We start from the raw sequence: 56,424 nt of genomic DNA on the forward strand, positions 1-56,424 counted from the left end.
TTCCGCCTCGCCCAGATGCTCCAGCATCATCGCCGCCGACCAGATTTGACCGACCGGGTTCGCGATCCCCTTGCCGGCGATGTCCGGCGCCGATCCATGAACCGGCTCGAACAGCGAAGGCGCGGTGCGGTCCGGGTTGATATTGCCCGACGGGGCAACCCCGATCGTCCCGGTGCAGGCCGGGCCGAGATCGGACAGGATATCCCCGAACAGGTTGGACGCCACCACCACGTCGAAACGGTCCGGATTCAGCACGAACTGCGCGGTCAGGATGTCGATATGATATTTGTCATGGGTGACGTTGGGGTAGTTCTTCGCCATTTCCTCCACCCGCTCGTCCCACCAGGGCATGGTGATGGCGATGCCGTTGGACTTGGTGGCGGAGGTGACATGCTTGCGCTCCCGCGTCGCAGCCAGTTCGAAGGCGTAGCGGAGAACCCGGTCCGTGCCATGGCGGGTCATCACCGTTTCCTGGATGACCACTTCGCGGGGCGTGCCGGGGAACATCTTGCCGCCGACCGAGCTATATTCGCCCTCGGTATTCTCGCGCACGACCCAGAAGTCGATATCGCCCGGCTCGCGACCTGCCAGCGGGCAGGGGACGCCCGGCATCAGGCGCACCGGACGCAGGTTCACATATTGATCATATTCGCGCCGGAACTGGAGCAGCGATCCCCAGAGCGAGACATGATCGGGCACCGTATCGGGCCAGCCGACCGCGCCGAAGAAGATCGCGTCGGGATCGCCGATCTGCACCTTCCAGTCGTCGGGCATCATCTGGCCATGTTTGGCGTAATAATCGCAGCAGGCGAAGTCGTGCCATTTCTGCTCGATGGTGAAGCCGTAGAGGCTGGCGGCGCGTTCGAGGATGCGGATGCCCTCTGGCATGACTTCCTTGCCGATGCCGTCGCCGGGGATGACGGAGATGCTGTAATTGCGGGCCATGGCGGTTTTTCCTGCGCCTAAGAGTTGCGTGACGTACTCCTGCGTAGGCAGGAGTCCAGTTCAGACGGCGGGACTGCGTTCCCGCCTTCGCAGGAACACGGAACCGCTTGGGGTGGAATCAGAGCTTCAGCCCGCCGACGTGGAAAGCCTTTGTCTCCAGATATTCCTCGATCCCCAGATGCGCGCCTTCGCGGCCGAGGCCGGACATCTTGACCCCGCCAAAGGGCGCCATTTCCATCGAGATGCCGCCGGTGTTGAGCGCGACCATGCCCGCTTCCAGACGCTCCGCCACGCGGAAGGCGCGATGGAGGTTTTCCGTGTAGAAATAGCTGGCAAGCCCGTAGCTGGTGGCGTTGGCGAGTTCGATCCCTTCCTCCTCATGGGTGAAGCGGAACAGCGGCGCGACGGGACCGAACGTCTCCTCCTCGGCCAGCCGCATCTCGCGGGTCGCGCCGGTCAGCACGACGGGCGTGGCGAAGCGTTCGCCGGTCGCGCCTTCGGGCGCCCGGGCAAAGATCTTTGCGCCGTGGGACAGGGCATCCTCGACATGATCCTTCACCTTGGCGACGGCGGCGGCATTGATCAGCGGGCCGATGGTGCTGCCCGGCTGGTCGCCCGGCGCGACCCTCAGCGCGGAAACGGCCTTGGCGAGCTTTTCGGCAAAGGCTTCGTACACGCCGTCCTGCACCAATATGCGGTTCGCGCAGACGCAGGTTTGCCCGGCGTTGCGGAACTTGCTGGCCATGGTGCTGGCGACGGCAAGGTCCAGGTCCGCGTCGTCGAACACGACCAGCGGGGCATTGCCGCCCAGTTCCAGGCTCAGCCGCTTGATGGTGTCGGCGGACTGGCGCATCAGCAGCGATCCGACGCGAGTGGAACCGGTGAAGGACAGTTTGCGCACGACAGGGCTGCCGGTCATGACCCCACCGATCGCGGCTGCGTCGCCGGTCAGCATGTTGATGACGCCCGCCGGGAAGCCCGCTTCCTCCGCCAGCTTCACCAGCGCCAGCGCGGTATAGGGGGTGAGTTCGGACGGCTTGATCACCACCGGGCATCCCGCGGCGAGGGCAGGCGCGCATTTGCGGGTGATCATCGCCGCCGGGAAATTCCACGGCGTGATCGCGGCGGAAACGCCGACCGGTTCCTTCATGACGAGGATGCGGCGATTGGCCTCCGGCGCGGGGATGATGCTGCCCTCGATCCGGCGGGCTTCCTCCGCGAACCATTTGATGAAGCTGGCGGCGTAGCGGATTTCGCCTTCCGATTCCGCGATCGGCTTGCCCTGTTCCGCCGTCATGATGCGGGCGAGATCGGTGATATTGTCCAGCACCAGCGCGTTCCAGCGCTCCAGCAGCGCGGCGCGCTCGGCGGCGGTTTTCGCTCGCCACGCCGGGTAGGCGGCTTGCGCTGCGGCGACGGCGGCCTGGGTATCAGCCTCCCGGCAGTCGGGCACGGTGCCGATGATCGCGCCGGTCGCCGGATTGTCAACCGGCAGCGTCGCGCCGGCCTGGGCGCCGACCCATTCGCCCCCGATATAGGCGCGTTCGATCAGCAGCGAGGGATTGTTGAGCGAGAGTGTCATCCGAGGGCCTGCGTCGTGAGGGAGAAGGTCTTGAAGGCGGTGCCGGAATCCATCGGCTTGCCGCGCGCCATGCGCATGACGCGACCGACGCAGGGCAGGCCCAGCTCATCCAGCCAGCTGCCCAATCCGCTTTCCTCCGGCACGTCGAGGCGGCAGAACATGCCACTGTTGGAACCCAGCCAGTGCGAGATCAGCGCCTTCGCCCCGCCGGTGTCGGGCGCGATGGTCGGCCCGACCACATAACCCCGCCCGAAGCGGCGGAAGAGGGCGAAGCCGACCGGCTCATTGCTGCGGGTCAGCACCACGCCCTGCGCGCCCGGCACCAGCGCGTCGAGCAGCGCGTCGCGGTTCATGCCGGTCGCTTGGGCGGCAAGATCACGCAGCACATCCATATCCTTGCTCCCCAGCGGACGGACGCGTTCATCAGGGATAAGTTCCGCCATGGGGACCGCGAAGGCCGCGCCCTGATGCTGGAATACCGGGCCAACCGGTTCGAAGCCCAGCTTGCGGTAGAGCGGCGCGCCTTCGTCCGTGGCGTTCAACATCACCGTGCGGTCGCCCAGGTCGTTCAGCACCGCATCCATCAGGCGGCGGCCGATCCCCATGCCCTGCGCGTGCGGGGAAACGATCACCATGCCCAGAGTCGCGGCATCATCGCCATAGAGCCATGCCATGGCAGTGCCGATGATCTCCCGTTGATGGTCCGGGCCGTCGCGCTCCGCCACATAACCGAAGCCGAGCTGGAAGAGCATCTCCCAATCCTCGATCCGGTGTGGCCATTTTTGTTCGTGGGAAAGGTCGTGGGCGGCGGCCAAATCCTCCGCGGTCATTCGCCGCAGGTCCACCATCGCCTCTATGCCTGTCGCCATGCGTCTTGCTCCTTGGCGGGAAGGGGAGCCCGCCCTTCGTCATGAATCAGTGCCTGGGACATTAAGGGCGGCCTGTAAGCATTGGCTGCCGCCTTCGCATTTTTTTTGGAAGATTATCGCGCAGTCTTTCCGGCGCAGCTGCAACAAATGCCGCCACGCTGCCCTATTTTACTGCGCAGGCGTGTAACAGGAGATTATGCCGTGGACGGTTTCAACCCCGATCTTGTCAGCTTGGCAAAGTCCAACAACTTCATCGGCGGCCGCCGGGTTGAAGGGCGGGGGCAGGCGATCACCGTGCGCCGTCCTTCGGATGGGCGGGTGCAGGCTGAGCTGGACAGCGTGGACGCGGGGCAACTGGCCGAGGCGGTGGAAAATGCGCAGGCCGCCTATAAGAAAAGCGGCTGGGCGCAGGCCGATCCGCGCGGGCGGATGAAGGTGCTGCGCCGCTGGGCCGATCTGATCGAGGCGGATGCGGCCAATCTGGCGCCGCTGGAGGCCTTGGGATCGACCCGCACGATAAATGAGATCAACGCCTGGGATTTGAGCTACACCGCCGAAACCATCCGCTTCTTCGCGGAATGGGCGGACAAGGTCGGTGGCGAGGTGGCGGCGACGACGCCGGACAAGCTGGGACTGACCATCACGGAACCCTATGGCGTGGTCGCGGCGATTGCGCCGTGGAACCTGCCGCTGGTGATGGCGGGATGGAAGATCGCGCCTGCCATCGCGGCGGGGAACAGCGTGGTTCTGAAGCCTTCGGAAATGACGCCGTTCAGCATCGTTCGGCTGGCCGAACTGGCTGTTGAGGCGGGGCTGCCTGCGGGCGTGTTCAACATCGTGCAGGGTGACGGGCGATCGGTGGGCGATCCGCTCGTGCGGCGGCCGGAGGTGGCGAAGGTCACTTTCACCGGCTCCACCCGGACGGGTGCTGCGATCATGGCGGCCTGCGCCGAAACCGGACCCAAGCCGGTGACGCTGGAACTGGGCGGCAAGAGTCCGCAGATCGTCTTCGCCGATGCCGGACTGGACAAGGCGGCGGCCATGGTGGCGCGGGCGATCACGCTGAACGCCGGGCAGGTTTGCGTCGCGGGGTCGCGGCTGCTGGTGCAGGAGAAGGTGGCGGATCAGGTGATCGACCGGATCATGGCGGCCTTCAACGCGCATAAGGCCGGGCCGACCTGGCGTACCGATACGACCTTGGGACCGATTATTTCCGAAGGTCAGCTCGACCGGATGGACGGAATCGTGAAGCGGGCCATATCCGAGGGCGCCGAGGTGCTGGCCGGTGGCGGTCGCGCCACTTCGCCGCAGGAGGGCAGCTATTTCGCGCCGACGCTGCTCGGCAATGTCGATCAGAAGAGCGAAGCCGTGCAGGGCGAGATTTTCGGACCGGTGCTGACGGTGCAAACCTTCGCCGATGAGGATGAGGCCTATGCGCTCGCCAATGATAGCGACTATGGCCTCGCGGCGGGCGTCCATACTGGCGACGTGGCGCGGGCGCTGCGGGCCACGCGGTCGCTGGAGGCCGGGACGGTGTGGGTCAACCGCTATGGGCGGAGCAACGACTTCATCCTGCCGACCGGCGGCTACAAGCAGTCCGGGATCGGCAAGGACCTGGGGCGGGAAGCCTATATGGCGAACCTCAAGACCAAGACGGCGTTGATCGAATTTTGATCTGGGCGTTCGGTGCTCCTGCGGAGGCAGGAGCCCAGTCCAAACGGCGGAACTAGAGCATCGTGCGCAAAAGTGGGAACCGGTTTTGCGCTTGAAACGATGCGTCCTGCCTCCGATTAAACGCGCAGCGCGCTCTAGGCTCCTGCCTTCGCAGGAGCACGTTGCAGTTGGAGGGCGGCCTTTAACCCGCTCAATAATCCGCCACGCGCAGGCGCTGCGAGGAATCGAAGCGCGAGGGGTGATAGGATGCCGGGTCGACGATCGGCGTGGCGCCGCTGACCATGTCGGCGATCAGATGGCCCGCGCCCGGCCCGATGCCGAAACCATGGCCGCTGAACCCCGCCGCCAGTACAAGGCCAGGCAGCGCCGCAAATTCGCCGATCCCCGGCACGGAATCGGGGGTGCTGTCAATGAAGCCGGCAAAGCGGGCGGTCACTGGAAGGTCCCGGATGGCCGGGATCAGGTCGATGGCGCGTTCATGGGTCAGGTCCAGCGCCCTGCCGTCCGGCCGAGGTTCCAGGATACGCATCCGTTCCATCGGCGTCACCCGGTCCAGCGCCCATTTGCTCAGCGTTTCATGCCCTGCGCGCATGCCTTCCCATCCGCCCATGGCGAGGTTCTTGCGCCGCTTGAAGAACATGGGGACGAAATCGGTCGCGAAGCGGAATTTCTGCGGCGTCAGGTCGACGCGGGCGCGGCCGCTGATCGACAGCAGATGGCCGGACTGGCCCCGGCGGGTGATGGATATGCCCGCCGTGTGCAGCGCGTCGGGCAGGTCGCCGGGGCCGTTGCCGACCAGCATGACCGACTGGCGCACCGAGGATTGCGGGAAGCGCAGGCCATATTGATGGCAGAAGCTGGACGCCCATGCCCCCGCCGACAGAATGGCGACATTGGTGCGGATGACGCCCTTTTCCGTCACGACGCCGGACACCCGGCCACCGGTCGTCTCCAGCCCGCGCGCGGCGCAATTCTGGAGCACGGTGCCGCCGAGCTTGATGATCGCGCGGGCGACGGCGGGCGCGGCCTCCGCCGGGTTGGCAATGCCGTCGGTCGGCGCGAATACGCCGCCGCGCCATTGCTTGCCGCTGAACCGGCCGCGCTCGGTCGCCTGCGCGCCGTTCAGCATATGGGTCTGGACGCCCATGGTGCGGGCGAACTCGCCCCAGCGCGCCCATTGCGCGATCTCTGCCTCATCATTGCTGAGATAGAGCAGCCCGGTGCGTTCGAAGCCCGCATTTTCGCCGCTCTCCGCTGCGAAGGCTTCCCACAGGTCGAGGCTCTTGCTCGCCAGCGGCAGTTCGCGCTCGTCCCGGTTCTGCTGGCGGCACCAGCCCCAGTTGCGGCTGGACTGTTCGCCACCGATCACGCCTTTTTCGATCAGGCAGACCTTCGCGCCGCGCTTCGCCAGATAATAAGCGGTGAACACGCCGATGATGCCGCCGCCGATGATCACATAATCGGCAGAGGAAGGAAGCTCCGGCGAGGATTCCAGTTTGGCGATGGGTGGAAGCATGGGAAATCCGGTCTTTCTCGCGATGATGGGGGAATCATGCCGCTGATGCGGCGAGGCCCTGGAATTTGATCAAATCCTCTTCGTCATGGTGGCAGAGGATCATATTACCCTTGGCCAGCGCGTGGCGCGGCGGCGGGGTGATGTTGCACAGCCCGTCGATCCGCGCCGGACAGCGGGCGAGGAAGCGGCAGAGATCGGGCTCATCCGCCGACGCGCCGATCAACGGGAGCGAACGGCCAGCCCCGCTTTCCTCCAGCCATCCCGCGCGCATTTCGGGCACGGAGCCGATCAGCAGGTCGGTATAGGGGTGGAAGGGCGCCTCGGAAAAGCCTTCGCGCTTGCCGGTTTCGACCATATTGCCCGAATAAAGGACGAGGATATCGTCGCAGATCGCCCGCACCGTCGAGATGTCGTGGCTGATGAACATATAGGCCACGCCCAGTTCCTTGCGCAGCTCCGCCATCAGGTCGAGGATCGCGGCGCCGACCACCGTGTCGAGCGCTGAGGTGACTTCGTCGCAGAGGATGAGTTCGGGATCGGCAGCCAGCGCGCGCGCGAGGTTGATGCGCTGCTTCTGTCCGCCCGAAAGCCCGCCGCAGCGCCGGTCGATCACCGAAGCGGGCAGGCGGATGAGGTCGAGCAACTCCAGCACCCGAAGCCGCGCCGCATTGCCCTTGAGGCCATGATAGAAGGCCAGCGGGCGGGCGAGGATCTGCCCGACCGTATGCGCCGGGTTCAGCGCCGTGTCGGCATTCTGGAACACCAGCTGGATGCGGCGGAACTGCTCGCGGCTGCGGCCCTTGAGGCCGGGAGGCAACGGTTCGCCGTTCAGCAGGACTTCGCCCTGGGCTGGCGGGAGCAGGCCGGCGATCACGCGGGCGGTGGTGGACTTGCCGGAGCCGGATTCCCCGATCACGCCCAGCGTCGCGCCGCGCTCGATCTTCAGATTGATGTCGCGCAGCACAGGAATGCGGGGCATGCCGTCCTTGCCGATCTTGCCATAGCCCGCCGTCATGTTGCGGATTTCGAGCAGGGGTGCGGCGGGGAGATCGACCTGTCTGGGCGCGGGGCGCACAGCGGGTCGGGCGGCCGCCATCAGCGTTTTCGTATAATCGTCCGCAGGGCGGTGGAGTACCTGATCCGCCGCGCCCTTTTCACGGATGCGGCCCTGGTTGAGCACCACGATCTGGTCGGCCATCTGCGCCACCACGGCGAGGTCGTGCGAGACGTAGATGGCGGTCGCGCCGCGCTCCAGCACCACGGACTTGAAGGCGCGCAGCACCTCGATCTGGGTGGTGACATCGAGCGCGGTGGTCGGCTCGTCCAGGATCACCAGTTCGGGATCGGTGACGAGCGCCATCGCCGCCATCAATCGCTGCAACTGCCCGCCGGAAAGCTGGTGCGGATAGCGCAAGCCGATGGTGTCGGGGAAGGGCAGGGCCAGCGCGCGGAACAGCTCGACCGCCTTCTTCTCGGCCTGCGCACGGGGCATGAGATTGTGGATCAGCGCCGGTTCGATCACCTGATCCATGATCGTGCGCGAGGGGTTGAAGGCCGACGCCGCCGACTGGGCGATATAGGCGATGCGGTTGCCGCGCAGCGCCGCCAGACCCTTGGCATCGAGCGAGAGGATCTGGCTGTCCCCCACGCGGATGGTGCCGCCGGAGATGGTCGCGCCGGGGCGGGCGTGGCCGAGCAAGGTAAGCGCGATGGTCGTCTTGCCCGAGCCGGATTCCCCGATCAGCGCCAGCACCTCGCCCCGTTTCAGCGCGAAGTCGATGTCGCTGACGATGGGGAACGTCTCGCCTGCTGCGTTGCGGGCGGTGACTTGCAGGCCCTTCACTTCCACATGAGGGGTATTTGGGACATGAGCGGTCATGAACGCTTCCCCTTGAGGCCGTCGATCAGCAGGTTCACGCCCACGGTCAGCGTGGCGATCGCGATGGCGGGCATCATGATCGCGGGCGCGCCTTCGCCAAGGCCGGAGATATTCTCACGCACCAGCGAGCCCAAGTCCGCGTCCGGCGGCTGCACGCCAAGGCCGAGGAAGCTGAGGCCCGACAGCAGCAGCACGATGAATACGAAACGGAGGCCGAAATCGGCCAGCAGCGGGTGGATCATATTGGGCAGGATTTCCCGCAGCGCGAGGTGGAAGCGGCCTTCGCCGCGCGCCCGCGCCACCTGCACATAGTCCATCTGGGCAAGGTTCACCGCCAGCGCACGGGCGATGCGGTAATTGCCCGGCACATAGGTCACCGCCGCGATCAGCAGCAGCAGCGCCAGCGAGGAACCGAAGGCCGCCACCAGCACCAGCGAGAAGATCTTGGACGGGATGGAGATCAGCGTGTCCATGAAGCGGGAGAGTGGCTCGTCCACTTGTCGTCCGCCGACGGCTGCGGTGAGGGCAAGGGCGGTGCCGGTCGCGCTCGCCAGCATGGCGGCGGCGGCGGCGAGGCCGACCGTGTAGCGCGCGCCCGACAGCAGGCGGCTCAGCACGTCGCGGCCGAGATAGTCGCTGCCCAGCATATGCTGCGCCGACATGCCGTCGAACACGTCATAGGCGACGAAGGCGCCGACCGGATAGGGCGCCAGCATCGGCCCGAAGACCGCCACGGCCAGCCAGAAGAGGACGAAGCCAAGCCCGACCTTGCCGGACAGCGGGAGGGCTTTTGCCCAGCGGAGGAAGGAAGCGGTCATTGCGCGCGCAGCCTTGGATTGGCGAGGATGGCGGTGACGTCCGCGATCAGCATGAGGATGAGATAGGCCGAGCAGAAGATCATCGCGCAGGCCTGGAGCAGCGGCATGTCGCGGCTGGTGACAGCATTCACCATCAGGCTGGCGAGGCCGGGATAGTTGAAGATCGTCTCGACGATGATCGCGCCGCCCAGCAGGTAGGAAAGGCTGAGCGCCATGGCGTTGACGATCGGCGCGACGGCATTGGGCATGATATGCCGCAGCACCACGCGCACCGGCGCGACCCCCTTCAGCACCGCCATTTCGACATAGGGCTTGTCCATCTGGTCGATCACGGCGGCGCGGGTCATGCGCGCCATCTGGGCGATGACGACGATGCTGAGGCAGAGGATCGGCATCGCCGCTCCGCGCAGATAGTCGCCCCAACTCATATCATCCGCGACCAGCGCGATGGAGGGCAGCCAGCGCAGCTTCACCGAGAAGATCAGCACCGCCAGCGTCGCGACCAGAAATTCCGGCACGGCGACCATGGAAAGGGTAGAGATATTGAGCGCCCGGTCGAGCCGTCCACCCCGGTTCATGGCGGAACCTATGCCGATGGCCAGCGCCACCGGCACCGCGACCAGAGCGCTGAGGGCCGCCAGCAACAGGCTGTTGGGCAGGCGGCTGGAGATGACTTCGGAAACGGGGAGATTGGCGACCAGCGACTGGCCGGGATCGCCGCTCACCATGCCGCTGAGCCAGCTGACATAGCGCTCATGGACAGGGCGATCGAGGCCCATTTCATGACGCAGCGCGGCGACCTGCTCAGCGGTGGCGCTTTGGCCCAGCGCTTCCTGAGCGGCGTCGCCGGGCAGCAGTTGCGCGATGGTGAAGACCACCAGCGACACCAGAAACAGCGTGAGCAACGAGGAGGCGAAGCGCTTGGCCGTAAGGCTCAACGCCGCCTTGACGCCAGAAGTGGATGAACCGCCCGCCATCAGCCTTCCCACCACACATTTTCGGCAAATTGATAGCCCATAAGCCCGCCCGTGGACATGGATTGCAGCCCCTTCAATCGCCGGTCGTAACCGTCGATCAGGCTGATGAAGACCGGAATGGCGACGCCGCAGCGGTCATGCACCAGCCCCTGCATTTCGCCGTAAAGCTGCTTGCGCCGGGCCTGATCGGCCTCGCCGCGCGCTTCCAGCAGCAGCCGGTCGAACCGGGGGTTCTTCCAGCCGGACTCATTCCAGTCCGCGTCGGACTTGTAGAAAAGGCTGAAGATCAGGTCGGCGGTCGGGCGCGGATTGGTGTTGCCGAAGGTCAGCGGGTGCCTCATCCAGTGGGTCGACCAATATCCGTCGCCCGGCACCCGGTTGACCGCGAGGTTGAGGCCCACGCGCGAGCCATATTCCTGCATGATCGACGCCATGTCGACCGATCCGTCTGCCGCCGGGGAGGCATAGACGGGCAGCCGCACGCCGGTCAGGCCCGCGCGCTGGAGGTGCCATTTCGCCTTGTCCAGATCGAGCGAAGTCTGCGGCAGGTCGGCGCGATGATAGGGGTGGAAGGGCGGGATCGGCTGGTCGTTGGCGATCGTCGCATAATCGCGATAGAGCGCCCGCTTGATGAGCGGCCGGTCGACCAGATATTTCATCGCCGCGACGAAATGGGGATTGTTGGTCGGCGCCCCATCCTGCCGCATGATGAGGTTGGTGTAGAGGCCGGACTGGCTTTCCAGCAGCGCGTGATGGCTGGAGGCTTTGATGCGCTTGGTCGAGCGGGGGTTGACCGCGATGATCAGGTGGACGTCGCCCGACAGCAGCGCGTTGACGCGACTGACCTCGTCGGGAATGCCGATCAGCTCGATCTCTTCCAGATAGGGCTTGCCGTTGCGCCAATAATTGGGGTTACGCCGCGCCAGCGTCCGCACGCCGGGGCGGAATTGGGCGCAGCGATAGGGGCCGGTGCCGTTGGCGTTGTGGAAATCCTTTGTCCCGGCGCGCAGGATCAGGAAATGCGACTGGGCAAGGATGGTCGGCAGGTCGGCATTGGGACCGGTCAGGCGGATCGTCAGGTCGAGCGGCCCCGCCGCCTTCACCTCCCCGAACTGCTCGGCGATCGACGCCATTTTGGAACCGACGGCAGCGTCTTTATGCCGCAGCAGCGACCAGACGACATCCTTGGCCGTCAACGTCGCGCCGTCATGGAAGGTGACGCCCCGGCGCAGGCGGATATGCCAGTTTCGCTGGTCCCTGCTCTCGATCCGCTCGGCCAGCGCGGGGCGGGGGACGAGGTTCCGGTCGAGCTGGGTCAGCCCGTTGTAGAACATATAATGGCGCACATAATCGGTCGACAGCGCGCCCTTGGCCGGGTCGAGGGTGTCGGCGGTGGAGCTGGAAAGGCTCGCCACGCGGATGCGTCCGCCGACGCGCGGCTTGGCTGGCGCTGCGAAGGCCGCTTCGGGCAGCAGCAGGCCTGCCCCCAGTGCGCCCAGCATGTCGCGCCGGGAAAAGGAAAAGTCGTCCATCAATGGATGATATCCTGCCATTTGTACCACAGGCCGACGAGCGGCAGGAACCAGGGCTTGCCGAAATGGCCGGGGACGCTGGGCCAGTCGAGGCTGTCCCACGGGTTGGCGGAATTTTCTCCCCCCATCACCCGCGCCATCATCTGGCCCATATAGGTCGCCATCTGCACGCCATGGCCGCTATAGCCCATGGAATAGAAAAGCTCGTCCTGCTCGCCTGCGCGCGGCAGGCGGTCGGCGGTCAGGTCGACCATCCCGCCCCAGACATGATCGACGCCCACGCCCTTCAGCGCCGGGAAAATCTCGCCCATCGTCTGTTCAAGGATGTGGCCGCTCTTCAGGTCGGATCGCGGATCGCTGATAGCAAAGCGCGCCCGCCCGCCAAAGATCAGCCGGTTATCGGCGGTCAGGCGGAAATAATTGCCGATATTCTTGCTGGTCACATAGTTGCGCCGTCCGGGCAGCAGCCGATCGATCATCGCATCGTCCAGCGGCTCGGTGGCGATGATGAAGCTGCCCACCGACACGATGCGCCGCCGGAAAAAGCCGAACGGTGCCGCCGCTGGCGCTCCCCCAGTCGCGACCAGCACCTGACCGGCGGTGACGGAGCCTTTGGGCGTCGTCACCTTCCAGCCGCTCGCCAGCCGGTCGAGGCCGGTGACTTCGGCATGCTCGTAAATCTTCGCGCCCGCCCGCGCCGCCGCTTCTGCCAAACCAACGCCAAAGCGCGCCGGATGCAATTGCGCGCTGGTTGTCTGGATCAGCGCGCCGTGAAAGGCGTCCGATCCCACTTCCTCGCGGATGCGCTCCGGCGGCACGAGGCGGACATTCTCGTCCACCTCCGCCGCCAGCAGGTCATGCGCGCGCACCAGCTTGTCATAATGTTGGGGCTTGGCGGCGAGCTTCACCCGGCCGCAGCGCCGGAAGTTGCAATCAATGCCTTCCTCCAGAGCGATGCGCTCGACCATGTCCACCGCGTCGCAATGGGCGCGATAATAGGCCCTGGCGATGTCCTTGCCGAAACGCGCGGACAAAGCCCCATAATCATGGGCCGTGCCGTTGTTGCACTGGCCGCCGTTGCGCCCTGAAGCCTCCCCGACGACGTTCCCCGTCTCCAGCAGCATGACGCTCGCGCCACGCTTCGCCAGCGCCAGCGCCGCCGAAAGCCCGGTGAAGCCGCCGCCGATGATCGCGACGTCGGCCTTGCCCTCGACGCCGCCTTGCGCCCCGCCGGTGAAGGCGGGCGCGCTTGCGAGCCAGTAGGAGAGGGGGGATGCGCTCATCGCTGGGATCAGAGGCCCACGACCGCCGGCAGCGCGCCGATATGCGGGATTTCGACGTCGCGATAGAAGGCGTTGGACGGCTCATGCCCGCGACCCACGAACACGCGGCAGCCGAAATGCAGGTCGGTCGCGGTGTTCTGGTCGTAACGGAAGCTGGAGGAGACGTGCATCATCTCTTCGGGCTTCGCGCCGAGCTGGTCGAACATATATTCGAACGCCTGCATGCGGGGCTTGTAGGCCTGCGCCATCTGCGCGGTATAGACGGCATGGAAGGGCGCGCCGAGCAGGGCGACATTATGGTGGATCTGGTCGTTCATCGCGTTGGACAGGATGACGAGCGGAATCTTGTCGCCAATCTTGGAAAGGCCGCCCGGCACGTCGTCATGCGGGCCCCAGGTCGGCACGGCATTGTAGACTGCGTCGGCGTCGGCCTCGCGATATTCGACGCCCCACTTCTTGCAGGTGCGGCGCACCGAATTGCGGATGATCTCCTGATAGGGTTTCCAGGCGCCCATCACCTCGTCGAAGCGATAGGCGGACCAATCCTGGCAGAAGGCGGGAAGATTTTCCGCCGCGATGCGATCGGCCATGAACTCGGTCGCCATCTCGACCATGCGGAAACGGGTCAGCGTGCCGTAGCAGTCGAAGCTGATATATTTGGGCCGGAAGTTTGGCATGGGTTTGCATCCCCTTGGTTGGCATCTCTTTGATGAAGCCATTACGGCATGGGCTGTCCGGAACATGTCTCCGATTGATTCGGGGCGGGACGCAGATTTGGACCTTTTATGCGGTGCTTTCGGCATAGTTTGCCGCGGGGGGATCGGGACTGCAATCGGCTATGGGGAAGGGCAGTTTGGATGGGTTGTGAGACTGGAAGGCGGCAGATAATATCGCCAACGCTGCCCCCTTTTTCCGTCATTCCCGCCTGCGCGGGAATGACGGTAGTGAGGGGGGTTAATAACCCCGCTGCCTGCTGACTTCGCCCATCATCGCTTCGCCCGCCTCAAGCCGCCGGATATTCGCGATCAATGCCCGCGCGGCGCTGTCCGCCCGCGTCATGCTGGCAACGTGCGGGGTCAGCATGATGCGGGGATGATCCCAGAAGGGGTGCGTTGGCGGCAACGGCTCCGGCTCGGTCACGTCCAGAATCGCGGCGGAAAGATGCCCTTCATCAAGCAGGGACAGCATATCCTGCTCCACCAGATGCCCGCCCCGACCGACATTGATGAGCGCGGCGCCGCGCGGCAGTTTCGACAGCGTGTCCCGGCACAAAATGCCGCGCGTCTCCGCGGTCAGGGGGACAAGGCAGATGAGAATATCGCAACGCCCGAGAAACGCATCCATCTCCGCCGCGCCCGCATGGCAGGTGACGCCCTCAACCTCATGCCGCGACCGGCTCCATCCCGAAAGCGTGAAGCCGAAGGGTCGCAGCGCGTTCAGCACCGCCTGCCCCAATTGCCCCAGCCCCATCACGCCGACCCGGCGCGCGGCGGCGGGGACCAGCTTGACCGGCGCCCAGCGATGTTCGCGCTGCGCGATGCCATAGTCGATGAAGCCCCGATGCAGCGTCAGCACCGCGCCGCAGGCATATTCGACCATGCCCTCGACAATGCCCGGCTCGATCATGCGCACCAGCCGGACTTGCGGGGGTAGCTTGCCCATGTCGAACTGGTCGATCCCGGCGCCGACCGAGAATAGCGCCTGAAGGCCGGTCAGCCGTTCCAGCAATTCGCGCGACGGGTCCCATGCGGCGAGATAGCGGATCGCTGCCGGATCGCGCATCTCTTCCGGCGTCACAAAGGCGATCTCTGGCGCTTCTGCCGCGAAAATCTCCCGCCAGATGCGGCCGCGTTCGGGGTCAGAGGTATAGAGCAGGGTCATGCAATCTGCTTTCTTGTGGCGGACCGGCGGCGGACGGCGCGAGCCTGCCACCAAATCAGCGGTCCGGTAATGGAAAGGGCGATCAGCGCCAGCGCGACGATCATGATCGCAACCGGCCCGATCGGGCCGAAGCTGTTGCCGGTATGCAGCGGCAATATCGTCATCCAGAGCGCTTCGTTCTTCTCGGCCCGAGTCGCGCTTATGATATGCGGGTCGGCCAGCGTCGCGATGGCGCGATGCACGGCGCGCGGATTGCGCTCCGGCGCATGGAAATTGGCGATCAGCCGCTCGTCGGTGAGGCGGAAATCGCGCAGCGCGCTGTCCGGAAAAGCGCTCTGGGTCAGCGCGAGCGCCCGGTCGATCGCCGCGCTCGACGCCGGCTGCGATCGGGCAGGGGCGTCGGCCTCGATCAGTTCCGGCACCACCAGCAGCAATCCCGTCACCGCCATGAAGCCAAACAGGGCCGACGCCACCACGCCCGTGGTTCGATGCAACTGCCGCAGCACCAGCCGGAAAGCGAGATTCCAGCGGATGGAAAGCTGTTTCGTGACCGGTCCCTTTCTGGGCCACCAATAGGCAAGGCCAGTCGCCGCCATCGCCAGCAAGGCCAGGGCATTGAGCAGCACGATCGCCATGCCCGCCTTGCCCGCCATCAGCCGGTAATGAAGCTGAAGCGCCGCCTCTACCGGAAAGGCCCAGATCGGCCCCGCGCGCAGCACGGCGCCGCCCGCCGGATCGACCGACGCATAGCGTTTGGCCCCATGCGCTTCGGACAGTTCGGCGATATAGGTCGCCCCGTCCGCATCGGGCGCGAAGAGGCGCGCGACTGCATAGCCCGGCAGCGCCCGTTCCGCCCCGGCCACTGCCGTCCCGGCCGAAATGGCGGGCGCCGTGCCATGGCTCGCCAACCCCGCCGGATCGATCCAGCGCGCCACCGGCCCGCGATAGAGCAGCAGCATGCCCGTCGCCGCCTGCACCAGCAACAGCGTCGCCATGGCAAGGCCGACATATTTGTGGAGGCGAAGCCATCGCGCCCGGTTCATGCCCATTCTCCTCAACGCAAAAGCCGCCGGCGACCCTCAGGCTTGGAGGGTTGGGTCGCCGGCGGCCGGTCGAGCCTCAAAGGCCCGAATGTCGGAGCATCAGAAGTCGAACGTCGCGCGGACCGTATATTGGCGCGGCGCACCCGGCTGAATCCACAGCGCCGAATAGGAGCTGGCATAATATTTCTTGTCAAACAGGTTGTTGACGTCTGCTGACAGCTTGATGCCTTCAGCCACCGTGATCGACCCCAGCAGTTTGACCAGCGTATATTTCGGCAAATAGAAATCCGCCGCCGTTTGGCCCAGCCGTCGTCCGACATAAGACACGCCCGCGCCCAGCATGGCGTCGTGCCCGCCGATCGAGAAGTTGTTGAACAGCAGCGCATTGCCCTGATGCTTGGGGATATTGATCAGCGGATCGTTCTTGCTCACCCCGGCGAGCGGATAGTCATCCGCCCAGCCCGCATCGGTATAGGCATAGGTCAGGAACAATTCGAACCCGGCCGGCAGCTTGGCGTTGAGGTCGAATTCCACGCCCTTGCTCTTGGCCGAGCCGACAGCCGTGGACAGGCCGGTCAGAAGGTCGGCGGTCAGGACGTTGCTCTTCTCCATCTTGTAGAGCGAGAGCGTGCTGTTGATCCGGCCGTCCGGCGTCACGAACTTCGCGCCGACTTCATAGCTCTTGCTGATTTCCGGAGCGAAGGGGTTGTTGGCTGCGTCCACGCCGCTGTTCGGCCGGAACCCCTTGCCATAGCTGGCATAGAAGGACAGGCTGCGCGTCGGTTCGAACACCAGCCCCGCCATCGGGCTGAACTTGGTGTAGGCTGCGGGCTTGGTAACGCCGATGCGGTTGTCGATATTCTGGCTGAAATCGTCATAGCGGCCGCCGAAGCGCACCTTGAACTGCTCGGTGATCTCGATCTGGTCCTGGGCATAGATGCCCCAGGCCTTCTGGATTTCCCTTGCATTCTGGATGACCGTTGTGGGCGTCGGCGCCGGGATGGTGTAATTCGGGTTGAAGATGTCGATCGAATAGGACTGGTCGGCTAGGGTAGGACGATAGCGGGTCTGGAAGGTGTTGATCTTGAACTTGTCCCAGTCTCCGCCGATGCGGATATTGTGGACGATCGACCCAGTTTCCAGCTTGCCGCTGATTTCGCCGCGGAACACCATGTGGGTGGTGCTATAGTCGCGGAAACGGCGCTGGCGGGACAGGGTGCGGCCGTCATCGTCCAGTCGCTGGCGACCCAAAGCAAGTTCGGGATCGCTGGAATAGCCTTCGAACGTCGTATGCTTGTACCCCGCGCCCAGCATCAGCGTCCAGTCGTCGCTAAAATCATGCTGATATTGCGCCTGATGGCCCAGCACCTCGATCTTGATCGGGCCGTCATTGGGCTTGCCCAAGAAGCGCGACTGCGGGATCAGGCCCAACTGATAGCCGGTCACGACGCCACCGACCGCAGTAGGCACCGCCACCACGCCACGATCGAACGGCACTTCCTGGTTCACATATTCCAGTTCATAGGTGAACAGGTCCCTGTCCGAGAATTTGGCCAGGAAGGAGGGGGTCAGCATATATTTGCGGGTGTGCACCGTGTCGCGGAAGCTGTCGGCATCCTCGACCGCGCCGTTCAGGCGCACCGCGAACATGTCGTTCAGCGGCAGGTTGAAATCGCCCTCGACCCGATAGGTGTTCCAGCTGCCGCCCGCGATGCCGAAGCTGCCGAAGGTCTTTTCCAGCACAGGCTTCTTGGTGACGATGTTGATCGTGCCGCCCGGCTCGCCGCGCCCGAACAGCGCCGAGTTCGGCCCCTTCAGCACTTCGATCCGCTCGACATTCGACGCATCGCGCGGGCCGCCATAACCACGGCCGCCGTTGAAGCCGTTGACCAGGAAACCGCTCGGGAAATTCTCGTCCCCGGCAAAGCCGCGAATGGCGAAGCTGTCCCACAGGCCGCCGAAATTATTCTGCTTCGAAACGCCGCTCGCCAGTTCCAGCGCGGTGTCGAGACGGGTGATGTTGAGGTCGTCGAGCAGCTTGCCTTCCAGGAACTGCACCGCTTGCGGGATTTCCTTGACGGGCGTGTCGCCGAAATATTGGCGCTTCATGGCTGTGACGACGATTTCGCCGACGCCCGCGGTAGGTTCTGCTGTCTGGGCCTGCACACCCGGTGCGAAGGCGATGGCGGCGGCGCTGGCAGTCAAGGCCAGACGAAAAGCCGAAAAATTGCGCATATTCTTACCCCTTATGAAATCGCTGTTCCCACTTGTCCTGCGAAACGGGGTGAGCCGGCCTGTCTTATATTCTCTCCAGTCGGACATTCTTCGGATCCTTTGTTCCGGGGCCGGTCCACGGGGCGTTTTGTCGCCTCTTGTTGAAATCAGGCTATGTCTGCATTGCAGAAATATTACGTCAAACTTGGCACCCTGCACGGTGAAAAATTGTGAAAAGGGGTTCTGGACGGCAGGATTCACCGGAGCCGGAAAGAGCGTTTCGCAGCCGTAAAATCCCATGAAAAAGGCCGCCTTCCGGGTGGGAAGGCGGCCAGGAACCCGCAGGCACTCGGGATCAGAGATATTTAAGCCACCATATATCCTTCCGCCGCTGTTTCAGCTGCGCGAACCAGCGGGTGGGGAAATAGAGGACCGGGATCAGGATGAAGACCCATATCCACACCCAGCGCAGATGGTCGACGCCGAAAACCGTACCCTTGGTCGGGCCATAAAGGACCAGCGCGATATTATAGATCACCTTCAGCGTGTAGAGGTGCAGCACATAATAGAACATCGGCGCGCCGCCCAGCAGGGCGAGGTGCGGCATGGCCTTGCTGTCCTGAAAAGTCTCGAACAACGCCAGCAGCAGGCAGCCGGCGCCGACGGTCGGCATCAGGAACAGCAGCGACGGCGGATATTTGGTGAGCGCCAGGAAGCTCATCACCGTGCGCAGCGGCGTTTCGCCAACGAACCAGGGCTTGTCGCCATAGAAATTGAGGGTGCGGATCACGACGAAGCCGATGACGAGGCCAAGGCCCAGCATGGTCAGGCGCCTGATGCGCCGCTCCGGATCGCTTCCTCGCGCGAACCACGGCCCACAGGCAAAGCCGAGCAGGATGACGCCGATCCACGGCAGGATCGGATAGGTGGTCTTGACCGCAATGCCGCCGAAGTCGATCAGCGAGCGCTGGTGGATGATCGCCCACGGCACATAATAGGGGGAATCCGCCGTCAGCCGGATCGGATCGAGCAGATTGTGCAGGCAGACGATGGCCAGACCCAGGGCGAACTGCGCCGGACGCGGCAGATGAAGCAGCGCGGCAAGGCAGATCATGCTGATGCCGATGGCCCAGATCACCTGCAACCAGATCGCCGTCGGCGGGAATGCGGGCGCCTGCGTCGGCCAAGCATAGCCGACGACGGTGAATTCCAGGAAGATCAGGAACAGGCCGCGCTTGAACAGGAATTCCGACACCTGGGCCTTTGTATGCGACTGGCCGTAGAGCCAGGCGGAAAGCCCCGTCAACGCAACGAAGGTCGGCGCGCAGAAGGTTGAGAGCAGGCGGGTGAAGAACAGCCCCGGATCGGTCGTGCTGGCATCGACCGGATCGGTCACCTGCAAATGCAGGAACCATGTCTCGCGCACATGGTCGACCAGCATGAACAGCATGACCAGCCCGCGCAGCGCATCGATGGCGATCAGCCGGGTGCGCGCCTTTGCGGCGTCCATGGGGGGGGAGGCGGCCCGAAGGCCGATGGGGGGCGCTTGGCCCGCGATACTGCTCATGGCACCTGTCCTTGCTATGCCTTATACACTCACTCAGCCTTTGGCTGGTAGAGATCCTTGTAGAAGCCGACGGTCTTCACCGTGACCGTGACGGGCGTCTCGCCCTTGTTGCGGAAATACCAGCCATGGATGCCGCCAAAGGGCGCGGTGAAATCGCCCTGGCCGCCGCTGATCTCCAGCTCCTTCCAATAATCGGTGAAGGCGTCGTCGGCGGCGTTCAGCTCTTCGCCGTGCATCTCCGCCTTGATCGGGCCGCTCGACTTCCATGTGAAGATGAAGCTGTCGCCCTTCTGCATATGGGCCTTCACCTCCTGGCCGCTGTGCGGGGGCAGGGTGATGGTCATCTCGTCCTGCCGCCAGGGCGTGGACCTGGAGATGCTGTCCCTGGTCGGCGTGGCGATGGCGCCTGCCGCCGCCGGTGCGACCGCCGGTGCGACGGGCGCCGCTTCCGCCTTGCCCGATACCATGCCGTTGAGGCCCAGCGCCGTGCCAACGCCGGTCGGGTCGATGCCATATTCGGCGGGCAGCACGAACAAGGTCAGGATCGCGGCGGCGGCGATCGCCGCGCCGCCGGTCGCCTTGGCGAGCGTGGAGGGGGAGGGGGAAATCCGGGCGGGAAGCGCGGCAATGGTCTGCGTGTTCATGTCAGGCACCCCGGGTGAGATAGCCGGCCAGCTGATAGCCGATCAGGACGAAGCCGGCCGTCATCAGCGCGGCATTGGCGAGGATGGCGCTGCGGCGGAAACTGTCGCTCATGCGCCACAGGTTCATGAGCAGCAGGATGATGGTCAGCGCCATGAACTGGCCCATTTCCACGCCGATGTTGAAGCTGATGAGGTTGGGGATCATCCCGTCCTTCGCCAGCGTCAGCTCCTGCAATTTGGTGGCCAGGCCAAAGCCGTGGAAGAAGCCGAAGATCAGCACCGCCGCCTTGGGATTGGGCGAAAAGCCCAGCCAGGTGCGGAACCCGTCGAGATTGTCGATCGCCTTGTACACCACCGACAGGCCGATGATGGCGTCGATGATGAAGGGATTGGCGCGGATGTCGAAGATGACGCCCAGCAGCAGCGTGGTGCTGTGCCCGATGGCGAACAGCGTCACATAGGCGCCGACATCCTTGAGGCGATAGAGGAAGAAGATGACCCCGGCGAGGAACAGCAGATGATCGTAGCCCGTGACCATATGCTTGGCGCCCAGATACATGTACGGGATGATGTTGACGCCCGAGGCCCCTTCTATGAACGCCTTGTCGTTTTCATTGACGCCATGCGCCCAGAGCGTCGAACTCATGAACGCAAGGACCAGTCCCAGAACCAGCAGCGCGATCCGCCGCATCGTGGGGCTGGGAAGCGGGGAAAGGGTCGCGCTGGTCATATCGGCCTCTTATTTGGTCTGGAAGGTCGCGAAAATCTTCGCGCCGCCCTTGTCGGTAAGGGCGACGACGACCTTGGCGCCCTTCGCCGCCTTGAAGCCCGGCGCCGACAGCTTGTTGCCGCCAGCGGGCTTCAGCGCTGCTTCGCTCTTCTTGCCTGCCAGCGTCTGGGTCAGCTTGGCGGTGTAGTCTGTTGCCGCGACCGGCTCATCCTCTTCGCTCAGATAGACGTCGGTGCCCTTGGGACCGCTCACCAACTCGATCAGCGTTTCGCCGGACATCTGGACGATGCCGCCATGCTGCGGCTTCATGCTGCCATGGGCGAAGGCGGTGGCGGGCAGGGCGGCAAGGGCAAGAGCGGCGAGGCCGGCGCGGAAGAGGTCAAATTTCATGATGCAGACTCCAGGATCGGGACGGAGGAGAGGTTCATTCCGGCAGATGCGGCAGGACGAAGGACAGCGAAGCGCGATATTCCTCATGATCGACCTTCTTGTCGGTCGTCTGCCCGACATAGATCGCCATCAGCACGTTGATGCCCTGGTTGCGCAGCTTGATCGTCGCGGTGCCGTCCGGACCGGTCTTGGCGGGCGCGGCTTCGTCGGGATCGTTGACATAATCCTGCATCACGGTCGCGCCAGCGATGGGCTTGCCCTTGTAATAGACACGCACCTTCATCGGCTCGCCCATCTTCTGGGGGATGGCGAGGTCGGCGGGAACCAGCTGAAGCGTATGGCCTTCGAGCAGCGGCACCGGCTTGGTCGGAATTTGGGTCAGGTGGACGGCATATTTGAAATTATGCTCGGCCAGCGTGGCGTTGGGCACTTCGTCGCGGCCCTTATTGTGCCATTCGCCGTCAGGCGTCTTGCTCCAATAGCCATAGTCCATGATCGCGGCGACGGCGGCCAGCGGCTCGTCGCTATCGACCACCGGGATCGCGCCCGCCGCGCGCAGCGACGTATTGACCGGCGCCCAGTCGCTGTCATAGCCGGTGACCGTCTTGATCAGCGGCAGGCGCTTCACCGCGTCCAGATCGTCCGCGCCAACGCCGTAGATCAGCGCAAGCTGCCGGGCGCGCTGCGCGAACCAGATGCCGTGCGCGCTCAGCGGCGCGGCGGCGGCCATGGTGATGCCTGCTGCCAGGGTCGCGCTCATCAAACGGGTGAATTTCATGGGGCAGGCCTCCAATAGGTCAAAATGTCCTCTTGAAGACGCAGGCTATGATAGCGGCCAGCCGTTTGATGCCGAATTGCGCCATGCGCGAAGCAGATTATTTCAAATGAGCGACGCAAATAGATCATCGCGCGCTCATCCAAATCCTCCCCATGCCGACAATGGCAGGAACAACAGGTCGCAACTTCGCAGAAATGGGGCTTGCCGGAACCCGCCGTCCCACCATCCGTTGGAAAGCACAGGTCTTTCAACAGAAGGAGTGTCGCATGATCCGTCTGGCCATCATCTCGCTCGTGATCGCTGCCGTGCTGGCCATATTGGGCTTTGGCGGCGCGGCAGGCGCCTTTGTCGGCATCGCCAAATTCCTGTTCGTGCTGGCGATCGCGCTGTTCGTGATCTTCCTCGTCCTTGGCCTGCTGGCTGGCAAGGGGATCAAGAAGGCGATAGACTGAACACCATGACTGAATTTGGGACCGAAATTGGCGCTGGAGTGGACGAAACAGGTCGGCTCGTCCGGGACCAGGCCGGTTTCCTGCTCCAGCGCGACCTTGGCGGCAGTTTTCGGCTGATATTGCTGCGCGTGCCTGTCGACCATGTCGAAAAGCGGGTGCGGGTGCAGGGATATTATGCCGGGGACGGCATAGTGGAGGTCGAAGGGGTGGCCGCCGCCTGATGGGCTGCGGCCCTCTTCTGTTCAGGGATTGAACGAGTCGCGGGGATCGTAGGACGGCATGACGTCATGCGCGGTGACAAAACGGGCGCAGGCCCCGAATCCCCGATTATTCTCCAGCGGCAGCGCGGTTTCGCAATAGGCGCACTCCGCCATCAGCCGGCCGACCATCCACTGGCTGCGGCCGCAACTGGGGCAATGATTGGCTTCCCCCGGATGATAGTGAATAATGTAACCCCTTATGGCCGGGTCAAAAGACTTGCCGGTCGCGAGGCTGGACACTGGGCGCATCGTCTCTTCCTCCTCAGACATATATTCTCGGCATCGACGCAAAAATCGGAAATACCCCCGAGCTTTACATCAGCATTGATGCAACGACGAACGTCAGAGCGAGCGACCCGTTTTCATCTCTGTGGAGCCCGCTCCTTGCTTCAGAACGCGGCTGCAACCCAATGTATCCTGCGCGTCATCACCGCGTCTACAAGAAAGATTCGAGGAAGCGTCCCATTTTCGCGCCTTCGCATTTGACTTGGGGCGCGCAGGCGCTATGGCGGCGCGCATCGGGACATACCTGCTTCGGCCACGGGCTAGGGCGCATCCCGCCACTTGCCGTCCGGTACTGGTGGAACTGCGTCATCCTGCCTGCTCCCGGCCGGGGCAACTGCGAGGAGACGCACGACTCATGACCGCCATCGGACAGGACACACTCGGCACGCGCGACATTTTGAAGGTCGGCGGCAAGGACATTGCCTATTATTCGCTGAAGAAGGCCGCCGCCAAGCTGGGCGACGTTTCGCGCCTGCCCTTCTCGATGAAGGTGCTGCTGGAAAACCTGCTCCGCTTCGAGGACGGCGTGACCGTCACGACCGAGGACGTCAAGGCGATCATCGACTGGCAGAATGACAAGGGCAAGGCCGAGCGCGAGATCCAGTATCGCCCCGCCCGCGTGCTGATGCAGGACTTCACCGGCGTGCCCTGCGTGGTCGATCTGGCCGCCATGCGCGACGCGATGACCGCGCTGGGCGCCGATGCCGCAAAGATCAACCCGCAGGTTCCCGTCCACCTCGTCATCGACCACTCGGTCATGGTCGACGAATTCGGCACGCCCAAGGCGTTCGAGCAGAATGTGGAAATCGAATATCAGCGCAATATGGAGCGCTACGACTTCCTGAAGTGGGGCAGCAAGAGCCTTGCCAATTTCTACGCCGTGCCCCCGGGCACCGGCATCTGCCATCAGGTGAACCTGGAGAATATCGCGCAGGCCGTGTGGTCGAGCGAAGGCCCTGACGGCGTCACCGTCGCCTATCCCGACACCTGCGTCGGCACCGACAGCCACACCACCATGATCAACGGCCTGGGCGTTCTGGGCTGGGGCGTGGGCGGCATCGAGGCAGAGGCCGCGATGCTGGGCCAGCCCGTCTCCATGCTCATCCCCGAAGTCGTCGGCTTCAAGCTGACCGGCGAACTGAAGGAAGGCGTGACCGCCACCGATCTCGTCCTCACCTGCACCGCCATGCTGCGCAAGAAGGGCGTCGTCGGCCGTTTCGTTGAATATTTCGGCCCCGGCCTCGCTTCGCTGTCGCTGGCCGACCGCGCGACGCTCGCCAACATGGCGCCGGAATATGGCGCGACCTGCGGCTTCTTCGGCATTGATGACAAGACGCTGGATTACATGCGCCTGACCGGCCGTACCGAAGAGAATATCGCGCTGGTCGAGGCCTATGCCAAGGAGCAGGGCTTCTGGATCGACCCGAACGCCGACCTCGTCTTCACCGACACGCTGGAACTGGACCTCGCCACCGTCGTCCCCAGCCTTGCAGGGCCCAAGCGCCCGCAGGACCGCGTCGCGCTGCCGGAAGTCGATGATGTGTTCAACGCCGACATGGCGAACGTCTACAAGAAGGCGCAGCAGCGCGTTCCGGTCGAGGGCAAGGATTTCGACATTGGCGACGGCGACGTCACCATCGCCGCGATCACCAGCTGCACCAACACGTCGAACCCCGGCGTCCTGGTCGCGGCGGGTCTGGTCGCCAAGAAGGCGAACGAACTGGGCCTGAAGCCCAAGCCCTGGGTCAAGACCTCGCTCGCGCCCGGCTCGCAGGTCGTCACCGACTATCTGGAAAAGGCCGGGCTCCAGTCGCACCTGGATGCCGTCGGCTTCAACCTGGTCGGCTATGGCTGCACCACCTGCATCGGCAACTCCGGCCCGCTGGCCGAGCCGATCAGCAAGGCGATCAACGAAAACGGCCTCGTCGCCGCCGCCGTGATCTCGGGCAATCGCAACTTCGAAGGCCGCGTGTCGCCTGACGTGCGCGCCAACTTCCTCGCCTCGCCGCCGCTGGTCGTCGCCTATGCGCTCAAGGGCACGGTGATCGAGGACTTCATCACCACCCCGATCGGTCAGGGCAAGGATGGTCAGGACGTGTTCCTGAAGGACATCTGGCCGACCAATGACGAAGTCGCCACGACCATGGCGGGCTGCATGGACCGCCCGATGTTCCAGGCGCGCTATGCCGACGTCTACAAGGGCGATGCCCACTGGCAGGCGATCGACGTTACCGGTTCGGACACCTACAAGTGGCGTGCCGGTTCGACCTATGTCGCCAACCCGCCTTACTTCGAGGGTCTGTCCATGACCCCGGCGCCGGTCACCGACATTGTCGAGGCGAAGCCGCTGGCGATCTTCGGTGACTCGATCACCACCGACCACATCTCGCCGGCTGGCTCGATCAAGGCCAGCAGCCCGGCGGGCAAGTGGCTGAGCGAGCATCAGGTCGCTCAGGCCGATTACAACAGCTACGGCGCGCGCCGTGGCCATCATGAAGTCATGATGCGCGGCACCTTCGCCAACATCCGCATCAAGAACCTGATGCTGGACGGTATCGAAGGCGGCATGACCCGCTATGAAGGCGAAGTCATGCCGATCTACGACGCGGCGATGAAGCACAAGGCGGACGGCACCGCGCTGGTCGTCATCGGCGGCAAGGAATATGGCACCGGTTCGTCGCGCGACTGGGCGGCGAAGGGCACCAACCTGCTGGGCGTCCGCTCGGTCATCGTCGAAAGCTTCGAGCGCATCCACCGCTCGAACCTGGTCGGCATGGGCGTGCTGCCGCTTCAGTTCAAGGATGGCGAGAACAAGGACACGCTGGGCCTGACGGGCGACGAAACCTTCACCATCCAGAATGTCGCGGGCCTGAAGCCCCGTCAGGATGTGGATGTGATCGTGAAGCGCGCCGATGGCTCGACCTTCACCTTCACCGCGCTGTGCCGGATCGATACCATCAACGAACTGGATTATTTCCTGAACGGCGGCATCCTCCAGTACGTTCTGCGCAAGCTCGCCGCCTGATCGGCTGACGCGTTGGGTTAAAGAAAGGGCCGTCTCCCCGGAGGAGGCGGCCCTTTTCCACGCCTCCCCGGCATGGGAAGCTATTTAAGGGGGAGCATCATGACCATATTCGTCGAACTCGCCGGCTGGCTCGGCGCGCTGCTGGTCCTCGGCGCCTATCTGCTCGTCTCCACCGGCCGCGTCTCGGGCAGGTCGGCGCTCTTCCAATGGATGAACGCGCTCGGCTCCGCGCTGTTCATCCTCAACACCTGGTGGCACGGCGCCATCCCCTCGATGGCGCTCAACATCATCTGGCTCGCCATCGGCGCGATCGCGCTCATCCGCATCGCCCGATCGAAGCGGACCCGGCAATAGCAGTTATTTCGCGCGATCAAGAAAGGCTGGGGTAGCGGCTTCGCGCGCAATTGGTTACCCATCGCTCCAGCAATGAAAAAAGCGCTGATCGTCCGTCATGTGCCGCGCGAAGGAGCGGCGGGTTTTCTCCGGCCGATCGAGGCTGCAGGCTATGAGATTGAGCGGATCGACGTCGCCAGCCCCGATTTCCTCGACGCCGACCTCTGTACGCCCGATCTGCTGATCATGATGGGTGGCCCGATGGGCGTCTATGAGCATGACATCCATTCCTGGATTCCGCACCAGATCGAAAAGCTCGCCGCCCGGCTGGAGCAGGACCTGCCGACGCTCGGCGTGTGCCTGGGCAGCCAGATGATTGCCGCGGCCCTTGGCGCCCGCGTCTATCCCGGCGGCAGCATGGAACTGGGTTTCCAGCCGGTCATGCTGAACGGGGCAGGGGCCGACTCGCCGCTGCGTCATCTTGACGGGGTGCCGGTCCTGCACTGGCACAGCGACACATTCGATCTGCCCGTTGGCGTCGACCTGCTCGCTTCGACGACAAGTTATGCCCATCAGGCCTTCCGCCGTGGTCGCAATCTCCTCGCCCTGCAATTCCACGCGGAAATGGGCGAGGACCCCCGTTTCGAGGATTGGCTGACCCATTTCTGGGCTGATCTCGATATTGCCCGGCAATGCGGCATCGCGCTGCGGCAGGATCATGCCGATCACGGCCCCGGCGCCGTCGCTGCCGGACGCGCGATGATCGGGGAATGGCTCAGCGGACTGGAGGCTTAGGGCCTGCGCCCCAGAGCATCGTGTGCCAAAGTGGGAACCGGTTTTGCGCTTAAAACGATGCGATAACAAAGAACTAGAGCACGCGTCCTGCGTCCGATTAAACGCAGCGCGCTCTAAAACTCGACCTCCAGTTCCTCGACCTCATCCTTTTCCCCGCGCGCGGCGTCGATCCACTCGCGCATCAGGTCCCAATCATTGCTCCAGTTGCAATAAGCGGCCGATTTTGCCGAGAGCGCCACCGCATAGGTCAGGAAACGTTGAGCCACCGGCGCAAACATCGCATCCGCGACGGTCGGCTTTTCCCCGAACAGCCAGGGTCCGCCATAGGCGTTGAGGCATTCGGTCCAGATTTCCTCGACCCGCTCGATATCCTGCTTCGCCCCCGAAAAGACGGGGAATTTTTCGTGCCTGACCTTCAGGTTCATGGGCAGGGCGGATCGCAGATTGATGAAGCCCGAATGGATTTCGCCGGAAACCGACCGGCAATGCGCCCGGACGATGCGATCCTCCGGATACAGCCCGGCATGGGGATAGAGCTCATGCAGATATTCCGCGATTGCGAGCGTATCCCACACGCTGGCCCCCTCATGGGTGAGCCGCGGCACCAGCACCGAAGGCGATAATAGCAGCAATTCCGCCCGATTTTCCGGATCGTTCAGCGCGATCGTCTTCTCCGCGACCTTCAGGCCCGCCAGGCGGCATAGCAGCCATCCCCGCAGGGACCAGGATGAATATGTCTTGCTGGAAATGGTCAATTCAGCGTCGGCCATGGCAATCCTCTCGCTTGTGCTTATGTTTCCATCAATCATGATGCGGTGCAATATGGAAAAGCTGTATAACGATCGTACAAAGCGCCGAATCGGTGCGAATTGGGTTTGGGACGCGTTTGAGTCAGATGATGATGCTATATAGTGGCTATCAGGCCTGGAATGATATGATGGCCCCCGCGCGATTCGGCGCGCAAATCGCTCTTGCCTTCAAGGACAGGCTGGGGCCGGTTGGGGACTGGGCCATGTCCCGCCGCATATTTGCCCTGATGGACGTGTTCCAGGGCGCCCGGTTGACGCATCACCGCCCCGCCTATGGCATTGGGGAGGTGCACAGCGGCAACGCCGTGGTTCGCGTTCGCGAGGAAGTGGCGCTGGATCTGCCGTTCGGCAGTCTGTTGCATTTCGCCAAGGACGATATCGAAACCGCCCAGCCCAAGGTGCTGATCGTCGCGCCCATGTCGGGCCATTTCGCGACCTTGCTGCGCAATACCGTCCAGACCATGTTGCGCGACCATGACGTCTATATCACGGACTGGAGAAGCGCACGTGAGGTGCCCTTGAGCGCCGGGCGCTTCGGTTTCGATGACTATGTCGACTATATCATGACCTTCATGCAGGAACTGGGCCCGGGATCGCACATCGTGTCGGTGTGCCAGCCCTGCGTTCCGGCCATGGCGGCCGTGGCGATCATGTCGGAGGACAAGGACCCGGCAACGCCGCGTTCCATGACGCTGATGGGCGGACCGATCGACACGCGCGCGGCGCCCACCGTGGTCAACGAACTCGCCAATGACCGTTCGATCGAATGGTTCGAGGAAAATCTGATCAGCCTGGTGCCGATGCGCTATGCGGGGCGCGGGCGGCGCGTCTATCCGGGGTTCCTTCAGCTTTCCGCCTTCATGTCGATGAACATGGATCGGCACGGCGCCGCGCATCGCGAGCTTTATCAGCTGCTGGCCGACGGCAAGCAGGTCGAGGCGGACCGGATCAAGACCTTCTACGAGGAATATTTCGCCGTACTCGACATGACGGCGGAATTTTACCTGGAAACGGTGGACAAGGTGTTCCAGCGGACCTTGCTGGCCAAGGGCGAACTCACCTATCGCGGGCGCAGGGTCAATCCAGGCGCGATCCACAAAACCGCCCTGCTGACGGTGGAAGGGGAAAAGGACGATGTTTGCGCCGTGGGCCAGACGGCTGCCGCCCATGCGCTCTGCACCGGCCTTCGTCCGCATCTGAAGCGACATCATCTTCAGCCCGGCGTCGGCCATTATGGCGTGTTTTCCGGCAGCAAATGGGAAAAACAGGTCTATCCGCAGGTACGGAACATGATCCTGGCGATGAATTGAGGGTGCGCCATAAAGAGATCATCGTGTTCCTGCGAAGGCAGGAACCCAGTCCCGCCGTTTGAACTGGACTCCTGCCTTCGCAGGAGCACGGTGTTTCGCTATTCCGGCCGCGTCCAAATCCAGGTCCCGCCAACAATAGCGGCTGCCACCGGGATCAGGAACCAGGGAAATGGCGAAAATGCCAGCGCAATCGCGGCGCTGAACGCAAAGGCCCCCAGCGCGGCCTTCTTCCCCCGCCGGCTGATCGCGCCTTTTTCCCGCCAGCGCCGGATATGCGGCCCGAAATGCCGATGCTCCAGCAGCCGAGCCTCCAACGCCGGACTCGACCGTGCAAAGCAGAAGGCCGCCAATATCATGAACGGCACGGTCGGCAGCAACGGCAGGAAAGCCCCGATCGCGCCCAGTCCGAGCGAGAAAAAGCCGCCGACAAGATAGAAATGCCGCATCAGGCCGTCGGCAGCCGCAGCCGCACCATCAACCCACCCAAATCCTCGCTTTCCTCCATGGCGACGGACCCGCCATAGATTTCCGCGACGTCGCGCACGATGGCAAGGCCAAGCCCCGTTCCCGGCTTCCCTGAATCCAGCCGCACGCCCCGATCGAATATCCGCGTGCGTTCCGCTGCCGGAATGCCCATGCCGTCATCCTCGACCAGTATCTCGATCATCGCGCCTTTGCGCCCAACCGTCGCGAAGACGCTGCCGCCACCATATTTCGCCGCGTTCTCGACCAGATTGCCCAGCATTTCATCAAGGTCCTGCCGCTCGACCCGCACGGCGGCTTCCTTATCCCCGTCCATGTCGATCCGCACCTCGGGATAGAGCCGCTGCACCGCCCGCTCGACCGCGTCAAGGCTGTGCCAGACCTCCGCCCGGCTCTGCGCCGCGCCCCGCCGTCCGACCGCCCGCGCGCGCGCCAGATGATGGTCGACCTGCCGCCGCATCGTCGTCGCCTCTCGGATCACCGTGTCGCCAAGGTCCGGCGCCTGGGCAGTCGCGGCGTTCATGATCACGGTCAGCGGCGTCTTGAGCGCATGGGCGAGATTGCCGGCATGGGTCCGCGCTTCTTCCGCCTGCCGCTCATTATGGGCGAGCAGGGCGTTCAGCTCCTCGACCATGGGCAGCACTTCGGATGGCATCGGCTCGGTCACGCGATTCTTCTCGCCGCCGCGCATCCGTACGATTTCCTGCCGCACCTTGCGCAGCGGCCGCAATCCGTAAAGGGTTTGCAGGGTCGTCAGCACGATCAGCCCCAACGCCAGCATCGCGAAGCTCTCGAACAGCGTCGACCGCAGCGCCTTGATCTGCGCGTCCAGTCCCGCGCGCGCCTGCGCCACCATGAACATCCAGCGCGTGTCGGATCCGGGCAGGATGATGCTGCGCTCCAATATGCGCAGGTCTTCGCCGGGAAACTGCTTGCTGTCGTAGATATGCGGGGCATCGTCATGATGGTCCGGCTTGACCTGCAACGCCCGGTCCCACAGCGAGCGGGACCGCCAATCCTCATGCCCCTTGCCGCTGATCTGGTAATAAATGCCGCTATTGGGTTCCAGAAAGCGCTGGTCGGCAGGCTCGCGGTTGAACAGCACCTCGCCATCGGGGCCGATTTCCGCCGATGCGATCATGGCGGTCAGGACATAGTTCATCCCATCGTCGAAATTGCGCGTGATCGCGTCGGACAGCACGCGATCCAGCGCCAGCCCGCCGCCCAGCAGCAGCAGGCTGATCCACAGCGCCGCAATGCCGATCATGCGGCGGCTCAGCGATCCGGTGGAGCGGACCTGCGAGGAGGGGTAGGGATCGGTCATCGCGGGGCGCCGGAACCTCGGCCCCGCTTACCGCCCCGGTTCGTCGAGGCTGTAGCCCAGACCGCGAATCGTTGTGATGACGTCGGCGCCCAGCTTCTTGCGGATGCGCGTCACGAACACTTCGATCGTGTTGGAATCGCGGTCGAAATCCTGATCGTAAATATGTTCGATCAACTCGGTGCGGCTCACCACCTTGCCCTTGTGATGGAGCAGGTAGGACAGCAGCTTATATTCCTGCGCGGTCAGCTTCACCGGCTCGCCCTTCAGCGTCACCTTGCCCGACCGCGTGTCCAGCCGCACATCGCCGGCGGTCAGTTCGCTCGACGCATTGCCCGACGCGCGGCGGATCAGCGCGCGCAGGCGGGCGATCAGTTCCTCGCTCTGGAACGGCTTGGCAAGATAGTCGTCGGCGCCCGCGTCCAGCCCGGCCACCTTGTCCGACCAGCTGTCGCGCGCGGTCAGCACCAGCACCGGAAAGCTGCGCCCTTCCTTGCGCCAGCGGTCCAGCACGGTCAGGCCATCGATGGTCGGCAGGCCCAGGTCCAGCACCACCGCATCATAGCTTTCGGTCGCGCCCAGAAAATGCCCGTCCTCGCCATCATCGGCAAGGTCCACGGCATAGCCCGCGCCTTCCAGCGTGTTGCGGAGCTGTTGCCCGAGGCTAGGTTCATCTTCGACGATCAGCAGACGCATATGGCCCCGTTTCTGTTGTTATGCCTGTAAGCGCGCTCAGCGCGCCCAGCCGATTATATCGCCCGTGCGACCGTCCGCATCAACCCATACCACCTTGCCGTCCTTCACATATTTCAGGCGATACCGGTTGGAGGAGGGGTTGAATTCGCTACCCAGATAGGTCGCGCCGCCCATCGCGGCATCGACCCGGCGCTTGATGACGGAAAAGGGCATGACCTGCCCGTCCAGCATGGCGCGGCGGGCGGCATCCTGCTCGTCCCGCTGGCTGCTGGCATAAGCGGCGGGATTCGTAACGGAAAGTGCCGCCATGGCGCCAAGGGCCGCTATCAATCTGAACCGCTTCATTTCCATGACCTTGGCATAGCCGCGAACCATTGAACAGGTGGTGAATGGCGGGGAGGGGGGATTGTGGCTGCTTACTTTACGCATCCTGTTGAAGCGCATCGTGTTCCTGCGCAGGCATTCGAACGAGACGAGTGGCTCGTGAGAACCCAGTCCCGCCCTCACTTTGTCATGGCAACATCTGAACTGGGCTCCTGCCTGCGCAGGAGCACGTCGCACTCAATGATTACAATTGACCAAACCCCACCGCTACCCCACCTTATTTCTCCAGCGCGTACTGCACTGTCAGCGTCACCGAAGACCCGACCTGCCCGGGCTCCACCGGCGTAGCGGGCGCGGCATCCGCCTTGAACCGCGCCGTCACCATCATTGGCATGGGCGGCTGGCCACCGCTATTGCTCTCCGACAGTGAAACCAGCCGCGCCGACCGATAGCCTGCCGCCTGCGCATAGAAATCCGCCTGCGCCCTGGCGCTCTTCAGCGCCGCCGCCCGAGCCTGCGCCAGCATCGGCGCGGGATCGCTGATCGAGAAGCTCGGGCCGTTCACATTGGTCGCGCCAGCCTCGACCATGGCATCGAGCAGCGTCCCGACCTTCCTGATGTCCCGCAGCTTCACCGAAAGCTGGTTCGACGCCTCATAACCAATGAAGCGCGGCCCCGAAGGCTGCCCGTCGCGATTGCTGTAATCATATTGCGCCGACAGATTGATGCCGCTGGTCTGGATATCCTTTTTCGGGATTCCCGCCTTCACCAGCGCCGCGATCAGCCTGTCCATCTGCACCGCATTGTCGCGCATCGCCTGCGTGGCGGTCTGCGCGCGGGTCTGAACCCCGGTGCCCACTGTCGCCATGTCGGGCGCGGCTTCCACGGTTTCCGTAACGTTCAGCGTCACGACCGGCGCGGTTTCCGCGATGGTGACGCTGGTTTGCGCCATGGCAGCGACGGGCAGGGCGGCGCCAAGCGCGGCCAGAGCAATCATTGATTTCACAGGGCTTTCTCCTCAAAAAGCGATACGCGTCTATTGTGACGTTTGCGATGAACGGACGCTGACATGCGTTGAAAGCTTATCGTCAGCTTCTGGTTCCCCCCCTCTTGCCCCGGCGGTCACAACATCCTAGCTGCACGGCCATGGCGGCTCCCATTCTCTCCTTCGAAAATCTCGGCCTTTCGCAGGGCACCCATTGGCTTTTCCGCAATCTCGACATCTTCGTCGGGGAACGCGACCGGCTGGCACTGATCGGCCGCAACGGCGCGGGCAAGACCACGCTGCTGAAACTGATCGCCGGCCAGATCGAACCGGACGAGGGCACCCGCTCGGCTCGCCCCGGCGCGCGCGTCATCATGCTGGAGCAGGACCCCGACGTCAGCGGCTTCGCCACGCTGCGCGATTTCGCGCTGGCGGGCCAGTTCGCGCCGCCCGCGCATGAGGTCGACGCCATCGCCAGCCAGCTTGGCACCGACCTCAACCGCGAAGCCGCCACCGCATCGGGAGGCGAACGCCGCCGCGCCGCTATCGCCCGCGCGCTGGCAAGCGAACCCGATCTGCTGTTGCTGGACGAGCCGACCAACCATCTCGACATCGACGCGATCGACTGGCTGGAGGGTTGGCTCAGCCGTTATAATGGCGCCTTCATCGTCATCAGCCACGACCGCGCTTTCCTGACCCGGCTGACCCGCCAGACCCTGTGGCTCGACCGGGGCGGCATCCGCCGCAACGAGATCGGCTTCGGCGGGTTCGAGGATTGGATGGAGGCCGTCTATGCCGAGGAAGCCCGCGCCGCCGAGAAGCTGGACGCCAAGCTCAAGATCGAGGCGCACTGGCTGGAACGCGGCGTCACCGCCCGGCGCAAGCGCAATCAGGGCCGCCTCGCGAAATTGTGGGAAATGCGCGCCCAGCGCGCCGCCATGGTCGGGCCGCAGGGCGTCGCCAAGATCGCCGTCGCCAGCGACGACAACAAGACGAAAAGCGTCATCACCGCCCAGCATGTCACCAAGCAGTTCGGGGCCGGAGAGAATCAGCGCGCCATCATCAAGGACTTCTCCCTGCGCATCCAGCGCGGCGACCGCATCGGCATCGTCGGCGGCAATGGCGCGGGCAAGACCACGCTGCTGAAGCTCCTGACCGGCGAGCTTGCACCCGATGCCGGCGAGGTGAAGCAGGCGAAATCGCTCGACATGATCTTCATCGACCAGCAGCGCAGCCTGATGCAGCCGGACAAGCGTGTCCGTGACGTGCTGGCCGAAGGCGGCGACTGGATCGACGTGCGCGGGTCACGCAAGCATGTCCACGGCTATCTGAAAGAGTTCCTCTTCGATCCCTCGTTGGCCGAGGCCCGCGTCGGCACCCTCTCGGGCGGTGAGCGCTCGCGCCTGCTCTTCGCCCGCGAGTTCGCCCGCGAATCGAACCTTCTGGTGCTGGACGAGCCGACCAACGACCTTGATCTCGAAACGCTCGACCTGCTTCAGGAAGTGATCGCGGATTATGAAGGCACGGTCCTGATCGTCAGCCACGACCGCGACTTCCTCGACCGCACGGTGACGGTGACGCTGGGCCTCGATGGCTCCGGCACGATCGACGTGATCGTCGGCGGCTATGCCGACTGGGTCGCCAAGCGCCAGCCGAAAAACGCCCCCAGGGTCGAGAAGAAAACCGCCGCGCCACCCGCGCAGAAAACCGCCGCCACCAAATTGAGCTATAAGGACCAGCGCGATTTCGACCTGATCCCCAAGCGAATCGAGGAGATCGAAGCCGCCATCGCCCGCGACGAAGAGGCGCTGGCCGACCCCAATCTCTACAGCCGCGATCCGAAGAAATTCGACACGCTCACCCGGGCGATCGAAAAGGCCCGCGCCGAAAAGGATGCTGCGGAGGAACGCTGGCTGGAACTGGCGGAAAAGGCAGAGGGTCTGGGCGCCTAGAATCATTCTTTGGTTTTCCGTGATTTCCGGGCCGCCGGATGATTGGCTTCGCCGAACTGGCGTTTCCATCTGGCTCGAAATCGATCCAGGAAGCGCTTGCGCCGATCCCCTCATCTGATAGCCATGCACGTAAAAACAGGGAAAAGGCGCATGGAACAGTCCACTGCGATACAGGATGAAGACCTGATCGACGGCCATCACGCCGTCCACTATGTCAACCGCGTCGGCTGGCTCCGCGCCGCCGTTCTGGGTGCGAATGACGGCATCGTATCGACCGCCAGCCTGCTCACCGGCATTGCGGCTTCCGGCGCGGCACCCGAAACCATTCTTCTTTCCGGCATAGCCGCGCTGGTCGCGGGCGCCATGTCGATGGCGGCGGGCGAATATGTCTCCGTCAGTGCCCAATCCGACACCGAACGCGCCGATCTGGCCAAGGAAAGGAAGGCGCTGGCCCAACAACCCCATGTGGAGTGGGAGGAATTGCGCGACATCTATGTCCATCGCGGCCTGACGCGGGATCTGGCCGGTCAGGTGGCGACGCAGTTGATGAATGTCGACGCGCTTGCCGCCCATGCGCGCGATGAACTCGGTATCTCGGAAGTCAGCACCGCGCGCCCGATTCAGGCCGCGCTGACCTCTGCCGCGACCTTCTCCGCCGGAGCCGTCGCGCCTGTATTGGCCGCAGCCGCCAGCCCCTCCCATGCCATCGTGGCCGTTGCGGTCACGTCCCTGCTGTGCCTTGCCGTGCTGGGCTATATCGGCGCGCGGCTTGGTGGCGGCGGGGTCGCCCGCGCCGTCGTCCGCGTCGTCTTCTGGGGCGTGTTCGCGATGCTGGCAACTTCCGGCGTGGGCAAGCTTTTCGGCGCTGCCATATGATGGCAAGGATCCCCCGCAATTCCCAAGGAGACAAGATGATGACCGATATCCAGCAAATCCCCCTCAAGACCATCAAGGGCGACGACGCCAGCCTGGCGGATTACGCGGGCAAGGTGGTTCTGGCCGTCAATGTCGCCTCCAAATGCGGCCTGACCCCGCAATATGAGGGCCTTGAAAAGCTCTATGGCGATTACAGGGATCGGGGCCTGGTCGTCGCCGGCTTTCCCGCCAATGACTTCGGCGCGCAGGAACCGGGCAGCAATGAAGAGATCGCGACCTTCTGCACCACCAATTTCGGCGTCGATTTCCCGATGTTCGAGAAGATCGTCGTTAGCGGCCCTGAAAAGCACCCGCTCTACGCGGCCCTGACCGGCGCCCGACCCGATGCGCAGGGTGACGGAGCGGCTTTCCGCGAAAGGCTCCAGGGCTATGGCATCACGCCCAATCCCGAACCGGAAGTCCTCTGGAACTTCGAAAAATTCGTGATCGCCAGGGATGGCACCGTCGCTGCCCGCTTCGCGCCGACGACCGCGCCGGATGACGCGGCCCTGATCGCAACGATCGAGGCCGAACTGGCGAAATAAGCGCTGCCGCCGCGCCCATGGTCCAGACGCTGCAAATGCCGGATATCGGCCCCGTGCTCGAAACGTTGAGCATCGTCGGCACTTTCGTCTTTGCTGCGTCCGGTGCCCTGGCGGCGGCGCGCCTGCGCCAGACGCTGGTTACCTTCGCCTTCTTCGCATTGGTGACAGGCGTGGGGGGCGGCACGGTCCGCGACCTGCTGATCGGTGCGCCGGTCTTTTGGGTTCATGACGCCGTCCCTGCCATTGCCTGCATGATCGCGGCCCTGCTCGTCTGGTTCACCCCGCGCCGCCTGTGGAGCGACCACGCGCTCGATTGGCTCGACGCAGTGGGCCTGACCGCCTTCGCGGTCTATGGCGCGGCCAAGGCGATGGGCTATGGCATACCGCCTTTCGTGGCCGCGATGATGGGCATCGTCACCGGCTGCGTCGGCGGCATCATGCGCGATTTGCTGGCGGGAGAGCCGTCGATCCTGCTGCGGCCGGAACTTTATGTCACGGCGGCGGCGCTGGCATCTGGTCTGTTCGTTTTCCTGCGCTGGTGGGGGATGGATGTCCCGGCCGCGGGCCTGATCGCCGCGCTGCTCGGGTTTATGCTCCGTGCCGTGGCCATCTGGCGCGGCCTTGGCCTGCCGCATTACAAGGGGAAGAGTGAAGGGACCCGATGATGCGGTGACTTCTTGAGAGGGGAGTGGAGAGGGTGGATGGCGGACGGTCGGCTTAGCTGAGCATTCTTTAATACGCACCGTGTTCCTGCGCAGGCAGGAACCCAGTCCCGCCCTCACTTCGTCATGGCAACATCCGAACTGGGCTCCTGCCTGCGCAGGAGCACGGCGCGCTCAATGGCTACAAATGGCCAGGGGCGGTCGTTCCCTGACGATTGACTACCGCCAAAAGCCCAGCAGCAGCGCCATCAGCCCGCGTTCATCCGCAGCTTTCGCCACCCGTGGCGCGCCATAGCCCCGGCACTCCAGGCAATCCGCCCGAACGCCCGCGCCGCTGACCAGCGCTCGCACATCGGCAACCGCCTGCAACGCCCAGTTCCGCTGCACCATCGCCTGCCGTCCGAGCAGGTCACGCCCCATCGAACTATCTGGCGCCCCCGCATCATCTTCATCCTCTCGATCGACGATCGACTGGACGAACTGCGCGAACCTGTCCGGCTCCTTCGCGATCCGATAGGGCCTGGCCCTGGCCGGATCGATCTTCGCCAGCTTCGCCGCCTCGGATATGGCGTCCTCCAGCCCGCCGAAGCGATCCACCAGCCCGATCTGCCGCGCCGTGCCGCCATCCCACACGCGGCCCTGCGCGATCGCATCGATCTGCTGCGGCGTCCTGCGCCGGGATTGCGCGACCAGCCCGACGAAGCGGCCGTAAATATCCTCGACCCCCATCTGCATGATCCTGTCGAATTCGGGCGTGGTGCCGCCAACCACGTCGGGCTGTCCCGACAGCGGCGTCGTCTTCACGCCGTCGGTGGTCACGCCCATCTTCGCCAGCGTCCCCTCGAAGCTCGGGATGATGCCGAACACGCCGATCGAGCCGGTGATCGTGTCCGGCTCGGCAAAGATCACATTGGCAGGCGTCGACACCCAATAACCGCCGCTCGCCGCGACATTGCCCATGGAGACGACCACCGGCAGCCCGTCGGACTTCGCCTCCATGATGGCGCTGCGGATCTTTTCCGACGCCATCACCGAACCGCCCGGCGAATCGACCCGCACCACCAGCGCCTTCAGGTCCTTTTCCGCCAGCGCCTTGCGCAACAGCGCCGAAATCGTGTCGCCGGCGGCTGTTCCCGGACCCGCCTCGCCATCGACGATATCGCCGGCAATGGTCAATACGCCGATATCGCCGCCATTGGCGGGCTTGTGCGCCTTCATATAGCTTCGCAGGTCGACGGTCGCGAAGGCCCCGGCTCTGTCGTCCGGCGCATCGCCCGCGACCTCCGCCACGCGCGCGCCAAAGGCCGCTTCATCGCCAATCCTGTCGATCAGGCCCACGCCCAGCGCCGCCTTGGCCAGATTGCCGCCCGCGGCCTCCGCCAGCGCCGCCGGATCGCGCACATAGGCCGCCAGCCTCGCCTTCGGCCGCGCCTTGGCGACTTCCTGCTGCCAATCCTCCCAAAGGGCATTGGCGAGCGCCTGATTGGCCTGTTTTGCTTCGGGCGATTGCCCGGTCCGCGTGAAGGGCTCGACAAAGCTCTTATAGGTGCCGACGCGATAGACATGGGTGTTGACGCCCAGCTTGTCGATCAGGCCCTTATAATAAAGCCCCGACCGGCCACGCCCGATGATCGCGACGCCACCCAGCGGATCGACCCAACTTTCGCTCGCATGGGCGGCCAGCTGATAGCTGTCGTCGCTAAAGATGGTCGCAAAGGCAAAGACCGGCTTCTTCGCCGCGCGCACCGCGTCCAGCGCCTTGCCGACCCGCGCCAGCGCCACTTGGCCGCCGCCCATGAACCCGTCGAGGTTCAGCACGACCGCCTTGACCCTTTTGTCATCCTTCGCGGCGTCCAGCGCGGCGACGATGTCGGCCAGCCCATATTCCCTGGCCTTGTCGCCGGAACCGGTCAGCAGCGCCATCGGATCGACCTCGGCAGGCTGCTCCACGATGCTGCCGTCCAGCTTCAGCAGCAGCGCGCCGCTGCTCACGCTCTGCGAAGGCTTGGGCGACCAGGAGAGGGCGGCATAAAGAAGGCCGAAGAAACCCAGCAGGAACAGCAGCACCAGCCCGTCCTTGATGGCGACCAGGATGCGCCACATGCCCTTCACAAATGCCAAGCTGCCGGTTCCTTCCTTAAACTGCCGTCCGGGCTAACCCATCGACGGACGGACTGCAATGTGGGGGCGGGCGGGGGCTTCGCAAGCTTGCGCCAGACGAATCCCACGTTATGGGAGGCGGCAACTCATGGCCTTTCGTGCAGGAGACACGCTAACATGCCCACGCTCGTCCTTATCCGCCACGGTCAATCCTCTTGGAATCTGGAAAACCGCTTCACCGGCTGGTGGGATGTGGACGTGACCGAGAAGGGCGCCGGGGAAGCCCGCGCCGCCGGCAGGCTGATGGCGGAAAAGGGGCTGGACTTCGACCAGTGCTACACCTCTGTCCAGACCCGCGCGATCAAGACGCTGAACCTGGCGCTGGAGGAAATGGGGCGTCTGTGGCTGCCGGTCGAAAAGGACTGGCGCCTTAACGAGCGTCATTATGGCGGCCTCACCGGGCTCAACAAGGCGGAGACGGCGGCAAAGCATGGCGACGATCAGGTGAAGATCTGGCGCCGCAGCTTCGACACGCCCCCGCCGCCGCTGGAAGCGGGCAGCGAATTCGACCTGTCGAAGGACCGCCGCTATGCCGGCATCCCGATCCCCTCGACGGAGTCGCTCAAGGACACCATCGCCCGCGTGCTGCCCTATTGGGAAGCCCGCATCGCCCCCGACCTGAAGGCGGGCAAGCGCGTCCTCATCTCCGCCCACGGCAACTCGCTCCGCGCGCTGGTGAAGCACCTCTCGAACATCCCCGATGACGAGATCACCGAACTGGAAATCCCGACCGGCCAGCCGATCGTCTATGACCTTGGCGACGACCTGACGGCGAAGGACCGCTACTACCTGTCGGAACGTTGATTTTCGGCGTGCTCCTGCGAAGGCGGGAGCACGCTTTACGACGGGCTTGCCCCCCATCGGTCCTCCCGCTAAGGGGCTTTGCTTTCCGCACCCTTTCGGGTGGCATCAGGCAGGGAAGTGCCAAGCGAATGACCGGGGCAACGCAAGCCGCCATCGTCGGCATCATCATGGGCAGCCGATCCGACTGGGAAACGATGCGCCACGCATCGGAGACGCTCGAAGCCCTGGGCGTCGCCCATGAATGCAAGGTCGTTTCCGCCCACCGCACCCCCCAGCGGCTCTACGACTACGCCACCGGCGCCGTCGCCCGCGGACTGAAGGTCATCATCGCGGGCGCGGGCGGCGCCGCGCACCTCCCCGGCATGGCGGCTTCCATGACGCGCCTGCCCGTCCTCGGCGTCCCCGTCGAATCCAAGGCCTTGAAGGGCATGGACAGCCTGCTCTCCATCGTCCAGATGCCGGGCGGCATCCCCGTCGGCACGCTCGCCATCGGCAAGCCCGGCGCGATCAACGCCGCGCTGTTGGCTGCCTCGATCCTCGCCACCACCGACGCAGCCCTTGCCGAGCGCCTCGACGCATGGCGCGCCAGGCAGACCAACGACGTAGCGGACACCCCCGAATAAGATGACCACCATTCCGCCCGGCTCCACCATCGGCATTCTCGGCGGCGGCCAACTCGGCCGGATGATCGCCATCGCCGCCGCGCAGCTTGGCTATCGCACCCATGTCTACGCCCCGGAAACGAGCGGCCCGGCCGCCGACGTCTCCCCCCGCTGGACGCAGGGCGCCTATGAGGATGCGCAAGCGCTCGCCGCCTTCGCGGACAGCGTTGACGTGGTGACATATGAGTTCGAGAATATCGAAACCTCCGCGGTCGAGGTTCTGGTGACCCATGGCCTTGTCCGTCCGGGCACGAAATGCCTTCAGGTCGCGCAGGACCGCCTCGCGGAAAAACGCTTCGTCTGCGACCTTGGCGGCCTGACCGCCCCCTTCGCCCCGGTCGAAAGCCTGGACGATCTCGAAGAAGCGCTCGACCAGATCGGCAGCAGGGCGATCCTGAAAACCAACCGCATGGGCTATGACGGCAAGGGGCAGGCCCGCCTCTCCGACCCCGGCGACGCGGTCGGCGCGTGGAACGCGATAGGCCGCCAGAGCGCCATCCTCGAAGGCTTCGTCACCTTCGCCGAGGAGTTCTCCGTCATTCTCGCGCGCGGCGCCAATGGCGACATCCGCTTCTGGGACAGCGCCGCCAATGTCCATAAGGACGGCATCCTCGACAGATCGACCGTCCCCGCAGGCGCCCTGATCGAAGGCCAACTCCCCCAGGCCCGCGCCCTCGCGGCCAAGGTCGCCAACGCCCTCGACTATGTCGGCGTCCTGACGCTGGAATTCTTCGCCAGCGCCGATGGACCGGTCTTCAACGAAATGGCTCCCCGCGTCCACAATAGCGGCCACTGGACCATCGAAGGCGCGCTCACCAGCCAGTTCGAAAACCATGTCCGGGCGATCTGCGGCCTGCCGCTGGGCGACACCGGCCTTGCCGCCGCGAAGGTCGAAATGCACAATCTCATCGGGGCGCAGGCCAATGACTGGCAACAGATCCTGTCCGACCCGGCCAACCATCTGCACCTTTACGGCAAGCACGAAGCTCGCCCCGGTCGCAAAATGGGTCATGTCACCCGCCTCACTCTATGAGCGAAGCCCCGGAAATCGTCCTGATCCTCGCCCGCGCCGATAATGGCGTGATCGGCAAGGACGGCGACCTGCCCTGGCGCCTGCCCGCTGACCTCAAGCATTTCAAGGCGCTCACCCTCGGCCACCCGATGGTCATGGGCCGCAAGACCTTCGACAGCCTGCCGGGCCTGCTCCCCGGCCGCCGTCACATCGTCCTCACCCGCGACAGCGCATGGGCAGGGGAGGGCGCCGAAACCGCCCACACCCCCCGGCAAGCCATCGCCAAGGCCGCCGCCCCCGCCATCGCCGTCATAGGCGGCGCGGAAATCACCACACTCTTCCTGCCGCTTGCCCACCGCATCGAACTGACCGAAGTGCACATGGATGCGGAAGGCGACACCCGCATCGCCTATCCCGACCCCGCCGACTGGCAGGAGGTCGCCCGCGAAGACCATCCCGCGCTGGACGGTCGCCCCGCCTACAGCTTCGTCACCTTCCGCCGTACCGCCGCGCATTGCCAGCGGCCGGACGCGCCCCTATAGCCCGCCTCATGGAGCGGTTGCACAGCAGCGCCCCGATGCCCGCCCATCTGCGCGGCAGCATCATGGCGCTGGGGAATTTCGACGGATTTCACGCCGGGCATCAGGCCGTGGTCGGCCGCGCCATAGAACGCGCCCGTGCCGAGGGGCGCCCCGCGATCATCGCCACCTTCGACCCGCACCCGATGCGCCTGTTCCGCCCGGACACTCCCTGGTTCCGCCTCACCACGCTCGACCAGCGCGAACGCCTCTTCGCGCACGCCGGTGCCGACGCGATGCTGGTCTTCGACTTCACCCGCGAACTGGCCTCGCTCGACCCGCCAGCCTTCGTCCACCTGCTGGCCGACTGGGGCGTCGCCGGAGTGGTCACCGGTGAGGATTTCACCTTCGGCAAGGACCGCGCCGGCACCACCGAAACGCTGAAGCAACTTGGCGCCACGATGGGCCTCACCGCGCAAGCGGTCGCCCCGATCACCGGCGCCAATGGAGAAATCATCTCCTCCACCCGCATCCGCCAGGCGCTGAAATCCGGCGATTGCGCCACTGCCACCCGCCTGCTGACGCGCCCCTACACCATAGAGGGCATCGTCCAGCACGGCGACAAGCTCGGCCGCACCATCGGCTTCCCCACCGCCAATATCGACATGGGCCATTATCTGCGCCCGGCCTACGGCATCTACGCCGTTCGGGCGCTGCTTGGCGATGGCCGCGTTCTCGACGGCGCCGCCAATCTCGGCATCCGCCCCAGCTTCGATCCGCCCAAGGAACTGCTGGAGCCGCATTTCTTCGACTTTGCCGAAAGCCTCTACGATCAGAAGATCGAGGTCCAGCTCATCCATTATCTCCGCCCCGAAGCGAAACTGGACGGCCTTGACGCCCTGATGGCCGCCATCGCCGCCGATTGCGACAATGCGCGGCAAATCCTTGCGGGAACGCCCCACCTCGCCTAATGCCGCGCGGTTGCATTAACTCGCGCGGACCCACATGACCGACCAGCCCAGCCAAGAAACCAAAGACTATAAGAGCACCGTTTTCCTCCCCGTCACCGACTTCCCGATGAAGGCGGGTCTGGCGCAGAAGGAACCGGCCATATTGGCGCGCTGGGAGGAAATGGACCTTTACGGGCGTCTGCGCGAGCGGCGGAAGGGCCGCGAACGCTTCATCCTTCACGACGGCCCGCCCTATGCCAATGGCGACATCCATATGGGCCATGCGATGAACAAGGTGCTGAAGGACATCATCGTTCGTTCGCAGAGCCTTCTTGGCAAGGATGCCCCCTATGTCCCCGGCTGGGACTGCCACGGCCTTCCGATCGAATGGAAGATCGAGGAGGAATATCGCAAGAAGAAGCAGAACAAGGACGAGGTTCCCGCGCAGGAATTCCGCGCCGAATGCCGCGCCTATGCGGACAGATGGGTCGGCGTGCAGAAGGAGCAGTTCAAGCGCCTTGGCGTCATGGGCGACTGGGACGACCCCTATCTGACCATGAAGTTCGACGCCGAAGCCACCATCGTCGGCGAGCTATTGAAATTCGCGGAAAGCGGCCAGCTCTATCGCGGCGCCAAGCCCGTCATGTGGTCCCCGGTCGAAAAGACCGCGCTGGCCGAGGCGGAAGTGGAATATGAGGATATCGTCTCCACCCAGATCGACGTGGCGTTCGAGATCGTCGAAGCGCCGAACGCGCCGGAACTGGTCGGCGCTCATGCGGTGATCTGGACGACGACGCCCTGGACGATCCCGGTCAATCAGGCTTTGGCTTATGGGCCGGAAGTCGATTACGTCCTGCTGGAAGGCGACGGGCGGAAGTTCATCGTCGCTGAAGCGCTCGTCGGCCCGTTCAAGGAGCGCACGGGCCTCGTCCACGCGCAACCGCACAAGCATTTCAAGGGCACTGCCCTCGCCGGAGCCACCGCCCGCCATCCGATCTACAACCTCCTTCGTCACCCCGGCGAAAGCCGGGGTCCCGCTTCTTCTTCCGGCGCTGACGCCGAGTGGGAACGGTGCCTCGACTTCTTCGCCAGGCCGCGCCCGTTCCTCGCGGGCGATTTCGTCACCACCGACGCGGGCACCGGCCTCGTCCACATGGCCCCCGACCATGGTGAAGACGACTTCGCGCTCTGCAAGGCGAACGGCATCAACCCGGTTTTCGCGGTCGAAGGCGACGGCAAATATCGCGAGGACTGGGCGTGGCTTGGCGGCCAGGGCTCCGTCATCAACCCGAAATTCGTCAGCAAGGACGGCCCGATCTGCACCGACTTGGCGCAGGCAGGCGGGCTTTTGGCTGCGTCCGACGACTTCAAACACAGCTATCCGCACAGCTGGCGCTCGAAGGCGAAGATCATCTTCCGCTGCACCCCGCAATGGTTCATCCCCATGGATCGCCCCATCAGCGATGGCGTCATCCCCCGCTGCGCCGAGGAGGAAGCGATCCTGGCGCGTCAGGGCAATGGCGCGACCCTGCGCGCCACCGCGCTCGACGCGATCGAGAACACCCGCTGGGTGCCGGAACGCTCAACCAACCGCATCCGCTCGATGGTGGAGGGCCGCCCTGACTGGGTCATCAGCCGCCAGCGCGCATGGGGCGTCCCCATCGCGCTCTATGTCCATCGCAAGACCGGCGACTATCTTATTGATAAGGCAGTCAATGCCCGCATCATCACCGCGTTCAAGGGCGCTGGCGCCGATGCATGGTTCGGCGCCGACCATCAGGCGCTGCTCGGCCCCGATTACGACCTCAACGACTATGAGGTGGTGAACGACATTCTCGACGTCTGGTTCGACAGCGGCTCGACCCACAGCTTCGTGGTTGAAGGTCGCTACGGCCCTGATGCCCGCGCCGACCTCTATCTCGAAGGCTCCGACCAGCATCGTGGCTGGTTCCAGTCCTCATTGCTCGAAAGCAGCGGCACCCGCGGCCGCGCGCCCTATGACGCCGTCCTCACCCACGGCTTCGCGCTGGACGGGCAGGGCCGCAAAATGTCGAAGAGCCTCGGCAATGTGGTCGATCCGCTGAAGGTCATCGCGGAAAGCGGCTCGGACATCCTCCGCGTCTGGGTCGCCAGCACAGATTATTTCGACGACGTTCGCATCGGCAAGGAAGTGCTGGCCGGTTCGTCCGATGCCTATCGAAAACTCCGCAATAGTTTCCGTTACTTGCTCGGCGCTCTTTCTGATTTCTCCGAAGAGGAAAAGCTGCCCGTAGCCGAAATGCCGGAACTGGAGCGCTACATGCTCCACCTCCTCGCGAAGCTCGACGCCGACCTCAAGGCGGTGGTCGACAAGGCGGTGGTCGACAAGGCGGCGGGCAGCGAGAACTGGCTGGAGTTCAGCCGCTACACCCGCGCGCTGTTCGACTTCGCCAATAGCGATCTGTCGGCCTTCTTCTTCGACATTCGCAAGGACTGCCTCTATTGCGACGCGAAGTCGGACCCCAAGCGCCGCGCCTATCGCACGGTACTCGATACGCTGTTCCACGCGCTGGTCCGCTACGCCGCGCCGATCATCCCCTTCACCGCTGAGGAAGTGTGGCAAAGCCGCTATCCAAATACCGAAGATAGCGTGCATTTCCTCGAATGGCCGGACTTCTCCCAACTTCTCACTCGTCATTCCCGCGAAGGCGGGAATCCATCTCCAGCCCTGTCCGATGGCGCGGCGTGGTTGTTGGATGAGGAACTCGGGGCCAGGTGGACGTCCATTCGCGTCACGCGCGATCAGGTCAACGAAGCCATCGAACCGCTCCGCCGCGAAAAGATCGTCCGCTCCAGCCTCGAAGCCGACGTCACCATGGGTGAGTTGCTGCCCACCGGCGACGTCGATTTCGCGGAGATCGCCATCGTCGCCCGCGTCGAAATGGGCAAGGGCGACGGCATCGTCGTACAGCCCAGCGACTGGCACAAATGCGGCCGCTGCTGGCGCCTGCTGCCGGAGGTCGAGGAAGACGGCACACTCTGCAACCGCTGCGATGAGGTGCTGAGCGCTTGAAGCGAAATCCCTGTCCTACACGGCCCGGAGTGCGCTATACGCTCCGGGCCTTCCGGGGCCTGTAGGAAAATAGGAAAAAAATGGCGGTTTTTCAGGGTATCATCGTGTCACCTCTGTCACCTAAATCCTATCCGGCGGCTTGCTGATGGCGGTCGTCAACCACCGCCCGCTGGGCCTGACCGTCGCGATCGTCACGCTCGTGCTCGATCAGCTCGTCAAATATACCGTCACCTATCCGCTGGCGCTGAAAAGCCGAATGGATGACGGCATTGAGATCCTGCCGATCTTCCGCCTGCGCTGGTTGGAAAATCGCGGTGTGTCGATGGGCTTCTTCCATGCCGATAGCAACATGATGCGCTGGATTCTCGTCGGCATGACGATGCTGATCGCCGGCTTCGTGGGCGTATGGATGTGGCGCGAAAAGGCGCGGCAGGATGTCGCGGCGCTCGGCCTGGTCCTTGGCGGCGCGATCGGCAATATCCTGGACCGCGTGCGCCTCGGCTATGTGGTCGACTATGCCGATCTGCATTTCGGCGAATGGCGGCCTTTCCTGATTTTCAACCTGGCCGATGCGGCCATCACTTTCGGCGTGCTGATCCTGCTTGCGCGGGCGCTTCTGCTGCGCGAGAAGGGCGCAAAGACGGAGTCATTGAACTGATGCGTAAACTGATCCTCGCCGCTGGCCTGATTTCCACCCTGTCCGCCTGCGGTTCCTCGGGCCTGTTCAACCGCGACCGCCCGGACGAGTTTGCCGTTTCGCGTCAGGCTCCGCTGGTGATCCCGCCCGATTTCGCGCTCGTTCCGCCCGCGCCCGGCACGCCCGCTGCCGCCTCGGTCGATTCGAGCAAGGCCGCCATGGAAGCCATGTTCGGCGGGCCTGCCGCCCGCAGCGCTGCTGAAACGGGTACCCTGAACGCCGCCGGACGCGCCAATGCCGCAGCGGGCATCCGCTCCTCGGCTGGCGATCCGGGCACCGAAGTCGTGGACAAGGGCGCGACCACCCGCGACATCATCGCTGCTCCGGAAGGCGACGGGCAGGACGCCCGCGCCTCCACCCCGCAGCAATAAACAGATCAAGGATTTAGGGCTGGTTCTCGATAAAATCCCTGAACCGGCCCAAGGTCCCGTCCCACTGGCTCCCAACCTTGTCGAACCAGTCCCTGGCCTCGACAAAGACTTCCGGCCGCAAGGTAAACAGCACCTCCCGCCCGCTCTTCGTCCGCCGCACCAGTCCCGCGCCGAGCAGAATGTCGAGATGCTTTGCCACGGCCTGACGACTGATCGGCAATCCGTCGCCCAGTTGAACGATCGACCGCTCTCCCCCATCGGAAAGCCGCCCGATCAGCCCCAGCCGCGTCGCATCCCCCAGCGCCGCGAACAGCCGGGCAGGGGAGTCTTCAGCCCTCAACATAATCGCGGATATTCTTCACCTGTTCGGCCCAGCCGCCGTCGTTGGAACGCATGACATTGCTCCGCCGAGGTTCCGGCACCTTGTCGAACCCACTCTCGGTAACCGTCAGCCGGGTCGCGTTCCCCACCGGCTCCAGCACGAATTCCACCAGCGTCCATTCCGGCACCGGCACGCCGCTCTCCATCAGTTCCTTGTCACCCCCGGTCGCAGGCCATTCCAGGGCAAAGCGGGTCATCGGCTCGATCGCTAGGACCCGCGCCTCCCAACGATGCTCCTCATAGCCGGGATAGGTCATATGTCCCGTCGAAGGCTGACCCACCGAAAAGGGCTGATCCAATGCAACCCGGAACCAGGTTCCGAACTTTCGATAATCGGTCAACGCGTCCCAAACCTTCTCGATAGGGGCGGCGATCTCGATGGTCTTGATGATGGAATCGGTCATATCAGCAACCTCCTGGTTGCCAATATGGTCCATCCGGAAATTAATGCAACCTTTTGGTTGCCAGATTAGGCCCGAGCCTCGGTTCCCATTCCCGCACTGTTATGGCGCAACGCCGTCAGCACCGTGTCCACAATCGCCTCCGCATCCAGCCGGGCATCGGCATATTGCTTCTCGGGCTTGTCCTGATCCTGGAAGATGTCGGGCAGGCGCATCGTCCGCAGCTTCAGGCCCGTGTCGATCAGCCCCAGATCGCTCGCCAGCGTCAGCACATGCGCGCCAAGGCCGCCAATGGCGCCTTCCTCGATCGTCACGGCGACTTCATGCGTCGTCAGCAACCTGCGGATCATCGCTTCGTCCAGCGGCTTGGCGAAGCGCAGGTCAGCGACGGTGGTGGAGAGCCCCTTGGCCTCCAGCGCCTCGGCCGCCTTCAGCGCCTCTTCCAGCCGCGTGCCGAGCGACAGGATCGCGACCTGCCGTCCTTCGCGAACGATCCGGCCCTTGCCGATTTCCAGCCGCTCCGGCACTTCGGGCAAGGCTACGCCCACGCCATTGCCGCGCGGATAGCGTACCGCGATTGGTCCATCGTCATGGACGGCGCAGGTATGGACCATATGCACCAGTTCCGCTTCATCGGCGGCGGCCATGACCACGAAATTGGGCAGGCTGGCAAGATAGGTGACATCGAAGCTGCCCGCATGGGTCGACCCGTCCGCACCGACCAGTCCCGCCCGGTCGATCGCGAAACGCACCGGCAGCTTCTGGATCGCCACATCGTGCACGACCTGATCATAGGCGCGTTGCAGGAAGGTCGAATAGATCGCGCAGAAAGGCCGCATCCCCTGCGCGGCCAAGCCTGCGGCGAAGGTTACGGCATGCTGCTCGGCTATGCCGACGTCGAAGCTGCGGTCGGGAAAGGCGAGGGCGAACTTGTCCAGCCCCGTGCCCGAAGGCATTGCTGCCGTAATTGCGCAGACGGTGGGGTCACGCTTCGCTTCTGCGATCAGCGCCTGGGCGAACACGCCGGTATAGCTGGGTGGCCCCGGAGGTGCCTTGGCTTGCGTACCGGTGATGATGTCGAATTTCTGCACGCCATGATATTTGTCCGCCGCCGCTTCGGCCGGGGCATAGCCCTTGCCCTTCTGCGTCACGACATGAACCAGGCACGGTCCCTCGGCTGCGTCGCGCACATTCTCCAGCACCGGGATCAGCTGGTCGAGATTATGCCCGTCGATCGGCCCGACATAGTAGAAGCCCAGTTCCTCGAACAAAGTGCCGCCCATCGCCATTCCACGCGCGAACTCATCGGTCTTGCGCGCTGCATTGTGGAGCGGGCGGGGCAGTCTGCGCACCAGCCGCTTGGCAAGGTCGCGCAGGCCAAGGAATTCCCGGCTCGACACCAGCCGCGCCAGATAGGCGGACAACCCCCCGACTGGCGGGGCGATCGACATGTCATTGTCGTTCAATATGACGATCAGGCGGTTGCCGGCCTCCCGCGCATTGTTCATCGCCTCATAGGCCATGCCCGCCGACATGGAGCCGTCGCCGATGACCGCAATCCCCTTGCCGGGCTTGCCGGTCATCCGGTTCGCAACGGCAAAGCCCAGCGCCGCGCTGATCGAGGTCGAGCTGTGCGCCGCGCCGAAGGGATCGAATTCGCTTTCCGCCCGTTTGGTGAAACCGCTCAGGCCTCCGCCTTGACGCAGAGTCCGGATGCGGTCCCGCCGGCCGGTCAGGATCTTGTGCGGATAGCATTGATGGCCGACATCCCAGACGAGCTTGTCGTCAGGCGTATCGAACACATAATGGATGGCCGCGGTCAGTTCGACCACGCCAAGCCCCGATCCCAGATGGCCGCCCGTCACGCCCACGGCGGAAATCACTTCCTGCCGCAGTTCGTCGGCCAGCTGGCGGAGCTGGCCCGGTTGCAGCTTGCGCAGGTCGGCAGGCCAGACGACCTGGTCGAGCAGAGGGGTGGAGGGGCGATCGTTCATGAAAGACATAGACTCCGAAGCGCGCTAGGCTGTTCCCGTCCGAAGCGCAACGCCTGCTTCACGCCGCGCACTTGGCGCAGGTGCCCAATATCTCGATCACGGGGCGTTCCGGCTGAAAACCCTCCGCCCGGGCCACCGCGCGGACCTTGTCCGTCACCTTGTCGTCGTCGACATGGGTTGCCTGCTTGCAGTTTTTGCACACCAGGAAAATGCAGTCGTGATGACAGCCCGGATGCACATTGGCGATATAGGCGTTGGCGCTTTCCACCCGCATCGCGATATTGTTGCTCACGAACAGGTCCAGTATGCGGTACACGCTGTTGGGCGCCACCCGCTTGCCGCGCGCCCTGGACACCGTATCGGCTATGTCATAGGCCGAGGCAGGCGTTTCCTCCGCCGCCAGCGCGTCGAAAATGGCCGCGCGCATCGGCGTCCATTGTTCCTGCTGCGCTTCCAGCGTGGCGCGCGCGGCATCGGCCAGATTGGCGCCCGATGGTTCATGATGGTCGTGATGAGGGTGGTCGGCCATAAGTTCAATCTAGGCGTGGGCAAGGGTTGGGGCAAGAGCGAGGGCAAGAGCGGCTGTCATGCCCGCCAATAGGTCCAGGCCGCCCAGAGCCAGCCCGCGATCATCAGCACCCCGCCGATCGGTGTCACCGCGCCCAGCCATTTGGGAGCGCCCAGGGCCATGGCATACAGCGTGAAGGCAAAGATCGCCGCGCCGCCCAGCAGCAGGGCGGCAGGCCCCCGGGCCAATCCCATGATGCCGAGTGCCGCGACCGCATGGACCAGCTGGTAAAGCCCACCCGTGCGCAGCCACTCCGCCGCCTGCTGGCTGGTCGCGCCATGCGCGCCGAACGCGCCCGCGCCGATTGCCAGAGCCGCTGACAGAGCCGCCAGAACCGCGATCATGCCTCATCCTCCCCTTCGCCCCGTGTCAGCAGGCGCATGCGTTTGCCGGGGCGGTACATCAGTTCCTTGGCCGCAAGCAAACTGCCATGCTCGATTTGCAGCGCCATGCGTTGCGCATCATTCTGGCGATATTGGCGCTCGACCTCCTCGACCTCCCGCGGCGGCACGCCCAGCGCCTGCATGGCCTGCACGCCCATGCAGATCGCGGATTCGAACAGCTCGCGCACCACGCCTGCCAGATCCATGTCCTTCAATGCCAGCAACTGCCGCCGATCAAAAGCCCGCACCAACAGCGCTGCCTGCGGGAAAGCCTCGGCAATCGGTTCCAGCACCGGCACGTCAAGCGAGGGGTCGTCAATGCAGAAGGCGATCAGTCGCGCTTCCTCCGCTCCCGACCGGCGCAGCAGATCGATCCGCGTGCCGTCACCATAATAAACCTTCATGTCGAAACGGCTGGAAACCTCAATCTGCGAGGGTTTTTTGTCGATCAGCACCACGCCGAAGCCATGGCCCATCAGCATCTGCGCCACCGTCTGGCCGAAACGGCCATAGCCGACGATAATCGCCGTGCCGCGCGGCGCGTCGTCGGGTTTGGGCAGGTCCTGTCCGGCCTTTGGCTTGGCAAATTCCAGCCTGCGCGCGAACAGCATCAGAAAGGGCGTCGTCGCCATGGAGAAGGTGACGATGGCGCTGAACAGGCTGGCCGCCTGAGGCGCGATCAACAGGGCGTTCCGGGCCTGCGCGAACAGGACGAAGCCGAATTCACCGCCTTGGCTCAGCAGCAGCCCGGCGCCGATGGCCTGATTCCACTCCATGCCGAAGAGCCGGGCCAGACCCGTGATCAGCCCTGCCTTGGTCAGCACCAATATCGCCGCCATGCCGATGACGAAGAACGGATTGGCGGCCACGGCATGCAGATCGAGCACCATGCCGACCGCCAGGAAGAACAGGCCGAGCAGGATCGATCGGAAGGGTTCGACATCCGCCTCTATTTCATGCCGATAGGGCGAATCGGCCAGCATCACGCCCGCGACGAAGGCGCCCAGCGCCGTCGAGAGATGCAGCGCGTGCATCAGCGCGGCGGCGGCCAGCACGGTGAACAGTCCCACCGCCACGAACAGTTCCCGCTCGCCCAGCCGTCCGACCAGATGGAGCAGCGGCCGCAGGATGAAGCGCCCCGCCAGCACCAGTCCGGCAATCGCCGCGACAGTATAGCCCGTCATCATCCATCCCGGCGGGCCGGCGGCATCGGCGGGATTGCGGGACAGGGCCGCGACGATGGTAATCAGCGGGACGATCGACAGGTCCTGGAACAGCAGGATCGAAAACACCTTCTCGCCAAAGGGCGAGTTGATGCGGCCGCTGTTCTTGAGGCCGGGCAAGACCTGCGCGGTGGAGGAGAGCGCGAGGGGCAGCCCCAGCGCGATCGCCGCGCCCCAGGTAAAGCCGGTGGTGGTGAAGATGATCGCCGCCAGCGCGCATCCGCACAGCACCACCTGCGCCATGCCGAGCGCGAAAATATCGCGTTTCAGCCGCCACAGCCGCGCCGGATGCAGTTCCAGGCCCACCAGGAACAGCAGCAGCACGATGCCGATCTCGGCAATGGCAAGCTTCGATTCCGCCCCGCCCACCAGGCCCAGCCCCTGCGGCCCGACCAGCGCGCCCGCGACCAGATAGCCCAGCACCGCGCCCAGGCCGAAGCGGCGGAACAGCATGACGAACAGCACCGCCGCGCCGAGCAGGATCACCCCCTCGGTCAGCAGCATATCCGTGGCGGACACCGGAGCCGCAACCTGTACCGGCATCAGGCGGCTGCCATGCGGGCGGCTTCGGCAATCGCTTCGAAAGCCAGCCGGATGGAGGCATGGCGCGCCGGATAGCCCCGCGCGGGCGCCAGCACCGCCAGTCCCGGCCAGAAATCCAGATCGTCGCTCTTCCCGTCCAGATAGGCGGTCAGCCGGTCGCGCGCATCGGCCAGTTCATCGGCGGTCAGGCCGATCGCCCGCGCGGCCATCAAGGCGGCCGAAGCCTGCCCCAGGGCGCAAGCCTTCACATCCAGTCCCATTTCGGCGAGTTTCCCCGCTTCCATCCGCACGTCTGCCGTCACCCGCGATCCACAGGTGGGCGAACGTTTCTCCACGCTCGCCTGCGGGTCGGGCAGCCGCCCGTGATGGGGAATGCTCGCGGCGAGCCGCAATATGTCCTTATTGTAGAGGGGGGCGCTCATCCGCACCCATGTAGGACAGGATGCGTCCATGAGAAAGGGCGCAAGCCCATGTTTTGTTACAGCCGCGCAAGGGTGGCGGCCAGCGCGACGGCCAGTGGCGGGACCGCGATCTCCAGCCCCGTCCGCCAGCGATCGGGGCGGCGGAGGGCTGGCACGTCGCCCAACGCGATCACTGTCGCCACGGACGCCGCCACCATGGTCCAGAGATAATAGCGCAGTTCCGAAGCCACGCTGAACACGCCATAGCCCAGGCCATAGAAAAGCGCCGATCCGGCCAGCATCCAGATGATCCGGGCCGAAGCCAGCCGCCGCGCCGCCAGCATCAGCCCGAAGGCCAGCGCCATCCAGACGCAGGGCCAGCCGAGCGGCGTATCCGCGCTCCTGACGGCCGCGCCGTCTACGAGATCCAGCGCGGCGCTTTCCGTCACGCGGAAATTCCATTCATTGGGCGCGGATACCCGCTGCACCGGCCGTTCGACCTCGTCATGGACGAGGAAGCGGGCATTGATGTTCCAATGCGCCAGCCGATGCTGGGCATAGGCGATCGGATGGCGGATGATCTGCCCGATCCAGAAGGGCGTGGCACTGATGTGCGCGGCGTGAAAGGCCCGGCGCACGTCCTCGAAATTGACCGGGCAGAGCGGATCGACCCACCAGGAAAAGCTGTCCCACTTGACCGGGGTATAGCATCGCCGGACCGCCGCGACCGGTTGGCTGGCGGCCATGGCGGGAAAGACATTCTGCCCGCCATGCTCGGTGATTCCCGCCAGGTCGAAGATCACCAGCGAAAGATTGACGTCGCTCGCTTCCGCGCCCAGCGCCCGATTGGCGATCGGCATGGCCAACAACAGCAGCACGGCCATCAGCGCAGCGCCGATGGCCATTCTCGGACGAGAGGCCGGCATGACCGGCCCCGCCGCCAGCAGCAGGATCGGCACGCCTGCCAGAAAGGCATTGAACCGCAAGGTCGCCGCGAAGCAAACCAGCAGCCCCGCGCCAACCCGCGCGACGCCATTCCGGCTTTCCAGCGACAGCAACACAAGCGCCACCGCCGCCGTCAGCGCGCCTGCCATCAGACAGTCCTTCAGCACCTCGCCCATCAGCGCGACGGACAGGGGCAGCAAGGCGCATGATCCAAGCCCGAAGGCGATGCCCGGCCGTCCCCGCCACAGTGCCCAGAACACCAGCCCCGCCATGCCCGCCGCATAAAGGCCAAGCTGAAGCAGCAGCATCGGCGCCGGGCCCGGCCAGAGCGGCAGGATCAGCCGCCAGATGCCCTCCATCATCGGCGGATGCCAGTCGTCGAAAGCGCCGCTCAATGCCTGATCATATTGCCGCACCGAATCATAGGTGACGAGGCCCGGCCAATAGCTGAGCGACAGACCCATCGCCGCCAGCACCGGCAGGAACGCCAGAGCGTGGAACGGTCGCGCCGCTTTCAACTCGGGGCCTTTCAACTCAGGGCCTTTAATCGCCGGCGGCCGGTTCGGTCGGCACGACCCGCGGCGGCGGCGTGCCCGGCGCAGGCCCTGACGGAGGCGTGGGTGGCGGGCCGGGGGGCTGGTCGATCGGCAGGCGAAGCTGGCCCGATCCGATATTGACGGTCACGCCCTGCGTATCCAGGCCCACGCTCATATTGCCCAGGCCCGCTTCCGTCGCGACATTGGCGATGGCGTTGACAAGGTCGCTGTCCCGCATTTCCTCCGGCGCATCCTCGACCGGCTCGTTGATCGCGCCCGCCATGAAATTGCGCCAGATCCGCGCGGGAACGCCGCCACCCGCCGCGCCGCCGGGCAGGGGGGTATTGTCGTCATTGCCGATCCACACCGCCGTCACCAGCCCGCCCGCATAGCCCACGAAGATCGCGTCGCGGCTGTCCTGCGTCGTGCCCGTCTTGCCGAAGGTGCTGGTCCGCAGCGCCGCCGCGCTCCCCGTGCCGCGATTGGCGGCGGAGGAGAGCAGGTCGCGGATCATTGCCAGCTGGTCGTCGCTGAAATGACGCTGGCGGCTCATCAGCCGGTCGAACCAGCCTTGTTCCTCGGGCGGCAGCCCATGGGCCAGCACCGGATAGGCGCCCGCCGCCACCGCCGCATAGGCTTCGGTCAGTTCCACCAGCGGAATTTCCGACGTGCCAAGGGCAAGGCTGAGGTCTTCGGTCAGCGGCGCGGTGACGCCCAGCTCGCGCGCCACCTTGATCACATTGTCGACGCCCACCTTCTGGGTCAGCCGCACCGCCGCGACATTGCTGGACGCGGCAAAGGCCTGTCGCAGGGTGATCTTGCCGCGATATTTGCCGCCATGATTGGCCGGACGATAGGTGCCGGTGGTGATCGGCGTGTCGTCGATGAAATCGTCCGGCGTCATCCCCGCGCGGAACGCCGCGAGATAGACGAACAGCTTGAAGGTCGATCCCGGCTGGCGTTTCGCCTGCACCGCGCGGTTGAAGGCGCTTTTGCCGTAATCCTTGCCGCCGACCATGGCGACCACGCTGCCGTCGGGTTTCATCGCCACCAGCGCCGCTTCCGCCTTGCCCAGCGGCGCGTGCCGGATCGCGGCCTCGGCCAGCCGCTGGATGCGCCAGTCGAGCGTGGTCGTCACGTTCTGCGCGCCATAGACGGCGCCCGCCCGGTCGCGCGCCTGCGGCAACACCCAGTCGGCGAAGAATGTGCCGCTGGTCGGATCAGGCGTTTCATGGACGTTGAGCCGCGCCGGGGGCAGGGCGTCGCGCTGATGCTTGCTGATATAGCCTGCCTCGACCATCGCCTGCGTCACCAGCGCCGCGCGGTCACGCGCGCCCTTGAGGTTGGTG

At 64.5% G+C, this 56,424-nt stretch carries 54 protein-coding genes (1 of these 54 only partly in view); 19 read left to right on the plus strand and 35 right to left on the minus strand.

Going from position 1 to position 56,424, the window contains the following annotated elements:
* The 3 genes from RUH75_RS05555 to RUH75_RS05565 all read right to left on the minus strand — a co-directional run.
* Positions 1-945 (minus strand): tartrate dehydrogenase (locus RUH75_RS05555; RefSeq protein ID WP_313803007.1); only part of this gene is annotated, 945 nt, incomplete at its 3' end.
* 118 nt (positions 946-1,063) lie between these two features.
* On the minus strand, positions 1,064-2,527 hold the full coding sequence (locus RUH75_RS05560; protein WP_313803009.1) for an NAD-dependent succinate-semialdehyde dehydrogenase: 1,464 nt from the start codon (positions 2,525-2,527) through the stop codon (positions 1,064-1,066).
* Complete coding sequence (locus RUH75_RS05565) at positions 2,524-3,396, minus strand: GNAT family N-acetyltransferase (RefSeq protein WP_313803011.1); 873 nt, start codon at positions 3,394-3,396, stop codon at positions 2,524-2,526. Before RUH75_RS05565 ends, RUH75_RS05560 begins: the two co-directional genes overlap by 4 nt.
* Before the next feature lie 201 nt (positions 3,397-3,597).
* Here RUH75_RS05565 and RUH75_RS05570 point away from each other — a divergent pair, with 201 nt between their 5' ends.
* Positions 3,598-5,070 carry an aldehyde dehydrogenase family protein gene (locus tag RUH75_RS05570; protein WP_313803013.1) on the plus strand — a complete coding sequence of 491 codons (1,473 nt, stop codon included), beginning with the start codon at positions 3,598-3,600 and terminating at the stop codon, positions 5,068-5,070.
* A gap of 190 nt (positions 5,071-5,260) precedes the next feature.
* Here the strand turns inward: RUH75_RS05570 and RUH75_RS05575 are convergent, their stop codons facing one another.
* From RUH75_RS05575 to RUH75_RS05645, 15 genes are all read right to left on the minus strand, one after another.
* Positions 5,261-6,586 (minus strand): FAD-binding oxidoreductase, encoded by a 1,326-nt coding sequence (locus tag RUH75_RS05575; protein WP_313803015.1) that lies wholly within the window; start codon positions 6,584-6,586, stop codon positions 5,261-5,263.
* A gap of 34 nt (positions 6,587-6,620) precedes the next feature.
* Positions 6,621-8,465, minus strand: coding sequence for an ABC transporter ATP-binding protein (locus RUH75_RS05580; protein ID WP_313803017.1), 1,845 nt, complete (start codon positions 8,463-8,465; stop codon positions 6,621-6,623).
* Complete coding sequence (locus RUH75_RS05585) at positions 8,462-9,283, minus strand: ABC transporter permease (protein WP_313803019.1); 822 nt, start codon at positions 9,281-9,283, stop codon at positions 8,462-8,464. Before RUH75_RS05585 ends, RUH75_RS05580 begins: the two co-directional genes overlap by 4 nt.
* Entirely contained in the window at positions 9,280-10,260 is a 981-nt protein-coding gene (locus tag RUH75_RS05590; protein ID WP_313803020.1) for an ABC transporter permease, read from the minus strand. The genes RUH75_RS05585 and RUH75_RS05590 overlap by 4 nt, the downstream gene beginning before the upstream one ends.
* Positions 10,260-11,792 carry an ABC transporter substrate-binding protein gene (locus RUH75_RS05595; RefSeq protein WP_313803021.1) on the minus strand — a complete coding sequence of 511 codons (1,533 nt, stop codon included), beginning with the start codon at positions 11,790-11,792 and terminating at the stop codon, positions 10,260-10,262. The genes RUH75_RS05590 and RUH75_RS05595 overlap by 1 nt, the downstream gene beginning before the upstream one ends.
* Positions 11,792-13,075 (minus strand): FAD-binding oxidoreductase, encoded by a 1,284-nt coding sequence (locus tag RUH75_RS05600; RefSeq protein WP_313803022.1) that lies wholly within the window; start codon positions 13,073-13,075, stop codon positions 11,792-11,794. Before RUH75_RS05600 ends, RUH75_RS05595 begins: the two co-directional genes overlap by 1 nt.
* A gap of 8 nt (positions 13,076-13,083) precedes the next feature.
* Positions 13,084-13,752: a haloacid dehalogenase type II gene (locus RUH75_RS05605; protein WP_313803024.1), complete on the minus strand. Its 669-nt coding sequence runs from the start codon at positions 13,750-13,752 to the stop codon at positions 13,084-13,086.
* Positions 13,753-14,029: 277 nt separating this feature from the next.
* Positions 14,030-14,956 (minus strand): glyoxylate/hydroxypyruvate reductase A, encoded by a 927-nt coding sequence (locus RUH75_RS05610; RefSeq protein WP_313803026.1) that lies wholly within the window; start codon positions 14,954-14,956, stop codon positions 14,030-14,032.
* On the minus strand, positions 14,953-15,999 hold the full coding sequence (locus RUH75_RS05615) for a PepSY-associated TM helix domain-containing protein (protein WP_313803028.1): 1,047 nt from the start codon (positions 15,997-15,999) through the stop codon (positions 14,953-14,955). The genes RUH75_RS05610 and RUH75_RS05615 overlap by 4 nt, the downstream gene beginning before the upstream one ends.
* A gap of 99 nt (positions 16,000-16,098) precedes the next feature.
* Positions 16,099-18,234, minus strand: coding sequence for a TonB-dependent siderophore receptor (locus tag RUH75_RS05620; protein ID WP_313803030.1), 2,136 nt, complete (start codon positions 18,232-18,234; stop codon positions 16,099-16,101).
* A 334-nt stretch (positions 18,235-18,568) separates the two neighbouring features.
* A complete protein-coding gene (locus RUH75_RS05625; protein ID WP_313803032.1) occupies positions 18,569-19,780 on the minus strand; it encodes a heparan-alpha-glucosaminide N-acetyltransferase domain-containing protein in 1,212 nt (403 codons plus the stop codon).
* Between the two features lie 29 nt (positions 19,781-19,809).
* Entirely contained in the window at positions 19,810-20,424 is a 615-nt protein-coding gene (locus RUH75_RS05630) for a hypothetical protein (RefSeq protein ID WP_313803034.1), read from the minus strand.
* Position 20,425: 1 nt separating this feature from the next.
* Complete coding sequence (locus RUH75_RS05635; protein ID WP_409592325.1) at positions 20,426-21,154, minus strand: HupE/UreJ family protein; 729 nt, start codon at positions 21,152-21,154, stop codon at positions 20,426-20,428.
* A gap of 9 nt (positions 21,155-21,163) precedes the next feature.
* Entirely contained in the window at positions 21,164-21,544 is a 381-nt protein-coding gene (locus RUH75_RS05640) for a hypothetical protein (protein ID WP_313803036.1), read from the minus strand.
* 34 nt (positions 21,545-21,578) lie between these two features.
* Positions 21,579-22,322 carry a DUF4198 domain-containing protein gene (locus RUH75_RS05645; RefSeq protein WP_313803038.1) on the minus strand — a complete coding sequence of 248 codons (744 nt, stop codon included), beginning with the start codon at positions 22,320-22,322 and terminating at the stop codon, positions 21,579-21,581.
* Between the two features lie 266 nt (positions 22,323-22,588).
* Here RUH75_RS05645 and RUH75_RS05650 point away from each other — a divergent pair, with 266 nt between their 5' ends.
* The gene (locus RUH75_RS05650; RefSeq protein WP_313803040.1) at positions 22,589-22,774 is read left to right on the plus strand and encodes a DUF1328 domain-containing protein; all 186 of its coding nucleotides are present in this window, start codon (positions 22,589-22,591) and stop codon (positions 22,772-22,774) included.
* A gap of 5 nt (positions 22,775-22,779) precedes the next feature.
* The gene (locus RUH75_RS05655; RefSeq protein WP_313803042.1) at positions 22,780-22,995 is read left to right on the plus strand and encodes a DUF5818 domain-containing protein; all 216 of its coding nucleotides are present in this window, start codon (positions 22,780-22,782) and stop codon (positions 22,993-22,995) included.
* Between the two features lie 21 nt (positions 22,996-23,016).
* Here RUH75_RS05655 and RUH75_RS05660 read toward each other — a convergent pair whose 3' ends face one another.
* Complete coding sequence (locus tag RUH75_RS05660; protein WP_313803044.1) at positions 23,017-23,283, minus strand: hypothetical protein; 267 nt, start codon at positions 23,281-23,283, stop codon at positions 23,017-23,019.
* 391 nt (positions 23,284-23,674) lie between these two features.
* On the opposite strand from RUH75_RS05660, the gene acnA reads away from it, so the two are divergent.
* The 3 genes from acnA to RUH75_RS05675 all read left to right on the plus strand — a co-directional run bounded on the left by acnA (position 23,675) and on the right by RUH75_RS05675 (position 27,472).
* The gene (gene acnA / locus RUH75_RS05665) at positions 23,675-26,344 is read left to right on the plus strand and encodes an aconitate hydratase AcnA (RefSeq protein WP_313803046.1); all 2,670 of its coding nucleotides are present in this window, start codon (positions 23,675-23,677) and stop codon (positions 26,342-26,344) included.
* A gap of 99 nt (positions 26,345-26,443) precedes the next feature.
* Positions 26,444-26,698, plus strand: coding sequence for a CBU_0592 family membrane protein (locus RUH75_RS05670; protein WP_313803048.1), 255 nt, complete (start codon positions 26,444-26,446; stop codon positions 26,696-26,698).
* 72 nt (positions 26,699-26,770) lie between these two features.
* A complete protein-coding gene (locus tag RUH75_RS05675) occupies positions 26,771-27,472 on the plus strand; it encodes a glutamine amidotransferase (protein ID WP_313803050.1) in 702 nt (233 codons plus the stop codon).
* A gap of 113 nt (positions 27,473-27,585) precedes the next feature.
* Here the strand turns inward: RUH75_RS05675 and RUH75_RS05680 are convergent, their stop codons facing one another.
* Positions 27,586-28,242 carry a glutathione S-transferase gene (locus RUH75_RS05680; RefSeq protein WP_313803052.1) on the minus strand — a complete coding sequence of 219 codons (657 nt, stop codon included), beginning with the start codon at positions 28,240-28,242 and terminating at the stop codon, positions 27,586-27,588.
* Positions 28,243-28,367: 125 nt separating this feature from the next.
* Between RUH75_RS05680 and RUH75_RS05685 the strand changes: the two genes are divergently transcribed.
* Positions 28,368-29,591, plus strand: coding sequence for a polyhydroxyalkanoate depolymerase (locus tag RUH75_RS05685; protein WP_313803054.1), 1,224 nt, complete (start codon positions 28,368-28,370; stop codon positions 29,589-29,591).
* A 98-nt stretch (positions 29,592-29,689) separates the two neighbouring features.
* Here the strand turns inward: RUH75_RS05685 and RUH75_RS05690 are convergent, their stop codons facing one another.
* The 5 genes from RUH75_RS05690 to RUH75_RS05710 form a co-directional block, all read right to left on the minus strand.
* Positions 29,690-30,040 carry a YbaN family protein gene (locus tag RUH75_RS05690; RefSeq protein ID WP_313803139.1) on the minus strand — a complete coding sequence of 117 codons (351 nt, stop codon included), beginning with the start codon at positions 30,038-30,040 and terminating at the stop codon, positions 29,690-29,692.
* Entirely contained in the window at positions 30,037-31,341 is a 1,305-nt protein-coding gene (locus RUH75_RS05695) for a HAMP domain-containing sensor histidine kinase (RefSeq protein ID WP_313803141.1), read from the minus strand. The genes RUH75_RS05690 and RUH75_RS05695 overlap by 4 nt, the downstream gene beginning before the upstream one ends.
* An 84-nt stretch (positions 31,342-31,425) precedes the next feature.
* Positions 31,426-32,091, minus strand: a complete 666-nt coding sequence (locus RUH75_RS05700; RefSeq protein WP_044662519.1) for a response regulator transcription factor — start codon at positions 32,089-32,091, stop codon at positions 31,426-31,428.
* 36 nt (positions 32,092-32,127) lie between these two features.
* The gene (locus tag RUH75_RS05705; RefSeq protein ID WP_313803143.1) at positions 32,128-32,466 is read right to left on the minus strand and encodes a hypothetical protein; all 339 of its coding nucleotides are present in this window, start codon (positions 32,464-32,466) and stop codon (positions 32,128-32,130) included.
* Positions 32,467-32,692: 226 nt separating this feature from the next.
* The gene (locus RUH75_RS05710; protein ID WP_313803060.1) at positions 32,693-33,421 is read right to left on the minus strand and encodes an SIMPL domain-containing protein; all 729 of its coding nucleotides are present in this window, start codon (positions 33,419-33,421) and stop codon (positions 32,693-32,695) included.
* A gap of 140 nt (positions 33,422-33,561) precedes the next feature.
* Between RUH75_RS05710 and RUH75_RS05715 the strand changes: the two genes are divergently transcribed.
* From RUH75_RS05715 to RUH75_RS05730, 4 genes are all read left to right on the plus strand, one after another.
* The gene (locus RUH75_RS05715; protein WP_313803062.1) at positions 33,562-35,352 is read left to right on the plus strand and encodes an ABC-F family ATP-binding cassette domain-containing protein; all 1,791 of its coding nucleotides are present in this window, start codon (positions 33,562-33,564) and stop codon (positions 35,350-35,352) included.
* A gap of 150 nt (positions 35,353-35,502) precedes the next feature.
* Positions 35,503-36,228: a VIT family protein gene (locus tag RUH75_RS05720; RefSeq protein ID WP_313803064.1), complete on the plus strand. Its 726-nt coding sequence runs from the start codon at positions 35,503-35,505 to the stop codon at positions 36,226-36,228.
* A 38-nt stretch (positions 36,229-36,266) separates the two neighbouring features.
* Complete coding sequence (locus tag RUH75_RS05725; RefSeq protein ID WP_313803066.1) at positions 36,267-36,812, plus strand: glutathione peroxidase; 546 nt, start codon at positions 36,267-36,269, stop codon at positions 36,810-36,812.
* Positions 36,813-36,829: 17 nt separating this feature from the next.
* Positions 36,830-37,477, plus strand: coding sequence for a trimeric intracellular cation channel family protein (locus RUH75_RS05730; RefSeq protein ID WP_313803067.1), 648 nt, complete (start codon positions 36,830-36,832; stop codon positions 37,475-37,477).
* A gap of 216 nt (positions 37,478-37,693) precedes the next feature.
* On the opposite strand, the gene sppA is transcribed toward RUH75_RS05730, so the two are convergent.
* Positions 37,694-39,595 (minus strand): signal peptide peptidase SppA, encoded by a 1,902-nt coding sequence (gene sppA / locus RUH75_RS05735; protein ID WP_313803068.1) that lies wholly within the window; start codon positions 39,593-39,595, stop codon positions 37,694-37,696.
* A 156-nt stretch (positions 39,596-39,751) separates the two neighbouring features.
* Here sppA and gpmA point away from each other — a divergent pair, with 156 nt between their 5' ends.
* From gpmA to RUH75_RS05775, 8 genes are all read left to right on the plus strand, one after another.
* A complete protein-coding gene (gene gpmA / locus RUH75_RS05740) occupies positions 39,752-40,438 on the plus strand; it encodes a 2,3-diphosphoglycerate-dependent phosphoglycerate mutase (protein WP_313803070.1) in 687 nt (228 codons plus the stop codon).
* A 128-nt stretch (positions 40,439-40,566) separates the two neighbouring features.
* The gene (gene purE / locus RUH75_RS05745) at positions 40,567-41,061 is read left to right on the plus strand and encodes a 5-(carboxyamino)imidazole ribonucleotide mutase (protein WP_313803072.1); all 495 of its coding nucleotides are present in this window, start codon (positions 40,567-40,569) and stop codon (positions 41,059-41,061) included.
* Position 41,062: 1 nt separating this feature from the next.
* Positions 41,063-42,133: a 5-(carboxyamino)imidazole ribonucleotide synthase gene (locus RUH75_RS05750; protein WP_313803074.1), complete on the plus strand. Its 1,071-nt coding sequence runs from the start codon at positions 41,063-41,065 to the stop codon at positions 42,131-42,133.
* Complete coding sequence (locus RUH75_RS05755) at positions 42,130-42,654, plus strand: dihydrofolate reductase (RefSeq protein WP_313803076.1); 525 nt, start codon at positions 42,130-42,132, stop codon at positions 42,652-42,654. Before RUH75_RS05750 ends, RUH75_RS05755 begins: the two co-directional genes overlap by 4 nt.
* Positions 42,655-42,662: 8 nt before the next feature.
* A complete protein-coding gene (locus RUH75_RS05760; protein ID WP_313803078.1) occupies positions 42,663-43,601 on the plus strand; it encodes a bifunctional riboflavin kinase/FAD synthetase in 939 nt (312 codons plus the stop codon).
* Positions 43,602-43,635: 34 nt separating this feature from the next.
* On the plus strand, positions 43,636-46,632 hold the full coding sequence (gene ileS / locus RUH75_RS05765) for an isoleucine--tRNA ligase (protein WP_313803080.1): 2,997 nt from the start codon (positions 43,636-43,638) through the stop codon (positions 46,630-46,632).
* A gap of 145 nt (positions 46,633-46,777) precedes the next feature.
* The gene (gene lspA / locus RUH75_RS05770; protein WP_313803082.1) at positions 46,778-47,290 is read left to right on the plus strand and encodes a signal peptidase II; all 513 of its coding nucleotides are present in this window, start codon (positions 46,778-46,780) and stop codon (positions 47,288-47,290) included.
* Positions 47,290-47,700 (plus strand): DUF3035 domain-containing protein, encoded by a 411-nt coding sequence (locus RUH75_RS05775; protein ID WP_313803084.1) that lies wholly within the window; start codon positions 47,290-47,292, stop codon positions 47,698-47,700. Before lspA ends, RUH75_RS05775 begins: the two co-directional genes overlap by 1 nt.
* 13 nt (positions 47,701-47,713) lie before the next feature.
* On the opposite strand, the gene RUH75_RS05780 is transcribed toward RUH75_RS05775, so the two are convergent.
* From RUH75_RS05780 to RUH75_RS05820, 9 genes are all read right to left on the minus strand, one after another.
* On the minus strand, positions 47,714-48,043 hold the full coding sequence (locus RUH75_RS05780) for a metalloregulator ArsR/SmtB family transcription factor (RefSeq protein WP_313803086.1): 330 nt from the start codon (positions 48,041-48,043) through the stop codon (positions 47,714-47,716).
* Positions 48,030-48,485 carry an SRPBCC family protein gene (locus RUH75_RS05785; RefSeq protein ID WP_313803088.1) on the minus strand — a complete coding sequence of 152 codons (456 nt, stop codon included), beginning with the start codon at positions 48,483-48,485 and terminating at the stop codon, positions 48,030-48,032. The genes RUH75_RS05780 and RUH75_RS05785 overlap by 14 nt, the downstream gene beginning before the upstream one ends.
* A 65-nt stretch (positions 48,486-48,550) precedes the next feature.
* The gene (gene dxs, locus RUH75_RS05790) at positions 48,551-50,485 is read right to left on the minus strand and encodes a 1-deoxy-D-xylulose-5-phosphate synthase (protein WP_313803090.1); all 1,935 of its coding nucleotides are present in this window, start codon (positions 50,483-50,485) and stop codon (positions 48,551-48,553) included.
* Between the two features lie 49 nt (positions 50,486-50,534).
* Positions 50,535-51,005, minus strand: coding sequence for a Fur family transcriptional regulator (locus RUH75_RS05795; protein WP_313803092.1), 471 nt, complete (start codon positions 51,003-51,005; stop codon positions 50,535-50,537).
* A gap of 56 nt (positions 51,006-51,061) precedes the next feature.
* Positions 51,062-51,388 (minus strand): DUF423 domain-containing protein, encoded by a 327-nt coding sequence (locus RUH75_RS05800; protein WP_313803093.1) that lies wholly within the window; start codon positions 51,386-51,388, stop codon positions 51,062-51,064.
* Positions 51,385-53,193 (minus strand): monovalent cation:proton antiporter-2 (CPA2) family protein, encoded by a 1,809-nt coding sequence (locus RUH75_RS05805; RefSeq protein ID WP_313803094.1) that lies wholly within the window; start codon positions 53,191-53,193, stop codon positions 51,385-51,387. Before RUH75_RS05805 ends, RUH75_RS05800 begins: the two co-directional genes overlap by 4 nt.
* The gene (locus RUH75_RS05810; protein ID WP_313803096.1) at positions 53,193-53,615 is read right to left on the minus strand and encodes an iron-sulfur cluster assembly scaffold protein; all 423 of its coding nucleotides are present in this window, start codon (positions 53,613-53,615) and stop codon (positions 53,193-53,195) included. Before RUH75_RS05810 ends, RUH75_RS05805 begins: the two co-directional genes overlap by 1 nt.
* A gap of 56 nt (positions 53,616-53,671) precedes the next feature.
* A complete protein-coding gene (locus tag RUH75_RS05815; protein ID WP_313803098.1) occupies positions 53,672-55,072 on the minus strand; it encodes a hypothetical protein in 1,401 nt (466 codons plus the stop codon).
* A gap of 10 nt (positions 55,073-55,082) precedes the next feature.
* Positions 55,083-56,424, minus strand: partial view of a PBP1A family penicillin-binding protein gene (locus RUH75_RS05820; RefSeq protein ID WP_313803100.1) — the 3' portion only. Its footprint extends 728 nt past the window's final position; 1,342 of the gene's 2,070 nt are visible here — the last part of the coding sequence; its start codon lies beyond the right edge, outside the window; its stop codon occupies positions 55,083-55,085.

This window comes from Sphingobium sp., from assembly GCF_032153725.1.
Lineage (GTDB): Bacteria > Pseudomonadota > Alphaproteobacteria > Sphingomonadales > Sphingomonadaceae > Sphingobium.

What these genes read in the sequence shown, in the direction of transcription:
- RUH75_RS05560 (WP_313803009.1), bottom strand. Translation starts at nt 2,527, where the DNA reads ATGACACTCTCGCTCAACAATCCCTCGCTGCTGATCGAACGCGCCTAT.
- RUH75_RS05565 (WP_313803011.1), bottom strand. Translation starts at nt 3,396, where the DNA reads ATGGCGACAGGCATAGAGGCGATGGTGGACCTGCGGCGAATGACCGCG.
- RUH75_RS05575 (WP_313803015.1), bottom strand. Translation starts at nt 6,586, where the DNA reads ATGCTTCCACCCATCGCCAAACTGGAATCCTCGCCGGAGCTTCCTTCC.
- RUH75_RS05580 (WP_313803017.1), bottom strand. Translation starts at nt 8,465, where the DNA reads ATGACCGCTCATGTCCCAAATACCCCTCATGTGGAAGTGAAGGGCCTG.
- RUH75_RS05585 (WP_313803019.1), bottom strand. Translation starts at nt 9,283, where the DNA reads ATGACCGCTTCCTTCCTCCGCTGGGCAAAAGCCCTCCCGCTGTCCGGC.
- RUH75_RS05590 (WP_313803020.1), bottom strand. Translation starts at nt 10,260, where the DNA reads ATGGCGGGCGGTTCATCCACTTCTGGCGTCAAGGCGGCGTTGAGCCTT.
- RUH75_RS05595 (WP_313803021.1), bottom strand. Translation starts at nt 11,792, where the DNA reads ATGGACGACTTTTCCTTTTCCCGGCGCGACATGCTGGGCGCACTGGGG.
- RUH75_RS05600 (WP_313803022.1), bottom strand. Translation starts at nt 13,075, where the DNA reads ATGAGCGCATCCCCCCTCTCCTACTGGCTCGCAAGCGCGCCCGCCTTC.
- RUH75_RS05605 (WP_313803024.1), bottom strand. Translation starts at nt 13,752, where the DNA reads ATGCCAAACTTCCGGCCCAAATATATCAGCTTCGACTGCTACGGCACG.
- RUH75_RS05610 (WP_313803026.1), bottom strand. Translation starts at nt 14,956, where the DNA reads ATGACCCTGCTCTATACCTCTGACCCCGAACGCGGCCGCATCTGGCGG.
- RUH75_RS05615 (WP_313803028.1), bottom strand. Translation starts at nt 15,999, where the DNA reads ATGAACCGGGCGCGATGGCTTCGCCTCCACAAATATGTCGGCCTTGCC.
- RUH75_RS05620 (WP_313803030.1), bottom strand. Translation starts at nt 18,234, where the DNA reads ATGCGCAATTTTTCGGCTTTTCGTCTGGCCTTGACTGCCAGCGCCGCC.
- RUH75_RS05625 (WP_313803032.1), bottom strand. Translation starts at nt 19,780, where the DNA reads ATGAGCAGTATCGCGGGCCAAGCGCCCCCCATCGGCCTTCGGGCCGCC.
- RUH75_RS05630 (WP_313803034.1), bottom strand. Translation starts at nt 20,424, where the DNA reads ATGAACACGCAGACCATTGCCGCGCTTCCCGCCCGGATTTCCCCCTCC.
- RUH75_RS05635 (WP_409592325.1), bottom strand. Translation starts at nt 21,154, where the DNA reads ATGACCAGCGCGACCCTTTCCCCGCTTCCCAGCCCCACGATGCGGCGG.
- RUH75_RS05640 (WP_313803036.1), bottom strand. Translation starts at nt 21,544, where the DNA reads ATGAAATTTGACCTCTTCCGCGCCGGCCTCGCCGCTCTTGCCCTTGCC.
- RUH75_RS05645 (WP_313803038.1), bottom strand. Translation starts at nt 22,322, where the DNA reads ATGAAATTCACCCGTTTGATGAGCGCGACCCTGGCAGCAGGCATCACC.
- RUH75_RS05650 (WP_313803040.1), top strand. Translation starts at nt 22,589, where the DNA reads ATGATCCGTCTGGCCATCATCTCGCTCGTGATCGCTGCCGTGCTGGCC.
- RUH75_RS05655 (WP_313803042.1), top strand. Translation starts at nt 22,780, where the DNA reads ATGACTGAATTTGGGACCGAAATTGGCGCTGGAGTGGACGAAACAGGT.
- RUH75_RS05660 (WP_313803044.1), bottom strand. Translation starts at nt 23,283, where the DNA reads ATGCGCCCAGTGTCCAGCCTCGCGACCGGCAAGTCTTTTGACCCGGCC.
- acnA (WP_313803046.1), top strand. Translation starts at nt 23,675, where the DNA reads ATGACCGCCATCGGACAGGACACACTCGGCACGCGCGACATTTTGAAG.
- RUH75_RS05670 (WP_313803048.1), top strand. Translation starts at nt 26,444, where the DNA reads ATGACCATATTCGTCGAACTCGCCGGCTGGCTCGGCGCGCTGCTGGTC.
- RUH75_RS05675 (WP_313803050.1), top strand. Translation starts at nt 26,771, where the DNA reads ATGAAAAAAGCGCTGATCGTCCGTCATGTGCCGCGCGAAGGAGCGGCG.
- RUH75_RS05680 (WP_313803052.1), bottom strand. Translation starts at nt 28,242, where the DNA reads ATGGCCGACGCTGAATTGACCATTTCCAGCAAGACATATTCATCCTGG.
- RUH75_RS05685 (WP_313803054.1), top strand. Translation starts at nt 28,368, where the DNA reads ATGATGATGCTATATAGTGGCTATCAGGCCTGGAATGATATGATGGCC.
- RUH75_RS05695 (WP_313803141.1), bottom strand. Translation starts at nt 31,341, where the DNA reads ATGATCGGCATTGCGGCGCTGTGGATCAGCCTGCTGCTGCTGGGCGGC.
- RUH75_RS05700 (WP_044662519.1), bottom strand. Translation starts at nt 32,091, where the DNA reads ATGCGTCTGCTGATCGTCGAAGATGAACCTAGCCTCGGGCAACAGCTC.
- RUH75_RS05705 (WP_313803143.1), bottom strand. Translation starts at nt 32,466, where the DNA reads ATGGTTCGCGGCTATGCCAAGGTCATGGAAATGAAGCGGTTCAGATTG.
- RUH75_RS05715 (WP_313803062.1), top strand. Translation starts at nt 33,562, where the DNA reads ATGGCGGCTCCCATTCTCTCCTTCGAAAATCTCGGCCTTTCGCAGGGC.
- RUH75_RS05720 (WP_313803064.1), top strand. Translation starts at nt 35,503, where the DNA reads ATGGAACAGTCCACTGCGATACAGGATGAAGACCTGATCGACGGCCAT.
- RUH75_RS05725 (WP_313803066.1), top strand. Translation starts at nt 36,267, where the DNA reads ATGACCGATATCCAGCAAATCCCCCTCAAGACCATCAAGGGCGACGAC.
- RUH75_RS05730 (WP_313803067.1), top strand. Translation starts at nt 36,830, where the DNA reads ATGGTCCAGACGCTGCAAATGCCGGATATCGGCCCCGTGCTCGAAACG.
- gpmA (WP_313803070.1), top strand. Translation starts at nt 39,752, where the DNA reads ATGCCCACGCTCGTCCTTATCCGCCACGGTCAATCCTCTTGGAATCTG.
- purE (WP_313803072.1), top strand. Translation starts at nt 40,567, where the DNA reads ATGACCGGGGCAACGCAAGCCGCCATCGTCGGCATCATCATGGGCAGC.
- RUH75_RS05750 (WP_313803074.1), top strand. Translation starts at nt 41,063, where the DNA reads ATGACCACCATTCCGCCCGGCTCCACCATCGGCATTCTCGGCGGCGGC.
- RUH75_RS05755 (WP_313803076.1), top strand. Translation starts at nt 42,130, where the DNA reads ATGAGCGAAGCCCCGGAAATCGTCCTGATCCTCGCCCGCGCCGATAAT.
- RUH75_RS05760 (WP_313803078.1), top strand. Translation starts at nt 42,663, where the DNA reads ATGGAGCGGTTGCACAGCAGCGCCCCGATGCCCGCCCATCTGCGCGGC.
- ileS (WP_313803080.1), top strand. Translation starts at nt 43,636, where the DNA reads ATGACCGACCAGCCCAGCCAAGAAACCAAAGACTATAAGAGCACCGTT.
- lspA (WP_313803082.1), top strand. Translation starts at nt 46,778, where the DNA reads ATGGCGGTCGTCAACCACCGCCCGCTGGGCCTGACCGTCGCGATCGTC.
- RUH75_RS05775 (WP_313803084.1), top strand. Translation starts at nt 47,290, where the DNA reads ATGCGTAAACTGATCCTCGCCGCTGGCCTGATTTCCACCCTGTCCGCC.
- RUH75_RS05780 (WP_313803086.1), bottom strand. Translation starts at nt 48,043, where the DNA reads ATGTTGAGGGCTGAAGACTCCCCTGCCCGGCTGTTCGCGGCGCTGGGG.
- RUH75_RS05785 (WP_313803088.1), bottom strand. Translation starts at nt 48,485, where the DNA reads ATGACCGATTCCATCATCAAGACCATCGAGATCGCCGCCCCTATCGAG.
- dxs (WP_313803090.1), bottom strand. Translation starts at nt 50,485, where the DNA reads ATGTCTTTCATGAACGATCGCCCCTCCACCCCTCTGCTCGACCAGGTC.
- RUH75_RS05795 (WP_313803092.1), bottom strand. Translation starts at nt 51,005, where the DNA reads ATGGCCGACCACCCTCATCACGACCATCATGAACCATCGGGCGCCAAT.
- RUH75_RS05800 (WP_313803093.1), bottom strand. Translation starts at nt 51,388, where the DNA reads ATGATCGCGGTTCTGGCGGCTCTGTCAGCGGCTCTGGCAATCGGCGCG.
- RUH75_RS05805 (WP_313803094.1), bottom strand. Translation starts at nt 53,193, where the DNA reads ATGCCGGTACAGGTTGCGGCTCCGGTGTCCGCCACGGATATGCTGCTG.
- RUH75_RS05810 (WP_313803096.1), bottom strand. Translation starts at nt 53,615, where the DNA reads ATGAGCGCCCCCCTCTACAATAAGGACATATTGCGGCTCGCCGCGAGC.